At 45.9% G+C, this 48433-nt stretch carries 37 protein-coding genes and 1 other RNA gene; 16 read left to right on the top strand and 22 right to left on the bottom strand.

Annotated elements, in window-relative coordinates:
• The first annotated feature begins 263 nt into the window (after window positions 1–263).
• The 7 genes from HMPREF0650_RS00205 (at window position 264) to HMPREF0650_RS00175 (ending at window position 8424) form a co-directional block, all read left to right on the top strand.
• Window positions 264–1832: a capsule assembly Wzi family protein gene (locus tag HMPREF0650_RS00205; RefSeq protein ID WP_004347366.1), complete on the top strand. Its 1569-nt coding sequence runs from the start codon at window positions 264–266 to the stop codon at window positions 1830–1832.
• 13 nt (window positions 1833–1845) lie between these two features.
• The gene (locus HMPREF0650_RS00200; RefSeq protein ID WP_004347365.1) at window positions 1846–2286 is read left to right on the top strand and encodes a lipocalin-like domain-containing protein; all 441 of its coding nucleotides are present in this window, start codon (window positions 1846–1848) and stop codon (window positions 2284–2286) included.
• Window positions 2287–2615: 329 nt separating this feature from the next.
• Window positions 2616–3308, top strand: a complete 693-nt coding sequence (locus HMPREF0650_RS00195; protein ID WP_004347364.1) for a leucine-rich repeat domain-containing protein — start codon at window positions 2616–2618, stop codon at window positions 3306–3308.
• Between the two features lie 62 nt (window positions 3309–3370).
• A complete protein-coding gene (locus HMPREF0650_RS12400) occupies window positions 3371–5062 on the top strand; it encodes a leucine-rich repeat protein (protein ID WP_004347362.1) in 1692 nt (563 codons plus the stop codon).
• 1 nt (window position 5063) lies between these two features.
• Window positions 5064–5300, top strand: a complete 237-nt coding sequence (locus HMPREF0650_RS00185; RefSeq protein ID WP_040561842.1) for a hypothetical protein — start codon at window positions 5064–5066, stop codon at window positions 5298–5300.
• A 1134-nt stretch (window positions 5301–6434) separates the two neighbouring features.
• A complete protein-coding gene (locus HMPREF0650_RS00180) occupies window positions 6435–7778 on the top strand; it encodes an AAA family ATPase (RefSeq protein ID WP_004347361.1) in 1344 nt (447 codons plus the stop codon).
• A gap of 4 nt (window positions 7779–7782) precedes the next feature.
• Window positions 7783–8424, top strand: coding sequence for an RloB family protein (locus HMPREF0650_RS00175; RefSeq protein ID WP_004347359.1), 642 nt, complete (start codon window positions 7783–7785; stop codon window positions 8422–8424).
• A 623-nt stretch (window positions 8425–9047) separates the two neighbouring features.
• On the opposite strand, the gene HMPREF0650_RS00170 is transcribed toward HMPREF0650_RS00175, so the two are convergent.
• From HMPREF0650_RS00170 to HMPREF0650_RS00085, 17 genes are all read right to left on the bottom strand, one after another.
• The gene (locus HMPREF0650_RS00170; RefSeq protein ID WP_004347356.1) at window positions 9048–10457 is read right to left on the bottom strand and encodes an aspartate ammonia-lyase; all 1410 of its coding nucleotides are present in this window, start codon (window positions 10455–10457) and stop codon (window positions 9048–9050) included.
• A gap of 115 nt (window positions 10458–10572) precedes the next feature.
• Window positions 10573–11766 (bottom strand): porin, encoded by a 1194-nt coding sequence (locus HMPREF0650_RS00165; protein WP_040561857.1) that lies wholly within the window; start codon window positions 11764–11766, stop codon window positions 10573–10575.
• A 36-nt stretch (window positions 11767–11802) separates the two neighbouring features.
• On the bottom strand, window positions 11803–12855 hold the full coding sequence (gene ansB, locus HMPREF0650_RS00160) for an L-asparaginase 2 (protein WP_004347353.1): 1053 nt from the start codon (window positions 12853–12855) through the stop codon (window positions 11803–11805).
• Window positions 12856–12887: 32 nt separating this feature from the next.
• Window positions 12888–14234 carry an anaerobic C4-dicarboxylate transporter family protein gene (locus HMPREF0650_RS00155; RefSeq protein WP_004347351.1) on the bottom strand — a complete coding sequence of 449 codons (1347 nt, stop codon included), beginning with the start codon at window positions 14232–14234 and terminating at the stop codon, window positions 12888–12890.
• 325 nt (window positions 14235–14559) lie between these two features.
• Window positions 14560–15153, bottom strand: coding sequence for a sugar transferase (locus tag HMPREF0650_RS00150; protein WP_081454819.1), 594 nt, complete (start codon window positions 15151–15153; stop codon window positions 14560–14562).
• Window positions 15154–15441: 288 nt separating this feature from the next.
• Complete coding sequence (locus HMPREF0650_RS00145; RefSeq protein ID WP_004347349.1) at window positions 15442–16305, bottom strand: LicD family protein; 864 nt, start codon at window positions 16303–16305, stop codon at window positions 15442–15444.
• A 17-nt stretch (window positions 16306–16322) separates the two neighbouring features.
• On the bottom strand, window positions 16323–17078 hold the full coding sequence (locus tag HMPREF0650_RS00140) for a glycosyltransferase family 2 protein (RefSeq protein WP_004347348.1): 756 nt from the start codon (window positions 17076–17078) through the stop codon (window positions 16323–16325).
• A 169-nt stretch (window positions 17079–17247) separates the two neighbouring features.
• Window positions 17248–18180 (bottom strand): glycosyltransferase family 2 protein, encoded by a 933-nt coding sequence (locus HMPREF0650_RS00135; protein WP_004347346.1) that lies wholly within the window; start codon window positions 18178–18180, stop codon window positions 17248–17250.
• 12 nt (window positions 18181–18192) lie between these two features.
• A complete protein-coding gene (locus HMPREF0650_RS00130; RefSeq protein WP_004347344.1) occupies window positions 18193–19257 on the bottom strand; it encodes a glycosyltransferase in 1065 nt (354 codons plus the stop codon).
• Between the two features lies 1 nt (window position 19258).
• A complete protein-coding gene (locus HMPREF0650_RS00125; protein WP_004347342.1) occupies window positions 19259–20494 on the bottom strand; it encodes an O-antigen ligase family protein in 1236 nt (411 codons plus the stop codon).
• Window positions 20491–21465, bottom strand: coding sequence for a glycosyltransferase family 2 protein (locus tag HMPREF0650_RS00120; protein WP_004347341.1), 975 nt, complete (start codon window positions 21463–21465; stop codon window positions 20491–20493). The genes HMPREF0650_RS00125 and HMPREF0650_RS00120 overlap by 4 nt, the downstream gene beginning before the upstream one ends.
• A 16-nt stretch (window positions 21466–21481) precedes the next feature.
• A complete protein-coding gene (locus HMPREF0650_RS00115; RefSeq protein WP_004347339.1) occupies window positions 21482–22999 on the bottom strand; it encodes a lipopolysaccharide biosynthesis protein in 1518 nt (505 codons plus the stop codon).
• 17 nt (window positions 23000–23016) lie between these two features.
• The gene (locus HMPREF0650_RS00110) at window positions 23017–24048 is read right to left on the bottom strand and encodes a GumC domain-containing protein (protein ID WP_155813524.1); all 1032 of its coding nucleotides are present in this window, start codon (window positions 24046–24048) and stop codon (window positions 23017–23019) included.
• Window positions 24049–24098: 50 nt separating this feature from the next.
• On the bottom strand, window positions 24099–26711 hold the full coding sequence (locus tag HMPREF0650_RS00105) for an SLBB domain-containing protein (protein WP_004347336.1): 2613 nt from the start codon (window positions 26709–26711) through the stop codon (window positions 24099–24101).
• Between the two features lie 976 nt (window positions 26712–27687).
• Window positions 27688–28854 carry a hypothetical protein gene (locus HMPREF0650_RS00095; protein ID WP_004347334.1) on the bottom strand — a complete coding sequence of 389 codons (1167 nt, stop codon included), beginning with the start codon at window positions 28852–28854 and terminating at the stop codon, window positions 27688–27690.
• Between the two features lie 205 nt (window positions 28855–29059).
• Window positions 29060–29536 (bottom strand): fibronectin type III domain-containing protein, encoded by a 477-nt coding sequence (locus tag HMPREF0650_RS00090; RefSeq protein WP_004347333.1) that lies wholly within the window; start codon window positions 29534–29536, stop codon window positions 29060–29062.
• Between the two features lie 182 nt (window positions 29537–29718).
• The gene (locus tag HMPREF0650_RS00085) at window positions 29719–30567 is read right to left on the bottom strand and encodes an alpha/beta hydrolase (protein WP_004347332.1); all 849 of its coding nucleotides are present in this window, start codon (window positions 30565–30567) and stop codon (window positions 29719–29721) included.
• Between the two features lie 189 nt (window positions 30568–30756).
• Here HMPREF0650_RS00085 and ssrA point away from each other — a divergent pair.
• Window positions 30757–31155, top strand: a transfer-messenger RNA (tmRNA) gene (gene ssrA / locus HMPREF0650_RS12520).
• Between the two features lie 259 nt (window positions 31156–31414).
• On the opposite strand, the gene buk is transcribed toward ssrA, so the two are convergent.
• From buk to HMPREF0650_RS12515, 5 genes are all read right to left on the bottom strand, one after another.
• On the bottom strand, window positions 31415–32479 hold the full coding sequence (buk, locus tag HMPREF0650_RS00080; RefSeq protein WP_004347329.1) for a butyrate kinase: 1065 nt from the start codon (window positions 32477–32479) through the stop codon (window positions 31415–31417).
• Window positions 32480–32518: 39 nt separating this feature from the next.
• Entirely contained in the window at window positions 32519–33427 is a 909-nt protein-coding gene (locus HMPREF0650_RS00075) for a phosphate acyltransferase (protein ID WP_040561836.1), read from the bottom strand.
• A 97-nt stretch (window positions 33428–33524) separates the two neighbouring features.
• Window positions 33525–34424, bottom strand: a complete 900-nt coding sequence (locus HMPREF0650_RS00070) for a DUF6562 domain-containing protein (protein ID WP_004347326.1) — start codon at window positions 34422–34424, stop codon at window positions 33525–33527.
• 115 nt (window positions 34425–34539) lie between these two features.
• Window positions 34540–35883, bottom strand: coding sequence for an MFS transporter (locus HMPREF0650_RS00065; RefSeq protein WP_004347325.1), 1344 nt, complete (start codon window positions 35881–35883; stop codon window positions 34540–34542).
• A gap of 217 nt (window positions 35884–36100) precedes the next feature.
• Window positions 36101–39895: a DUF4922 domain-containing protein gene (locus HMPREF0650_RS12515; protein WP_004347323.1), complete on the bottom strand. Its 3795-nt coding sequence runs from the start codon at window positions 39893–39895 to the stop codon at window positions 36101–36103.
• Window positions 39896–40976: 1081 nt separating this feature from the next.
• Here HMPREF0650_RS12515 and rlmN point away from each other — a divergent pair.
• From rlmN to secG, 8 genes are all read left to right on the top strand, one after another.
• Window positions 40977–42008, top strand: coding sequence for a dual-specificity RNA methyltransferase RlmN (gene rlmN / locus HMPREF0650_RS00050; protein WP_004347322.1), 1032 nt, complete (start codon window positions 40977–40979; stop codon window positions 42006–42008).
• Window positions 42005–42946, top strand: a complete 942-nt coding sequence (locus tag HMPREF0650_RS00045) for a DUF4837 family protein (RefSeq protein WP_004347320.1) — start codon at window positions 42005–42007, stop codon at window positions 42944–42946. The genes rlmN and HMPREF0650_RS00045 overlap by 4 nt, the downstream gene beginning before the upstream one ends.
• A gap of 69 nt (window positions 42947–43015) precedes the next feature.
• On the top strand, window positions 43016–44140 hold the full coding sequence (locus HMPREF0650_RS00040; RefSeq protein ID WP_004347319.1) for a PdxA family dehydrogenase: 1125 nt from the start codon (window positions 43016–43018) through the stop codon (window positions 44138–44140).
• Window positions 44130–45194: a lysylphosphatidylglycerol synthase transmembrane domain-containing protein gene (locus HMPREF0650_RS00035; RefSeq protein WP_004347318.1), complete on the top strand. Its 1065-nt coding sequence runs from the start codon at window positions 44130–44132 to the stop codon at window positions 45192–45194. The genes HMPREF0650_RS00040 and HMPREF0650_RS00035 overlap by 11 nt, the downstream gene beginning before the upstream one ends.
• A gap of 117 nt (window positions 45195–45311) precedes the next feature.
• Window positions 45312–46577 (top strand): sigma-54 interaction domain-containing protein, encoded by a 1266-nt coding sequence (locus HMPREF0650_RS00030; protein ID WP_004347317.1) that lies wholly within the window; start codon window positions 45312–45314, stop codon window positions 46575–46577.
• 73 nt (window positions 46578–46650) lie between these two features.
• Window positions 46651–47112, top strand: a complete 462-nt coding sequence (locus HMPREF0650_RS00025; protein WP_375342082.1) for an LptE family protein — start codon at window positions 46651–46653, stop codon at window positions 47110–47112.
• A 24-nt stretch (window positions 47113–47136) separates the two neighbouring features.
• Complete coding sequence (locus HMPREF0650_RS00020) at window positions 47137–47889, top strand: DUF8458 domain-containing protein (protein ID WP_004347313.1); 753 nt, start codon at window positions 47137–47139, stop codon at window positions 47887–47889.
• 7 nt (window positions 47890–47896) lie between these two features.
• Complete coding sequence (gene secG / locus HMPREF0650_RS00015) at window positions 47897–48307, top strand: preprotein translocase subunit SecG (protein ID WP_169308976.1); 411 nt, start codon at window positions 47897–47899, stop codon at window positions 48305–48307.
• Window positions 48308–48433: the final 126 nt, after the last annotated feature.

Here is a 48433-nt window from a genome sequence, read left to right as displayed (position 1 = left end):
GATAGTTGGAGTCAATGAACGCAGGCGTTCATCTAATAAAAACGAATGTGGCAAAGTCATGCGGCATGTTCATGTCGGCAGCATTTGTTTCATTCGCAGAACGCTTGCGTTCATTGTCTTGTTTAGTTGATTCGTGTCATTTGTTAAATTCGTTGTTCCACAACATTGCCCTTCAATGAATGTGCCGTGTGGTCTACAACGGCGAGATATATAATAATTGTTACGATTTCTCGTTATCGTTAAAAAGCACGATTCTATAAAGCATGAAACGTCATATATTACTGTCCGTTCTGCTGGTCGCAACTGGAGTGGGGCATGCCCAGGCCGATTTCGATGCAGAAAACGCATCGCCGTGGAACATCGGTGAGAACATTCATTATCAGGTAGAGTTACAAAGTTCGTTCGCTGACGGCAAAACGCCCTTGTGGCTCCATTCCAACCGGTATGGCTTAAGCTCGTTGGAAAAGAACAACGGTTATCTGCGCGCGGCCTTAATCAGACCCTTGCGTACCGGCTCGGCACGCAAATGGGGGATTGGCTATGGCCTGGATGTGGCGGCGGGTGTCAATCATACCAGCAAGATGATGGTTCAACAGGCCTTTGTCGAGCTGCGGTGGTTGCATGGTGCGCTCTCGATAGGGAGCAAGGAATACCCCATGGAGTTGAAGAACAACCAGTTGAGCAGTGGTTCGCAAACGCTGGGCATCAATGCCCGCCCCGTTCCGCAGGTGCGTTTGGCCTTGCCCGATTACTGGATGCTGCCCTTTGGCAACAGGTGGTTGCACGTGAAAGGACACGTCGCCTACGGCAAGATGACGGACGACAACTGGCAGCACAGTTTTACCCAGCGCCAGTCAAAGTATGCCGATAACGTGCTGTTTCACAGCAAGGCCGGCTATTTGAAGATAGGCAATGAAGACCGCTTCTGTCCGTTTTCGATCGAAATGGGGTTGGAGATGGCCACTCTTTTCGGTGGAACGGGCTATCAACCCAAGTCTGATGGAACGGTCAACGTGATTCGCAGTCAAACGGGGTTCAGGGCTTTTTGGAATGCTTTCATGCCTGGTGGCTACGACGCGCCCGAGGAGGACATCGTTTATCAGAATGTGGAAGGCGACCAACTGGGCAGCTGGCTCATACGGATGAACTATGATGCGGACACCTGGCGCGTAGGTCTGTATGGTGAAAAGTTTTTCGAGGACCACTCGTCCATGTTCCAACTCGATTACGACGGGTACGGAACGGGTGACGAATGGAATGTCAAGAAGAAAAGAAAGTTTTTTGTCTACGATTTCAAGGACATGATGCTGGGCGTGGAACTCAATCTGAAATACAACGACCTGGTGCGCAACGTGGTGTTTGAATATCTGTACACCAAGTATCAGAGTGGGCCGGTATATCACGACCACACGCAGAACATGAGTCACCATATCTCGGGCATCGACGATTTTTACAATCACTACATTTACCCCGGGTGGCAGCATTGGGGAGAAGTGATGGGCAACCCGTTGTATCGCTCGCCACTCTATAACGAAGATGGACATATCAACATTCAGAACAATCGGTTCAAGGCCTTCCACCTGGGCGTGTCGGGCGAGCCGTGGAATGGCGTGAGCTATCGTTTGTTGACCACTTGGCAAGAGGGATTGGGAACCTATAAAATGCCCTTCGCCGCCAAACAAAACAACGTAAGCGTGATGCTGGAAGTTGGCTGCCGCCTCAAACATGGCTGGAACATCCGAGGAAGCTATGGGGGCGATTTCGGAGACATTTTGGGCAACAACCAAGGCGTACAGCTCACCATCGGCAAACATGGAGTGTTCAACCTGTAAACTTGTCATTGAAATGAAAAAAGTATCTTATATTCTCCTCTCTATCCTGATGCTCGCAACATGGACCTCGTGCGAGCTGGAAACATCTAACAATGGGGCCTTAGACGGTTATTGGCGTTTGCAACAAGTAGACACCTTGCAAACCAACGGAACGGCCGACCTCTCTGCGCAACGATTGTTTTGGTCGGTTCAAGGCAAAATTCTCATGCTCAACGATTTGGATTACCGCTATCCCGAGTGTGTGATGGAGTTTGAACACCGTGACCAGCGTCTGACGTTGCACAGGCCATTGATTTCAGATCGTACCAAGGGCGACCCCGTGATAGACGATGTGAAGATTCTCTATCCATACGGCATTCGGCGGCTGGACGAACAGTTTGAGGTGGAACGGTTAGATGGTTCGCGTATGATTCTGCGCAGTGAGCAGCTTCGATTGGTGTTCACCAAATTTTAAATGCAACGGAGCTTCACGGATATTCACGGACGTTGTCCGTGTTGTTCCGTGCCATTCCGTTGCCATCATCATTTTGTTTGTTGTTTTTTGCATCGGAGCATCACGGATTTACACGGATTGTTGTTCCGTGTTGCTCCGTGCCATTCCGTTGTTACTATAACATTTTCGTTAAATGTGTGTAAAAAACATGCGTTGTATTTTTTTACAACCAATGCTTTTGTGTATCTTTGCATCGAATTACGGAATTTTATGAATGAGGTATTCATCAATTCTTTTCAGGAGTAACCATCCAACGACATAAAACAACAATTAAATATCATTTTGAATTTATGAAAGAAAATTACAACAACAAGACAAAGCTTCGCAGCGCATGGTTTGCGCTTGTGTTGCTGATGATAACGGCTCTGCCTATCACCGCACAGACCGCGGGCGAAAAGTTCCAAGTCGGACAACTGTGGTATGAGGTGGTGGATGCCACGGCCAATACTGTGAAAGTGACATACGCAAACTCAAATGCTGCAACGACGGAAGCAAGGCAGCAGAAGTTAATTGATGAAACGACAAACATCCCTGACCAGTGGAAAGGCTACAGCGGTACGCTGAAGACAAATGCAGTGGACAAGAATGGCAAAAAAGTTGAAACAATGAAAGACGAACTTGCGTATGAAGAGGCTACTGGACAGATTTACACCATTACTATTCCAGATAAGGTCAACTATAATGGCAAGGACTGGACAGTCACAGCCATCGGCTCCTATGCATTCATCAATGAAAGAAGAATCAGAAAAATAGAACTTCCTAAAACGATAGAAGCCATTGAAGATGCTGCCTTTTATCAATGCAGTGTCACATTGTTGAATTTTCCGAAAGGTCTGAAGTACATTGGTTGGGGTGCCTTCTATAAGAGCAATTTGGCACCTTTCTACCTTAAAGAATATAAAGGTAGAAACCCCCAAAAAAAGGGACATGGGAGAGAAAAACTGATAAAACTTCGGTTGATATTCCAGGCTCAACTGCCATAGGTCCCCAAGCCTTTGAAGGAATCTTTTCAACGTCAGAGTTTAAGTGCCCGAATATAACATTCGTGGGATATCAGGCTTTCAAGGGTACCAAAATTGATATTACAACACCGATCCCTGCAGCAGCGAAGATTGGCGAACAACCCGAAGATAACAAAATTAAGGCGATGTATAAGAACCTGCCCACAGGCACAGACCAGCGGTCGGGTGTGGAATCTTTTGCGGAATTCGGTGGCAGTGTAAGTTTGGCTGAAGGCCCAACAACCATCCCTACAGGCATGTTTGAAAAAGCCTTTACCAACTTATCTCATTTTGTCATTCCCTATTCTGTGGTGAATTCCATAGACGAAAGAGCTTTCTCAAATGCTGGTATTCTTAGTTTCAACCCCTTGTCTGAAGTAAAGAAGATTGGTGCAAGGGCTTTTGAAAATGGCATTATGTCAGGTGACTTTGTGATTGGAGACCAAGTTGAGGAAGTAGGCGATGGTGCCTTTGCGGGAAATATCAAATTGGAAGCATTTATCTTGAAGGGTAGTGCTAACTGCAAGATTGGTGCAGAAATTCTTGAAGGTTGCCCCAACTTGGAATTTGTAGACTTGCGCAATGTAAAAAATGAAGATTTCAAAAAGAACCTGAAGAATTTGTCACGCGAATTAAATTCGCATACAATCACATCAGGTTTGCCTACCCACACTCTCGTGTTTCTTCCTGAAGCAACGGGCATCACCATTGCGGATGGTCAGGACGTGAACTTTGTCAAGAGCGACGGTACATGTACCAAGCTGAGCTTGCAGGATGGCATGGAATACGAGTTTCTTTGTGACATCAAAGCCAGTGAAGTGGTTTACAACAGATGCAACATGACCATTAACAAGACAACCATAAATCGTGGTTACAATACCCCATTAGAAGTTGCTCATTATGAAGGAGATAAATCTCTAACCTCCTACCGCGACTTCTCTAAGTTTGCTGATGGCAAGCACTGCTTCACTATCTTTTTACCGTACGCCGTGACATTGCCAGAAGGTATACGCGCATACAAGTTGGATTATAAATACTCGAAAAAGTATTTCACAGATGGTCAATATTTTCCTGAACAACCAGAATACCCTTATGGTTGGCCATCGGATACAGAATTCTATGTCTTCAATTCAATACCTGACGGCAGCACGCTCGAGGCGAGCAAGCCATATCTCCTGCGTATCACGAATGCAAACAGCGACAACTCTAACTCTAAGGCATTTACGGCAAACAATGTGGAAATAGCTAAGTCACCTGAAAAGTTTGACATAGTCAATGGAGGACGCTTAAAGCCTGTTGGCTTCCCCGCCACCAAGCCTGGACAGTCCTTCAGCTTCCAGGGCAGCACCGAAAAGATTCCTGCTGAGGCTTATGGTCATGATAGGCCTTATGTGCTGAACATAGTGAAGAAGCATACCATTGAAGGACTAAATAAGGAAATCGATGTATGGAGGCAAATGAAATATGAAACTAAGGGATCAAATATACAAAATCCCAGCATACCGCCATTCCGTGGTTTTGTAAATCTTTTGCCGGGTGCTTCAAGCGCCAAGCAATTCATGGTACTCTCGGAAGGGGAGACGACGGGCATTAGCAGTGTGACAGAAAATGCCGATGCACAGCAAGGCGCACAGCGCATTTACACCATTGACGGACGCTATGTTGGCACCAACTTCGACAGTCTGCCATCGGGCATGTATATCATGAAGGGTAAGAAAACATTAAAGACGAAATAAGATGAACACTAACGATAAAAATATAAACAACGCTGCTAGCGACAGGCGCACCTACCTGTCGCCATGCGTCCAAATCATCAAAATGGAAACAACTAACCCCTTAGCGGAAAGTCTCGAAATACCAATAGACACTCCCGGTGCCACTGATGCCAATGGAAAGCAGTGGCAGGGTGACGACTTGGATTCGTGGGACGAGGCGGATGGCTGCAACGACAAGAGTTGGGGAAGCGTGTGGTAATCCTCGGCATGCGTGCTGAGAATAGTCCTGCAACTACTCATGACATGAAATAAAGTGGGAGGGAACCAATGGTTTCCCTCCCACTTCGTGTCTTATACCCGCTCACCAGGTTGTAGCATCCAACATCATCCTGCTGGTGGTGTGGAACAACAATTCAATTCTCTTTTTATGGCAACGGATTTACACGGAGTGTCACGGATGACCCGTGACCTTGCATTGCGACAACAACAATCGCAATGGTCATGGCCACGGAACCCCACGGAACGGCACCGACGCATCTGTGTATGTCCGTGAACATCCGTTGCTCTTTACATCGCCTGCCACCACTACAAGCGTGTTTACATGGAGGTATATGGTTGTAGTGTGTTATTGTGTTGGAATGCGAATTAGCGAGGTTGTATGGTGTTGGTTTGCATCGGAGCATCACGGTTATTCACGGGCGTTGTCCGTGTTAGTCCGTGCCATTCTGTTTGAGATGTTGAGTACCGAGGTTGTACGCCCCGCAGGGGCAGTAGCTTATAGCCCAGGGCACCGCCCTGGGTAAGATTGTGAGTAGGTGTGCGCCCTGTAGGGGCAAAAGCAACTACAAGTACATGATAATCACATGCTTTTGTTCTTACAGGACCCAATTACCCCCACGCATCCAACCCAGGGTGATACCCTGGGCTATAGGCTTTTGGGCTTTCAGCCCGTGTATTTGTTGTGTTTGCATCGGATGGTTCTTTCACTTCAAATGGTCGTTTGTCGTCAACCTTATTTTTGTTTTAACAACGAATTTATCGAATTTAACGAATCCGATTGTTGGAATCAATGAACGCCGGCGTTCACCGAGTCAAACGAATTTGGCAAAAGCACACGACATGGTTATGTTGGCAAATTTGTTTTATTCGCAGAACGCTTGCGTTCATGGTCTTGTTTAGTTGATTGTGTTGTTTAGTTGATTCGCTTTATATTAACCTTGCAAGCATTAAGGTAAGGTCAAATTTAAGACAATATCATGTTGAAAAATGACAAAATGGCGATACGACACACGTCTTTTGTCGTATTTATACATATTTAACGAAAGCAAATGTCTTTGTTTTGAAATAATTTATTATCTTTACATCGAAATTTTACGAAATATCAGACGTCATTATGTTATTGTCAGCCAAATTTGAAAACATTTACTCGTTTAACGAGGAAACACGCATCTTGTTCACAGCTAGCAAAAGCGACCAATTGCCGTTACAAGTGTCACGTGCGGAGAAACGGGATGATATATCCGTGCTCCGTATGGGATTGATTTACGGCGCCAATGCTTCTGGAAAATCAAATATCATAAAATGTTTGGCTATAATCAAGGAGTTTGCTTTGAAAGGTTGGAGCAACCTCAAATATAATTACTTCAAGATGACGGACGATCCCCAAGAACGTTCAAGCATTGAACTGGAGTTTAAGGTAGATAGTCAGTTTTTTGCTTACGGTGTAGCTTTCTCGAAGGGGGGCTTGCTTGAGGAATGGCTATATAAGACTGGCAGCCGCAATGACACCATGATCTTTGAGCGCAAACGCAATGGTGACAGTTGGGATAATACTATTGCACCTCAGTTCTTGAAGAATGAGGATGGACAATTCTTGAAGTTCCTGATTGATGGTACTCCCACCAAGGGTACTTTCTTAAGTGAGTATATCAAGCGTAACGGAAAGGGAATAGATGTAATTAAGTCTGCTAGTAAATGGTTTGAGAATCTGAATATCATCTTCCCCAATACACACAGAACGGATTTCCCATTCCGAGTTGTGAACGACACCCAGTTCAGAACTATTATGCGTGAATTGCTAAATTATTTTGGCACAGGTATCTCAGACCTTCGTCGCATAGAGTCTAAACCTGAAGATTTGGGCATTCCCGACGAAATCAGGCAAAAGATTGAGGAAAGTCTTGAAGGAAAAGGCTCCGAAACTGGCGTGGTAATTCACAATGAGAACCGCTTCATCTTTGCAGAAAAAGATAAGTCGAAGAATCTGAAGTGGTATGAGCTGAAAACCATTCACAAAAAGGACGACAGCAACTCGGACTATATCTTCGAAATGTTCGAAGAGTCTGATGGAACGTCACGTTTGTTTGACTTCATTCCAATGCTTATCGATATGCGTGCTAATGATGCAGTCTATGTGATTGACGAGGTTGACAGGAGTCTGCATCCAATGTTGACATTGAAATTATTAGAGATGTATAACAGTCTGCTTAGAAGCGATTCGCAAATGCAGTTAATATGCACGACACACGAATCAAATCTACTTTCTTCAGCCCCTATACGTCAGGATGAAGTTTGGTTTGTAGAGAAAGACAAGAAAGGAGAAAGCCATTTGTCTTCACTCTGTGAGTACAAACCGAGAGAGAATGTGCAGAAAGGTTATCTGAACGGTCGCTATGGAGCGATTCCATTCTTTGGCGAACTGAATAATATTCATTGGGACGATGCGAAGCAGGAATAGTTTGATGCGCGAACGTCGCGAGGCATTTCGTGACGCTCGCCTTATAGTCATAGCCTCCGAGGGCAAAGCCACGGAGCGGATATATTTCAAGGCATTAGCCAAAGAATATACCAATCCGCGCGTGCATGTACATATTTTGGAACGTAGTATAGATGAACAGAACAACTCCAGCCCAGAACATGTGTTAAAACAGCTCAATGACTACAAAAGCCAATATGAGTTAGAAGCAGACGACGAACTCTGGTTAGTAGCGGACAAAGACCGCTGGACTGAGGCCATGCTTTCTCGTGTTGCCACGGAATGTTCGCAGGAAGTTGCTATGCACATGGCTTTGAGCAATCCTTGTTTTGAACTTTGGTTATTATTGCATATAGAAGATGCAGCATCGCTGCCCCCAGAAGAACAGAAACAATGGATGGAGAATCGCAGAAAGTCTAGAAATGCTGACCCATATTTGAAGGTACGATTGCGTAAAAATATGGGGTCTTATCACGAGTCATCCTACGATGCACTAGCTTTGATAGCTCACGTGGAAGATGCAATAGAACGGGCAAGGGCATTAGACGAGAATCCGAATGACCGTTGGCCGCAAACACTCGGTACGCGAGTGTATTTGCTGGCGGAAAGCGTGATGAACAGGAACTAATTTCCAACTTCGGTCTACACCTATGCCGATCGATCTATGGATGATAAACAAAAGGCGGCAGAGACAACAATAGTCAACTAACATCAGTAATAACGTTTAACTCAGTCAACTTTGATTGGGGATTAGGCATAGGAGTAGTCAACCTAAATCAGGAAACTACAGGATGATACCCTGGGCTATAAGCTTTTGGGCTTTCAGTCCGTGAATTTGTTGTGTTTGCATCGGATGGTTCTTTCACTTCAAAAGGTCGTTTGTCGTCAACCTTATTTTTGTTTTAACAACGAATTTAGCGAATTTAACGAATCCGATTGTTGGAGTCAATGAACGCCGGCGTTCACCGAATCAAACGAATTTGGCAAAAGCTAACGACATGGTTAATTTTTGTTTTAACAACGAATTTAACGAATTTAACGAATCCGATTGTTGGAATCAATGAACGCTGGCGTTCATGGTCTTGTTTAGTTGATTCGTTAAATTCGTTAAATTCGTTGTTCATCAACAATCAAGTTCATTCGTTGTTTATCAACAATCATGTACATTCGTTGTTGAAACAAAAAGAAAAGGGGGTGCATCAAAATGATGACGCATCCCCCTATCATGTTGTCAGGGCTTTCGCCCCATACTTATAGGTTGTGTGATTGCAACATGGCCTTGGGGTCGAGAATCTTGTCAACCTCTTCGGCACTCATGAGATTCTTTTCCACCACAATCTCGTGCAGACTCTTACCTGTTTCCAATGCTTCCTTGGCAACCTTGGTGCTGTTTTTGTACCCAATGTATGGGTTCAGCGCCGTGACGATGCCGATGGAATGTTTCACCATGTCGAGATTGTGCTTCTCGTTCAAGGTGATGCCGCTTACGCATTTCTCCCTGAAGGTGTTCATGACGTTGGTCATCCAGGTGATGCTTTCAAACATGCACTCTACGATGACAGGCTCCATGACGTTGAGTTGCAGCTGTCCGGCCTCGGCAGCCATGGTGATGGCCATGTCGTTACCGATGACCTTGAAGCACACTTGGTTGGTTACCTCTGGTATGACAGGGTTCACCTTGCCCGGCATGATGGAAGAACCTGGTGCCATGGGGGGCAGATTGATTTCGTACAAACCGCAGCGAGGACCTGAAGCCATGAGACGGAGGTCGTTGCAAATCTTGGATAACTTGACTGCCAATCGCTTCAATGCTCCTGAGTAGCTTACATAATCACCGGTGTCTGGTGTGGCTGCAATCATATCTTTGGCCTTCACAAACTTGTCGCCGGTGAACTTGGTGAGATACTCAGTTACCAAATCAGCATAGCCTGGTACTGCATTGAGACCTGTGCCAATGGCCGTGGCACCCATGTTGATGGTGAGCAGCTTCTTGGCATTGTATTCGATGTATTCAAGCTCGTCTTCTAATGTGTTGGCAAAAGCGGCGAACTCTTGTCCCGATGTCATGGGCACAGCGTCTTGCAATTGGGTGCGACCCATCTTCACAGCGTCTTTAAACTCGTTGGCCTTGACGCGCAAGCAGTCTACAAGTGCTTTCAAGCTCTTCAACAAGTCTTTGTTCATGCGATAAGCCGCATAGCGTAAAGACGTTGGATAAGCGTCGTTGGTAGACTGGCCGCAGTTGACATGGTCGTTGGGGTAGCAGTGCACATAGTCACCTTTCTCATATCCCATCAACTCCAGTGCGCGGTTGGCAATCACCTCGTTGGCGTTCATGTTCACGGATGTGCCGGCTCCACCCTGTACCATGTCAATGCAGAAGTTGTCCCACAACTTGCCTCCGATGATATCATCGGCAGCTTGACAGATGTGATCTGCAATGTTTTTGTCAAGGGCACCCAGCTCAGCGTTGGCTGCGGCAGCTGCCTTCTTGACGTATGCGATGGCCATGATAAACTGGGGATAATCGCACATCTTAGTGTTGGAAATGCGATAATTGTTGATGGCGCGCTGCGTTTGAACACCATAATAAGCGTCTGCGGGCACTTGTAATTCGCCCAAGAGATCAGACTCTACTCTGTATTTTTCGTTTTGTTCCATTGTGTTTACTATTGATTTATGTAGTTGTTTTTCTGTGTTTGTCATGGTTCGTCATAACAGACGAACGTGGACACGAGGGGTGTCTCACGTTCATCTTGCTGTTAAAGGGCTGTTGTTAGAACGCCTTGATTCTGTACATGAAGCCCAGTTCGATGCGACTGGTGTTGTAGTCAGCCAGTTTGCTCTTATCGGTGAACTTGTAGTTGCGGCCGATGTATGACAAGAATACGCGGCAGTCTTGTGACTTGACAGGATAATATTCCAAGCTGGCAAAGTAACCAAAGGACTTACGGTAGTTCTTGAGTTCTTCTATCTTGCTGACACTTGCCGTCTCGTACATACCTTTGAGCATCAGGTTCCACTGTGGAACGAACTGCCAATTAACTTTGGTTATGAACGAGTTGTAGTTTACCTTGCCGTAGCGCACGTTGCCTTTTCCGCGGAATGCAGACAAGTCGCTGGTGGCAATGCCCAGACGGTCAACGTCGTCAAAGGCACCCATGTAGTCGAAATACCACTGGAAGGTGGGCAAGTTGAGCTTTTGACCGAGCATCACCATCTGGCTGCTCTGATCCTTGGCCTGTGTCTGTGTGCCCACTGACCAACGCGTTTGTAGCTTATCGCCAAAGAAATTACCATTCCACAACAAGATGTAGGTCAATGGATGTTTGGCAGCTTCCACAGCTTCAGTCTTTCCATTCTCTTTCATCACTTTGAGGTCAGCTCCGTATTCTTGAGCCAACTTGTTGTTGTAAGCATTGGTGATGTTCAGGTTGAACTCCTGAGATTCCACGGGTTTGAATGCGAAGTTTACGCCGGCCATGAAGTTATCCATATTGTCAACCATGTCAGAGTATTGGTAGATGTACATGGGGTTTTCGTCAAATTCGAATCCACCCCAGTTTTGACACATCTTACCACCCGTGATACCGAGCTTGTCGGTGACCTGATAACCAACCGAAAGGATGTCGGTTGCCTTGGCAAAGTTGTCCTCGCCCTGCGCACCATTGGCTTTGTTCAAGCGGTGACGGAAACGATAAGAGAGTTTGCCGAAAGAACCTTTGATTTCCAATCGGGCTTGCTTGTTCTTGAAGGACGAACCCCAGTCGTTGCCATCGTAGGCCTCTTGGAAGGAAGACGCATAGTTGAAGTACACGTTGAATGCGTCGCTTTTCTTCTCCAATTTGAACAGACGGCTTGCCAATGACTCGTAATTGCCATCTTCGCCACCCATGCCTGTATTGTTACCTTGTGCGCTTGCGCCCAGTGCCAAAGACATCATGGCGCAAATCATCATTATTTTTTTCATGTTCATTATGTTTATTCCTGTTGTCAATGATAGGAATTAATATTCTTGGTAGTATTTCTGAATTTGCTGCCAGTCGTGTGTTTTCGTCAAAGCCAGCATCAACAATACGCGTGCCTTCTGAGGATTGAGGTTGAGAGATGCCACGAAATGATATTTGTTGTCATCTACCTCAGCATTCAAGTTGGTAGGACCTGTGGGTACACGGCTTGAACGAACGATTTGGATGCCGCTGTTCTGTGCTTTGATAGCTACGTCGAAAACGTCTTTGTAGAAGTTGCCGTCGCCAACACCTGCCAACACGATGCCATCGTACTTGGCATCAACGAATGCCTTGATAGGAAGGTCAGAGCAGTTGGAGTAACCGTAGATGATGCCCACCTGTGGCAACTTGTCGAGGTTGTCCACGTTGAATACTGATTCTGTTCCGCGCTTGTAGGCTGGTGTTTGCAGATAGTAAGCCTTGCCATTGAACACGTTACCAATTTGACCATAGATGCCACCCTTGAACGTACCGCAGTCGGTGGTGTGTGTCTTGATGACCGATTTGGCGTCAAACAGTTGGTCGTTCATGCAAACCATCACGCCCTTGTCGCGCGATTCGGGTGTAGCAATGGCAGCCACTGCATTGTACAGGTTGGCGGGTCCGTCAGCAGAGATGGCTGTGGCCGAACGCATGGCACCTACCAAGATGACAGGCTTGTTGCTGTGTACGGTGAGGCTCAAGAAGTAAGCAGTCTCTTCCATGGTGTCGGTTCCATGAGTAATCAGCACGCCGTCGTAACCTTCTTGGTTGAGCAGCTGGTTGATTCGTTTGGCCAGTTTCAGCCACACTTGGTCGTTCATGTCCTGACTACCGATGTTGCAAATTTGCTCACCCGATACGTCAGCGATGTCTTTAATCTGCGGAACGGCAGCAATCAAGGTTTCCACGCCCAGTTGGCCGGCATTGTAAGCCGATGAGGTAGAACTTGTGGATACACCAGCAATGGTGCCACCTGTTGCCAGGATGCGAACCTTAGGTTTGGCACATAGACCAACGGTAACGAACAATGCAACAATCACCAGGATGTTGATACGTAAATGTTTCATAATAAATTGTTTTTAAGTGATTAAATATGATATCAATAAAATAATTGCGTGATCAAGAAAGCCAGTGCGATGGACACGATGGTTGTGATGAATCCTGACAACTGGAAACTATGATTGATGACGTACCGACCGATGCGCGTGGTGCCGGTTCGGTCAAAATTGATGGCTGCCACCTCGGTGGGGTAGTTGGGCATGAAGAAATAACCGTTGCAGGCAGGGAACATCGCCAACAGGTATAGCGGGTTGATGCCCAGCAACACACCCAGGGGATAGATGGTGCGCACGGTGGCTGCCTGTGAGAACAGCATGATGCTCATGATGAAGAGGATGACGGCGAACAAGAAGGGAGCTGCTTGTACCCAATCGGCCAGGTGAGTGACGAAGAAGTCTTTGTTGCCGTTGAAGAAGGTGTCGCCCATCCAGGCAATACCGAAGATGCTCACCATGGCGTTCATGCCGGCAGCGAAGACAGTTCCCTTGGCAGCTGTGGCCACATTGCCCTTGCCCACAAGGAGAATCAACGCAGCCGCCGACATCATCACAATCTCGATCATCTCGGAGGTGGCTATCGGCGTCATTACACCGTCTACCATGTGATGAGGCTTCAGTTGAGGGAACAAACCGAATGTTACCACCAGCGCAACGCCCAGCAAGAAGGCATACACGGAGTATTTTGCGCGTGGGTTGGGGTTGGCGTTTATTTGCTGCATGCGTTTCTGTTCTTCTTCCGGATTGATTTCACCAGATGCCACCTTAGCTTGATAGATGGGGTCGTCTTCCAACTCTTTGCCTATCCGGTTCTGCACAAACGCTGCCACGAGGATGGCTACGAAAGAGGCAGGAATGCACACAATCATCACATCAGCCAGGTCGATGCCTTTCAAGCCCAGGATATCAGTGCTGATGATGGCGGCCGTAGCGGCACTCACGGGACTACCGGTGATGCCCAGCGAAGCAGCAATGACGCTGACGCTCAACGGTCTTTCGGGTCTAATCTTGTTGGCCTGGGCAATCTCAGAAATGATGGGGAGCAGTGAATAACAGGTGTGCGCCGTTCCTGCCAACAGGCAGAATATCCAGCATGCCAACGGACCGTAATAGGTGATTTGACTGGGATGCTTGCGCAAGAACTTGCCCGTGACACCCACCAGATAATCTAAACCTCCCGTGGCTTGTAGGGCTGAAGCTGCTACAATGACTGAAACGATAATCATCATCACATCGATAGGTGCTTTTCCCGGTGCCAGACCGAAGACAAAGACCAATAAGAAAGTACCTACCATACCGTAGATACCCATACCGATGCCGCCTACGCGGGCACCAATGAAGATGAACCCAAATACAATGAGTAATTGTAAGATGATGAGTGTAGTAGCCATTTGTTTTTACTTACAGTTTTAGTAATTTGAACGCAAAGTAAAGGAATCCACCCTGATTTTTGTTTGTTTTTATGTTAATTAATGTAATCGTTAACACAAATTAACTCGCATAGAGGACGTAATGTTTCTTTTTGTTACCTGTATTGGTTTATTTTAGTGAAATATCTATGCGCCATCCGCTATCAGAACTATGGATTCGATACTTACAAACGCTCCATCTTTGTCATTAAGCATGTAATAATATGGTGGTGGATGTTGCCTGGGTAGTTAGACTTTAGATTGGGAAGCCTGTTCTCTCTATGTGAAAGGTTTGAATGGGTTAAGGTTAGAAAATTTTACCGAATGCGATGTTAATGAAGGTTTTGGTTAGTATTTTCATATCGAACCACCACGACCGATGTTCCAGATAATACAAGTCGAGATCCAGTCGTTTCAGCATTTTTTCCATGGTGTCCGTGTAGCCGTTGTACAAGGTAGCGTAGGAAGTGACGCCAGGCCTGATTTGGTAAAGATAGGCATACCTGGAATCGTGTTGCATGATTTGGTCGATGTAGAACTTTCGTTCCGGTCGTGGTCCGATGAAGGCCATGTCCCCTTTGACTACGTTCCATAGCTGCGGCAGTTCATCCAAGTGATGTGTGCGCAGGTATCTGCCTATTTTGGTCATGCGCTTGTCATGTTGGTGTCTGTAAAGTTGCGGTCCATCTTTCTCCGCATCGATGCACATGCTACGGAATTTGTAAATGGTGAAAGGTCGGCCGAAGCGCCCGATGCGTTCCTGTTTGAAGATCACGGGTCCGCCGTCTTCACGCTTAACCAAGCAGTAGCAAAGCAGAAACAAGGGTGAGAAAACTATCAGTGCTATGGTGGCTATCAAGAAATCGGCAGCGCGCTTGATGTTACGCTCCAACTCGTTCATACCGTCGGGAATGAACCGAGGGTTCTTGATGTCGTCATTGTATTTGATGTAGGGCGGGATTGTCTTCACCTTGTAACTTTTATCATATAACGCAGCTTTACTTGGCTTATTATGTGCGATGCTTTATATTTTTAAATGAGGTGAATTCCAACAAGTAAACGTACTACGATGCAATTGTAATAACATTCAATCAGCTAACAAGCTACTGATACTTCATCTTATTTCTTTCGGCAGACAGTTGCGTTCTTTCAAACAAACCCCTATCGAGCGTATTTTTGTTCCTTTTCGTTACATTCTTTTGCCAAACATCTTTTCTATAATCTCCTTTCGAGAGTATCTTTTGTCTAAATCTATAAAATATCGGTAGTGTTGTGATTGGCGCTGTGTGGCTGGCGGAGGAGTCATGTAGTCACCATAATATGTTTTCAAAACGTTGTCATAGTTTGAGGGTACAGTTATTTCCAAATTCTCAAAAGGTAATATTATTCCATCTCCGAACCAGTCTTTAGAAAATACCACACTCAGACTGCTTTTTACGTCATAAGTCCATATCCTATTTGTTTCTGGAATAGAAAGCAAAACACCTTGTATCTTCTTAATACCCATCTTGGCAATACCCCTAAACGGTTTAAGAATGTTGTAAAACAGCAACTTTGGCAAAAAGCTAATTTCACCTTTCTTAAGATGTGTGCGTATCTCGATTGAAGAATAGGTTCTGTAACTCCGTCCATACACAAGCCACAGTATCCTATATATCCAATTTATTCTTTTCAGAAACTTTCCCTTATGGTTATCGTAATTATCCAAAGGGAAAATATCTAAATATAATCCCATTAATGCCTCGCCCTCACGCTCTATGATAGTAGAGTTACGGTCGCAAAATTTAGCAAAGTATAAGTAATATCCCTTATCTTTAATATCTATTATTTCATAGTTTGTTCCATTTAGATGACTTCTAAGAGATAACAGTTTATCGTAATCCTTTCGTGGCACCCATACGTCTATATCATCATCCCAAGGAATCATACCTTGATGTCTTACTGCTCCCAGTGCCGTACCGTATGCGGCATAATAAGTAAGGTGATGTTCATGACAAAAAGCTATAAATGCCTTGAAAAGGGTAAGTAAGCTATTGTTTAATTGAGAATCCATACTCAAATATATTAAAATTAGATTAGAAACTTAACGAATGCTCTATATGCATAATGTAAATAATAATACATTGAAGAAATTAAGCCTAAGTGTTCATGGTGTCTGTATATGTACCATTGCCATGTACATAGTTTTAACTTATTGGCTGTAATAGAATTGGAATGTATGCGGTAGACAGCAGTTACAGTATTTGTATTGAGAGCTGTCCAACCATGTCTTAAAATATCCAACCATAACACATAGTCTTCATGATGAATATTCTTCTGCATCACTTTTCCCACCTTTTGAGTATCGTAAATGCCTGTAAGATTTCCTATTGTATTTCCTTTTAGGTACTTAGCGTATGTGAGGCTTTGAGGCGCATGTACAATCCTGTTGTTTCGCTTGCCTTGTGCATCCATTTTTTCATAATCAGAATATACAATAGCTACTTCTTTATTGTCGAATAATGGTATTTGATCGGTTAGCTTATTGGGAAGCCATTTGTCATCACTATCACAAAAGGCGATGTATCGTCCTTTGGCATGTTTTATCGAGTTATTGCGTGCTGCAGCCGGGCCACTGTTTCCATCTAAAAAAAATACGTTGATACGTTTATCACATTGCGTTATTTGCTGTAAGAGTTTTATTGTTGATATATCAGTAGACCCATCATCTGTAATCAAAATCTCAAAATTTTGATACGTTTGTTGTAAGATGCTATCTACACACTCTTTTATATAAATACCAGAGTTATAACAGGGGATGATGACAGAAACTAAATCGGTGTTCATAAGTGGTTTATTCTATAAGTCCAAAGAGTTGTCTTTACTTGTACGTCACTGAAATTGTGTATCTTGTTCATTGGTGGATTGTGTCATCTTTTATAATCATTTGAGTCTTCCAGCTTTTAATGAAGGAGATGACGTATACTTTATAATCTGAAAGTTATTCAAGTTTGTGTTATTCTTGTTTGGATCCAGGTCGCATTTTGTTGAACCGATAGTATAGCGTAGGAAAAAAAATATTGATGAATCTTGCCACACAGACCATGGGATATTTTATTTTTTGAAATCTTGCCATAAAAGCAAGTACATCTTTTACTGATCGAAGAGGTGACGAAAAATACGTTATTCGTTGTCGTATTGACATCTTTTTAATATGTTTTTTTTCTTCTTCTTCAGAAAAATGATCATCTTCACAAATGCCACATACAGAGCCTGTTACTAATACAGGTAATCCTGCTTTATTGGCTTGGAGTCCGTAAGCCCAGTCTGCGCATCGATGCCGATAACATGAGTCAAATATTCCGATTTTATCTACTACGGTTTTAGTGACAAGCAGAATGTTAGCGTAGGTTACTTGACAAGGTTGTGGGTGTCCCTTTGGGTGTATCAATACGAGTTTACCTATTATTGGATGGCTGTAAATCCCACCTCCATAGGTTATCTCTTGTTTATTTGAACTACAGGTAATGCCTGCATACACTCCTCCCTTAGTATAATTTTCGATGGCATAATTGTGTGTGTTTAACAGTTGGGTGAATGCATTTTTGAAGAGGAAAGTGTCATCGTTTAGCAAAAGATAATAATCCCATTGTGAATGTTCTTTCAGAGCTTCTTCCCAGGCATAGCGCATTCCACCAGCCCAGTAAAGTTGTCCATCACCTTTCAGAATGACAATATCTTCGTTTCTAAATGTTTGCTTTATACTTTCTGCTGTTCCATCAGTACATCCGTCATCAGTTAGAAACAATTTTAATCGAAGTGGGGATTCGCTTTCCTGTCGATAAGTTTCCGCAGCCTCAAACAAACAGTTTAAGGCCTTCATTGTCATGTGCTTCCGGTTGTGACAAGTAATGATAGTTGCAATATTAATGGGTTGTTTATTTTTCATGAGTTCATTTGTCTATTCATTGAATAATATTTCCAATTTTCCCAGCGTGTTTTCAACTGAAAATTGTACTTGTGAGAATGCGTAGGCTGCTTGTGTATAAATTTTTCTTTTCTCTTTATCTTTCATCCGATAAAGTGCACTTACAATATCGGCTGCGTTTTTAGGTCTGATAACTATTCCTGTCTCACCGTCTTTTATTGTCTCTGTATTGCCTCCTACGTTGGTTACGATGGCAGCGCAGTGCATGTTAATAGCTTCAAGGAGAGCCATTGAGTGATTTTCGTTGAGGGTGGGAAACAGGAAGATGTCGCTATCTTTGAGAAGCTCGTAGACATCTGTTCTATTTCCGAGAAGAAATAAACGTTTTTCGGCAATTTCTTCTTTACACTGCTCTTCGTAGTGATGTAGATAATCGCCACTTCCTACAATGGCAAAAACAAAGGCTGAGTCTTTGAAATTTTTGAGAGTCTCAATAATATATTGATGTCCTTTTCGAATAACAACACGCCCAACAGAGATGACAATGATTTTATTTTCAGGAATATTCAGTTCTTTCCTAAGCTTTCCTGAGCTAATTTTATTGATGTCAACATTAGGGAAAGTATTGTAGATTACACCTTTGTTAGCTCCAGCCTTAGCCAGCTTTAAAGGTTTTACAATTTTCTGTTCTGCTTGGCAAACCGTAAAAATGCTATCAGCCATTCTTATTTCCAAGGGTTCTATAATGTATTTAAGAATTATTTTCCTGAAAGTTCTTTCTGGTACATCCCAGTCTGACCCGTGGACACAAACAATTATTTTTTTGACATTTGAAAGTTTTGCAGCCAAAACCATTAAAAAGCCAATATATTGCAAGCCCCGCACGAGAGCTACATCGGCATGCTCTGCATTGATTAGTTTCCAATAAGAGCGTACGAACTTCATGCCTTTGATAGGATTGAAATGTAGCACACTGTCGCTGATGCCTATTTCTTTAATCTCGTACTTCTTCGAGAGGTAGGAGTTCAAGATATTTTGATGAACCGTTTTTGGTCCACCTTCTTTATATTTGGTATCAACTAAAAGGATTTTCTTCATTTTATAGCATTTGTTCTGTCCCGCAATGGGTTGAAAGTTCTTCTCTACTGCTTTTATTTAATTCTTTATGGTGTTCAGCGTAATATGTTTCGCTGTGTGCTGCAACGAGCATGAAAAAGGATATTAGCCAAATGGCATTATAAAATACAAAAAACACACCATAAAAAGAATAAATGACTCCAAAAGTGAAAAAGTAAAAATACATTTTATGATGGTGGATCTTGTATCTGCGCCATTGGCGGAGAGTGAAAACAGCCATGAGTGCAATATATAAAGCCAAACCAATAAAACCCAAGTTCACGAACGCTTCCAAATAAGAATTATGCGAAATTTGTCTAAAGCACGATACTCCTTGATAATTGCCACTTCCAACCCCAAGAGGCATGTTTCGCAGTGCAACTTTCGTGGCATCATATACCAACATCATTCTACTATCTTCTCTCACGTCTGTTTCAGCCCGTTGTTTCAAGAAACTATTTTCATAGATATTGAGAATTTGTCCTGAAAGAGCCACTATAACAAGGACTGCTGCTAAAGAAAACTGGACTTTCTTTTTCAATTGCACGCCTCTTATGTAACGCTCATATAAGAGCATACCATAAAGTGGAACTTGTATAATGATAATCTGTCGAGATGCTGTAAGTAGTGAAACACCAAACGAGGCAGGAAGCATTAGCCAAAAGGAAGTAGCCCATAATCGCTTTGTCCATCTATTTTTTGTTATCTGCCAGAGCATAAACGATAAAAAAGTGACATAAAAAGTGTAATATGCCATGGTATTGGCATTGAGTACCTCATCATTCAGTCGGTCGCTGTCATCGACCATCATTGTGAAGATGTTGTGAATGGCGTAATTCCATGCGCTGAGGTATAATAGTACATATACAAAATATAAGTAGGGTATAAGTCTTAATTTTCTTGCAAAGATTGAGATACAATAAACTAAAAGGAACGCACCTAAAATCATGTGTAATTCTGTGCTGGCAAGCTCTTTGTTATCTGCCCAAAGGTAGGCTATACAATCCCAAACAAAAAGCCCATACAGCAACTTTTCATAAATATTTGTATGAAACCCCTTGTTAAATAAGGTGGCTATCATGCATGCTAGAGGTATAGCTAAATATAATCCAACAGTATTAGCCGCTGGCGAATAAAGACTTGCAAAGGCTGCAAAAAAAAGACATGCAATGCCTATGTAATAGTATAAATTGTCTTTTATGTATCGTATGCGTTTCATTTACATTTAGTAAGACCTAAACAATTACTAATCCATGGATAAATTCTCAATAATATCAGTAGACATTTGATTCTGTCCTTTTTGGAATTGTTATTGTCTAATAGAATCTTCCATTCTATATTTGGATAATAATTCTTCCATATATGGTAGTATTTTTTTTTGCTTACAAGAGGAAGTATCAGACTCTTTGTATGGTAGCATGTATGTGCCATAGCCCCATTTATCGATTTATAAAGTTCTGTTCTTTTATAGAAATCAACAATAAGTTCAAGGTTAATTGAGGCTTGCACAAATTTGTTGAATACAACAGTATCACCTTTCATTTTGACCATCGATTGTTCATGCTGATAATAGAAGTATAAAGGCTGTTCAACATAACAGTTTTTTTTACTGAAATATGCAAGTTGCATGGTTAGAGCAAAGTCCTCCCCCATGGATTCTGAGGGATAAAGTATTGTATTTGACAGCAAAGTTCGCTTGAATAATTTATTCCATGATGACCAAGGGATTCTCTGGTAAAACATATCCGTGATAAATTTATCATGCATAGAATTTATCATGCCCTTTTTTCTCTCTAATTTATTGTCGTATGCATAGTATAAATCACATACAACAATGTCTGCATTTTCATTAGCCCCTTTTGTGTACATGGTTTCATAGGCAGATTTGTCTACCCAGTCATCACTGTCGCATATTGTAAAGTATTCACCTCTGGCATGCTTAATCCCTTTATTCCTTGTTTCTGCTGAACCTCTATTTTCTTCAGAATTTATAATACGGATGTGTTCTCTTCTTTTTGGGTAATCTTTAATAATGGAAGTAAGAATTTCCATAGACCGATCTTTAGTACAATCATTGACAAATATATATTCGATGTCTTCAAGTGTTTGTTCAAATAACGTTCTTGCACACCGTTCTATATATTTCTCAACACCATAAATGGGAACTATAATAGAAATCTTATAATCCATGTCTTCTTTCGTTATATTATTTTTTGAAATATGCTTTTAGCACAGCTTGTTCCTTTTTTGTGAGCAGAAGATAGTAGCAGGTTGGTACAGCTACAATTACGTCTAGAAAACAAACGAATAATAATCTCATGAATGAACTATCAACATTCCATACAGCAAAGAGAAGGGTTAAGGGTATAATACATGTTAGTACCATGCAAGGGCGAAGTACTTTTTTCAGATAAAGACAGAAATTAAAATTCACAACTTTGTGAGTGAAGTACAGACAGACACATTGGTTGATAATGGAGAAAATAATGGTTATTACAAAAGAACTTATAGATGAAAAACCTAATCGTAGAAAAATATAACAAAATGGTATTAAGCATAAGTTCACTAAAGTACTACCTATTTGATAATTTTTTAATTTTCCTGTAGCTTGTGTAATTTGAGTGCAAGGTGTATTTAGCGTGCAAATTAGTGTGTCAATAAGGAGTAATATTGAATATGCCTCAGAATTAATGGGGACATTTGCCCCTAACCATAATTTCAAAACATAATTAATTTCTAAACAGAGGGGACATATCAATATAAGTATGGCGGCAAAACATATTTTTGACTCTGTAAACATCATGGATACCGCAAGCTTTTCGTTTTCCTCAGCAATAGCATTTGTTATCTGTGGTGAAAAGGCTAACGTAATATTTGCGGAGAACTGTCCCACAGCACTACTTATTTGCATAGAGATTCCGCGTGCGGCATTAACGATAGGACCGAAGAAATTGTTCAACAACAAACTGATACCTTGTCCTCTAAGCATGAATGCCAGCGTGCCCATCATGTTCCATCCCGTAAATGCCAACAACGAACGGGCAGTTTGCCGGCTTATCTTTCTACTTAGGTGAATATAACGGAAAGACAGTTTGGCATATCCATGGTATAGCAAAAAATTAAAGATGGCAATTCCAAGCAAGAAATATGCGTACACAGAGATATGTTCGCCACCGATATAAGGTAATGCCATAGCTGCTGCTACCTTTAGGCTGACGTCAATCATACTACCCGCTGCGTAAAATCCCATTCTCTCTTTGGCAAGGATAAGTCCTGTGGCCGGGATTTGAAGGATAATCAAAACCAACGAAAGGGTAGAGGCATGAAACAGTATTGTGGCAGCCTCTATTCGGTCGGCAGGCACCACTAAATAGTGATTGAGATACCATAAACCAACCGATTCCAGTAGGACGAAAGTAAGCACTGCTACCAGTAGGTTGATAATGCAGCCTGTTGCAAAAATATCTTGAATGCCTTGTTCCCGTTTGTGAGTGCCCTCATAATTGTAATAGCGTTGCAGGGTAGAAGCAAGTGTTGTATTGAAAAAGCCAAATAGCGACACCAGACCAGCAACAACCATATATATGCCATAGTCAACAACGCCAAGTGTGTCTAACAATATACGTGAGATATACAGGTTGGCCAGCAAAACAAAAAACATTCTGATATATAAGAACATCGTGTTTTTTGCTATCCTCTTATTGTTGGCTTGATAGGTTGTCATCTTTATATTAGGAAGCCTTAGAAAATTAAATCCCTTGAAACATAAACAGTTGTTATGATGAATGCCAAGAAAAGCATACCTGCCACGAATATCATTCGTTTGGGACCCGCAGGCTTCAGTGGAACAGTGGCATTGGTCACAACGGTAAACACGGGAGTTTTTTCTTGAACTTTGGCTATGGCAGCCTGCAATTGTGTGTTCAGTGTACTGTAAGCGTTAAACTTGAGTTGCATGTCGTTTTCCAAGTCGTCTTTCTTCGACTTGAAGCTTTCCAACATGATGTCCATGTTGGCATCAGCATAGCTGCCGTATGCTTGCCGAGCTTTCTCGTAAGTATGTTTGGCTTTTGCGGTAAGTTCTTTGTAGTAGTTCATGTCATGGCGTGCCTTGCTAGTTCGGTATTCTGTGATAAATTCCTGAAGCTTGTATCTTACCGAGTCGGCCATGGTGGCTGAAATCAATGGATCTTGATCCTCTACTTCAATAGAGATGAGGCTTGTTTTCTTGTCCACTCTGCAAGTTACTTTGTTGCGGATGGCACTGAAAATTTCATACTCTCTCATTGTCAATTGGAAATGATTGATGTGATGATCTTGAGGCGTTGGTGCTGCTTTTTTCTTAAAAAGGTTCTTCAAAAAATATAATGGAATCGTCAATGGATTTGGCTTCTGATGCTTATCCAGATAATTATAATAGGTGGTGTTGATGGTTCCATCGAGACTTTTCACACGGATGTCGATGAGTTGTGAGATAAATCGATTCGATTTCAACAACTCTGGGTAGAGCTCGGGTGAGATGGCATCTGACAACATCGTGTTATTGAGGTTAAAGCCCATGGATGCCGCGATGTCGGAAAGACCACCTCCTTCATTGATGTTTCCTAATTCGGGTGCCAGCGACACGCCGCTTTTGTAGTACCTTGGTACAGGAAGTATCAGGGCGCAAGCCACTGCAAAGGTACTGGACAGTATGAGGGCGTATGTCCATTTCTTTTGAATGACTCGTTTGATAATCTCGGATATGTTAATCTGTTCGTTTGTTTCTTTCATTTGGCTACTCATTATGATGCCTCAACTTGTATGGCTTTCTTCAAAATTCTTTATTTCATCATATTCGCTATCGTGGCTATCATGGCGGCGATGCTGGTGATGCCGCTGCCCAGGCTTATGGTTTCGGCGATGCTCATCTTGCGCGACAGCTTGGTGGGCACCACTATCTCGCAGCCAGGATTAACTTTGGCACCCTCGCTAACCTTGCCTACCATGCCGTTCATGTAGATTATGTAGGCGTTGCTCTTGCGTGCGTTTTGTGCAAACCCACCGGCTGAATTGATGTAATACTTCGCTTTCTTTCCTTTTTTGTAGGCCACGGTGTTGGGATACATCACGGCTCCGTTAATCTTGACGGTGGCGGTATATTGTGGCAGGATGAGGCGGTCGCCTTCACGCAACACAATGTTCGCGTCGCTATTGGGGTCGGCGATGGCTTTATCAAGTTCGATACCTACGGGAAATGTGGCGGGAATTTCAAATTTCTTCAGTTGGGCAGTCGACGTATTTTGTCCCAACTGCTGTATGGCGCCAGCGTTGTTGCTGCTGGCAGCCATCTGCAACAATTGGCGTTGCATTTCTTCTTGCTGCATCTTCAGAGCTGTTTCCATTCTTGACCTTTCTATAGCATTGGGTACGCGCTCCAACCGTGCGCCCTTAATGTATGCTAAGTCGGTCACGCCGCCAGCTGCTTGCAGTAGGTCGGTGAGCCGCATGTTGCGCTTGGACATGGTGTAGGTGCCACCAAACATTACCTCGCCCTCTACGCTTACATTCTTCTGAGTACTGTAACCTGGACTCTTGCGTACATACACTTCGTCGTAGGGTTTAAGCACAAAGCCGGGTTCGCCGTCAATCACAAAGCCGTCTTTCAAGGCAAAGGTGTATGTCTTGGCAATGAGTGAGTCGGTGGTGAGGGCTTTGGAGTTGACGATGCGACGTGCAACATCTACTTTTACGGTAGATGCAGTTTCTTTAAGTCCGCCCGCTTGCAACACGAAGTCTTCCAGGGTTTCGTTGTCTGCATATTTGTACACGCCGGGATATTGTACCTCACCATGGATGGTGATGGTTTGCTGTTGCATCATCTCGCGTTTCGTGGGGATGAAGAGTACGTCGTTCTCCTTCAAGGGCATGTCGGCCACGGTGCCGTTCATGATGCCCGCTACGTCGACCGCCACCACTTCCAGGGTGCGGTCTTCCTTCATGCGATGAATGACGCCACGGGAGGTGAAGGCTTCTTCCTTCAGTCCTTCGGCATGTTGTACCAAGGTGCGCACGCTGTTGATGTCGTTGCCCAGTTGATATAAGCCCGGACGGAATACGGCTCCTTTTATTTCTACCGTATTATTATAGCGTTGAATAATCGAGTCGACTGATACCGAGTCGCCATCGGCAATGTGGAAGGTGTTCATGTCGAATTCGGAAACATTGAATACCGCAAATTCACGACCCGTCTTGCGAACCAAGCGTACCGCCTTTTTATAGGCGTCGCCCGTGAAGCCTCCTGCGTATTTCAGTAGCGTACCCACGCTCTCATTGCTCTTCATCTCGTAGAACATGGGGCGTTTCACCTTTCCTGTGATGTTCACCAGGCAGTTGTACGGTCCCACATAAATTACGTCGCCATCCGTAAGGCGCACGTTGCCCGTCATCTTGCCGTTTAGAATGTAGTCGTAAACATCGGCTTGAGAGATGAGGTGGTTGTTGCGATAAATCTTGATTTCGCGCAGCGTTCCCAAGTCGTTGGTTCCTCCAGCCATGTACAGGGCATGGAAAACAGAAGCGAAGGCTGAAACGGTATAAGTACCGGGTGCTCGCACTTCGCCCATCACGTTGACGGTGATGGTGCGGCTCTGTCCCAGCGTGAGGCGCACCTTGCTGCTGCTGTAACGTGCACCCAATTGCGCACGTAGTCGTTGATTGGCTTGTGCAATGGTCAAGCCGCTCACCTGTATGGGGCCAAAGCCTTCGATATTGATATCACCGTCGGGTGATACTGTCGACTGGATGGACTTTTGTGATGCGCCATAGATATCAACATACACGGCATCGCCCGGTCCCAACCGATAACTTTGCGGCGTGGCGATATTCATGCTGGGCTCAAAGGTCAAATCCTTGTTGTTGAAGATGTCCCTACCGAAAACTTTTTTCTTGTCTTCAGCCTGCTGCTTGAGTATCTGCTTGAGCCATTTGATGGAGTCGGTGGGCGTTAGGTAGTTCAGTTCTTGCTGCATCAGCTTGAACTCTTCGCTGTCTTCATCATATTTGTCCTGCCACTGTATCTGCGGTTGCAGTCTGTTGGAAGAAAGTTGCTTGGCATCTCTCCTTTGCTCCTTGATGGTGTTGTATTTCGCCCTTGCGTCTTTCGAATTGCCATTGGCCTGCCGCATGCGTGTTTCTGTCTGGTCTACGGTTTGGTCAGCGATGTTGCCCAGTCCTTTGCGCTTGGTCTGTCGTTCGTATTTATCCTTTATTCTCCTGATTTGTTGAATGTTTACGCCACGCTGCATCAACTTGGTCACGATTTGTGCCTGTGAGGTGCCTGCGGCGTTTTCTTTCATGACGAATTCAAGAACCTGTTCGTCTGACATGGAAGATTGTGCCGTGAGGGTCAGCGGGCACAGCATGAGTAGCAGAATATATAGAATGACTTTTTTCATATCGTGGGTAAAATCTCTTTTTCTCTTTCTTTATTAACTCGTTTTTCGTTAATTTGTTGCAAAGATAGCGATATTTATTTTTGTAGGATGATATTCTCCGACTATTTATCTATCATGCAGTTGATGGTTTCTTGCTGCAAACACACGGCTCTTTTGTTTAAGAATGATGCTTTTCGGTTTTAGATCAAACCGAACATTTTTCAATGAAATATCTTCTGTCGCAACATCTTTTTAACACAAATGCTGGGCGTTTTTTCAACCAACTTGTTCATGTGTCGTAAATATGCTCGTCATGAGAGGTGTTCGTTATCCGTTTGTCTATTAATGACTTATGGGATTTTAAAGATTGAGGCGAAATTAAAAACAATGTGTTTGGGGCTGAAAATCCCTTTTTTTGATGCAAAAGGCCCTTCAATATGATGTAAATAGAGCGGTAAAAGCATGTACATAGGACTGCAAAAGCTTGTTAATTACACATCAACTCCATGTTAATAGCGTACCAGATGATGATTTGAAGGCTTTGAATGCCTAAAATATTCCCTCTGTTTTGTCTATTTCTCGATTTTATTTTGTCAAAGAAAAAGAATTGATTTAACAAACGAAAGGTTTGTTAACAAATACTAATAAGGCATTTGCCATTCAACAGTATTTATGCATCGTGTCGTAAGTGGTAGTTGCATCCATTACGCTCGTTGTTAATATAGATGGAAATGATGGTTTCATCTACAACGAACAACCTTTCTTCAATGAAAGAACTGGATTGCAAGATTCATGCGACGAGGTAGTGATGCATGAGGTCTTGTGGTTCGTGTTCCGCCCATGCTGGCTTGCTTATGTCTTTGTGCTGTTATCGTTAGCAGCAACAGGAAAGGTGATGCCCAATTTGACTTCGATAGTGCTGGCACCATCCTGTATAAAAAACATCCCAACACTATCCTGAAATAGCATTGGGATGATAAGAATCAGTCTATATGGCTCATGGCTTCACCATAGTCTTTCCGTTCGAGATAACAATTCCCTTATAATCTTTACCCACTCGCTGACCAGCTAAGTTGTATAGATAATGATTTGTCTGTTTATCGTTGCCTTTCATGCCATAAATGCCACTCGTTGTTGAAGGTATTAACTCTGTGGGGTAGAGTTGTACTTTGTAATCGTGGAGTGTTACGATTCCACGCACGGTGTATGCTCCATCCTCAATAGCCTCCATGTCCAATTGCAGCTTGTTGTATAGCTGTATTCGCCGACCATTGTTCACGATGAAGAAATTGTTATCTTCCACTTCTACGTTCATGTCTTTTAGTTCAACTAAATTAGAGAGATACTTTTTGGTCAGCAATTCGTCAAAGGTTATCTTGATCGGCTGTGCAGCCTCTTCACTATGTTCGATTTGTAACTTATCTGCCTTGGTCGTCATAAAGTTTCCTTTGATTTCCGGAGTACCTTTGTAGTTTTGAAAATCGGCTCTGAATGTGCCATTCACCACGTCATTTGTCTGATAGTCTATTCCTGTGAGGTACAACATAATGGCATCTTCTCCTTGACGTATCCAAGCATTCGTATAGAAACAATAGAGCACTTTCGCGTCGGTGAGTTTAATCTCTACATCCGTCAGGTCGTCTTTAGTTTGGCACAAATCGTGAAGGGTATAAACCTTTTGTTCACCAGGTGTGGTTTCGACGTCGCCATATTTCACCGTGAGCTTTTGAATTCTTGTGTTAGAGGCGATGCTGATTTCTATGGTTTTGTTATCGCCAACCCAATGTCCCCTGGTCAATTTGCCGTTGTTAGCCGTATTGCGATCACCCCATTTGTCATGATTCAACTCCATAACCAGCTCCTTGATGGGTTTGGGGGCTTTTACAATGAGCTTGCCACCAAAAAGTCTCAATGAGTTGGTCCACATCTTGTTTGGAAAATCTTTGTTCGGATTGGGTAGAACCGTGATGGAAACATCGTTTATCTTTGCTGTCTTCTCCTCGGTGATGTCACCACCGTGTGAATTATTACTTGAGGGTTCTGTAAAGCCAAAAAGTTTACAACTCAGGTAGTTGGAAAGGTCGAAGACAACCTCGTCTGCCCAAGTAATGTGAGCAAATAACATGAAAAACAGCAATGTCCAAGTGCGTAATTTTAAAATCATGATGTAATAAAAATAATAAGTGAAAAAATTGATATTAACTATAAAGTGAAAATGCTGATGTTCAAAAATGGCAAAAAGTATGTTTTTAAGCAGGTCGCTTCAAGCGGTTTAATATAGTATGGCTTAATATGCTTGCCTTCTTTGTGATTCTTTATTCCGTGATGATGTGGGATGAGTCACGACTTCATCGCAGGAGCCATCTGTTTCAGCATGCGGAATAGGTTTTGTGGAAAGTAGTTTTTCCGTTCAAGTCAAGAACCTTGACATCCAGTTGCCCATTTCCAGTTTGGGCTGTCACGCTTCTGTTGTTTGAATTGACGAGAATGGGGTAGTCTTGGGCGTATACGCGGTAGCGGTATCGAGTGCCTGGCTTTAGGTTGGTCAACTTCACAGAGTGGATTAGGCTTGTGCGTTTGATGCCGATGTTTGTGTCGTGGAACTTGGGACGTGCCACCGAATAGGAGTCAGTGCCGTCGTCGGGTGCCACTTCAACCCATCCTACAGAGGGTTTGTCTGCTACCCAAACAATGGTGGCGTTGTCTTCCTGTACCATGTCCAGATAAGGACCATGTAGGAGTTTGATGCCCTCAGCCCAACCAAGCGTTGGGAAGAGCATGAGTGTCATGAAAAGGATGGCTGGATGAATGAAATGTTTTGTCATGATGATGTTTGTATTTCTCATTTGAATGTACTTTTTGCAAAGGTAGAAAAAAACATTGAGTTTACACCCTAAAGTCATGCAGATTGTAGGTCAAACCCATTGAGATTGACCACCAAACTCAATGAGTTTAGAATGGAGGGGCTATGCACCGTTGCAGCCAGGCTTTGGCAAGACATAGGTGTGGCACCCTCCTTGTTTGTCAGTTATCTGCGGAAGTCGATGGAGGCGAACGGTAAGGCTGTGCGCAGACAGCCGTGCCAATATTCCCAGTTGTGTACACCGTTTCTGATGCGAAGTTCGCTTTTGATGCCCGCTTTGGCATAGAGTTGGTGAATCTTAAAGGACAGTTCTACCAAATAATCATCATCTCCGCAATCGAAAAACCAGCGAACAGAGCGCAACTGTTGTTTCGTTGTTTCGTCAGCGTTCGTGATGAAATCAATTGCCGAATGGTCACGCACCGATTTAGAGACATAATACAATTTGTCCTTCCCATGTGGGGCAACCTCTGGTTCTTTATTGTCTAACCAAGCACTCATGGCATAGCATGACGAGAATAGGTCGGGATGGCGTTGGCAATACACCGTACTACCGCCTCCACCCATCGAGAGTCCCATGATGGCGCGGTGGGCTTTATCGCCTATGGCGCGGTATTTCTTCTCTACGGTGGGCAACAGTTCAGTGAAGAAGAACGTTTCATAGTTCCAACCAGGCATGTTGAAATAGCCATTCCACTGATTCCTTACATCGGGATTTCCTGCATTGGGCATAATAATCACCATGGGTACAGCCTCCTGAGACTCTATCAATTCGTCGGCTACTTCTTTCATGTTTGCCTTCGAAGCCCAATCTTTATAAGTGCCATACAGCCCATGCAGCAAGTAAACAATGGGATACTTTTGTGATGACAGTTCATATCCTGTGGGCAAATAGACATTGTAGGTCATCGTACTATCCAGCACATTGCTGTGAATACTGTCAGTCACTATCTTGCCGGCCCATGCGTTGAGGCCCAGGAAAGTGAACAGAAAAAATGAAAAAAGTTTGTTCATTGTATTGTTATTTGATTGTTGTCGTTATGTTCACGAAGTGGTTAATTTCCACAAAGGTACATTGTTTTTGTGAATCACGGGCGGAAATTTCCTGAAAAATGTAAGCATTTTCTCTCCGTCAAGGAAAAACTTTTTGCGGGAAAGTGGATGAAGTTAAGAAAAAAGATGTATCTTTGCATTCTACATCCTGGGCTTGTATGGATTTGACGGCAAGTCGAAATGGTATGTAAGCATGCGGAGCTTCGGTGGCTGGCTCCTAAATCTCAGTTATCAAAGAATTAATTGGCGAAAATAATTACGCTCTCGCTGCTTAATCGAAGTATAGTAGATTATTAGCTTTATTCCGTCATTAGATGATGGAACGAGACACTGCTCTAAGGATGTTGTTCCGAATCTGAGGGTCAAGCGGTGCAGGTAAATCGGAAATAGCCCGTGTACGCCTCGGTGCAAGGGTGAAATTTAGAGGATAAGGTCACAGTTGGTGGTTCAGGTCTTGCTGTGGCACGAAAACCGAAGGCTGAAATAAGCATGTAGAAAACGTATGGTTTCCTTGTGCGGACCGGAGTTCGAATCTCCGCAAGTCCACTAAAAAGAAAAGACTGGTAGCTGCTTTGGCGGCTGCCAGTCTTTTCGCATTTAGGGTGTTAATGGATGCCTACTGTTTGTCATCCCATTACAATATATCTGTCTTAGTGGGATGATTTTCGTTTGTCTCTCAAGGTGCAAGCTCTTTCCTTGGCACCTCAAAAGAGCCAAATGCGTTTGTGGAGTTCGTTTGTTACACACGTTGTAGGCACAATCTCTCCGTCGATACATCGCCGCTTTGCAACATTCGAGTGCTTTCGACTTAATGGTATTCTTTCGTCTTCAGCTCTCCCCGCAGCACGGCAAGGGCGTTGTTGCTCATGGCCTGCATCTCGTTTTCGCCGGGATAGGTGATGACGGGTGCCAGAAAGTCTAAACGTTCTTTCAGCTTGTTCACCACATAGTCGGAATAAGCGATGCCTCCGGTGAGCAGAATGGCGTCTACTTTTCCGTATAGCACGGCTGCCTCTGAGGCGATGGCTTTGGCTGTGTGGAACAGCATGGCGTCAAGGATGAGCTGCGCATGCTGGTCGCCCTGGTCGATGCGCTGTAGGATTTCTTTCACGTCGTTGGTGCCCAGATGCGCTCGAAGTCCCGTTTCTGTCGTGACGTTCTTAATGAGTTGCTCCATGGTGTACTTGCCACTGAAGCACAAGCGTATCAGGTCGGCCACTGGTAGTGAGCCGGCTCGCTCGGGAGAGAAAGGCCCCTCGCCCCCCAAGGCGTTGTTGGCATCGATGGCTCGGCCATGTTCGTGGGCTGCAATGGAGATGCCGCCCCCCAGATGACAGATGATAAGATTAAGGTCTTCATAGCGTTTGCCGATGTCTCGTGCATATCGTCGGGCGATGGCTTTCTGGTTCAGTGCGTGCCAGATACAATAGCGCGGTAAGAGGGGAGAGCCGCTGATTTTGGCCAAAGGCGACAGCTCGTCCACCACGCCGGGGTCGGCGATCAAGGGCAAACAGCCCGGAATGGCCTTCGCAATGTCGTAAGCGATGAGGCAACCTAAGTCGCACGCATGCTGGTGTAGGGCGTTGCGTGTCAGCTCGAGCATGCGTTCGTTTACCTCGTATACGCCACTCTCCACAGGTTTGGCCAAGCCACCGCGGCCGATGACGGCGTTGAAATTGAACGGTACCTCCATCTGCTTGAGGGTGTCTATAACCAGTTGCCGACGGTATTCCAGCTGATCCATGGGCTGGTCAAACTGGCTTAATTCGGCAACATAGTGTTTGATGTTACGGGTGAACAGCATCTGTTCATCTTCAAAAACGGCTATCTTGGTGGATGTAGAGCCGGGGTTGATGCTTAATATGTGGAACATAAATTGATTATTTCTGTAGAAATCAGGTGCAACGGCGTGCTAACAATGGAGGCAGGCCAGCGCCAGACTGTTGAATTTGGACATGACATCATCGCCTCTTGACGGGAGAACGACGGGACATTGGGTGCCTTGCAGCATGCAAGCCGTTTCGCCATGGGCAAACAGGGTAATGGTTTTGTAGAACAAGTTTCCGGCTTCAATATCCGGGAACACCAACGCATCAGCCGATCCCTGTATGGGTGAGTCGATGTGTTTGACCTGCATGCTGTGCAGGTTGCAGGAAACTTTCAAGTCGAGCGGGCCGTCTACGATGCAAGGTCCAAAGGCTCCGGCCTTCGCTTGCTCTATCAAACTGGCGTAACCAGCAGTGAATGGAAAATGTTTGGCGTTGACTTTCTCTGAGCAGTGTATCAGGGCCACCTTGGGTTGAGTGATGCCAAACTGGTGACAAAGTCGAGTAATATACTTGATTTGCATGAAACGCTGTTCTTGTGTAGGGTAAGGTATCACCGCAGCATCGGTGAAGAACAGCAGTTTGTGATAGTCGGGAATGGATGCGGCAGTCACATGTGTGAGCACGTTTCCAGCGGGTAAAATGCCTTTCTCTTTGTCGAGGATGGCTCGGATAACGACATCCGTGCTGATAAGGCCTTTCATAATGATGTCTACCGTGCCTTCTTTGACCATCGCTACGGCCTTTTCGGCTGCTTCTTGATCATTCGCTGCTTCTATGAACGATAGATGTTGCGAGCACGCCATCAAGGGTTGGCTTTGTTTAACCTGGTCGGTGCAGCCTATCATGACTGCTTCCATCCATCCTTGCTGAATGGCCATGGCGACCGACTGCTGTGTAGATTCGTCGGTTGCACATATAACCGCTGTTCTTTTTCGTACACCTTTTTGGGCCAGCTGACTGGCCATGTCTTTGAAATTTCGAATAGACGACATAGTATCCTCTTTTTGGAAAGCTGGGCCAAAGGTAGAAAAATCTTTCCAAAAATCTGTCTGGTTGAGCTATAAAAATATCATTCTTGAAGGGTACCCATTAATAAGTGTATTCTTTTTTCGTCCATTCGTCTTGGACGGAAAAAGAAAATATATTGGCATCTGCTGGTGTGGTGCCTTGAAAGAACAAGCCTTTGTATTGCGTGATCTCATTTACTTTGACAGGAACCTCTTCGAAAGTGTGCTCGGCAATGATATCGCCAGATGCGTTTAATGCAGATACCGTGATCTTCAACACATCCGAGGGCGTGTGCGGAAAGGTGTACACGTCAAACTGTCCATATGCTGCATGCTGTGCATCTGTCACGGTGCGTTCTTCGGTCTGGCGCGAGTTTTTCGCACCAACGCCTGTTAACGCGTTGAATGTTGAGCTGCCGCCCGTATAATAGAACTTCATGGTTTTGACGGCTGTTGGTATGGCATCAGTGGTAACCAGTCTGAACATGGCTACGGCACGCTTCATTTCGAGTTGGTAAGACGCATTGCCTCCAACCGTCACCTCTTGACAATAATAAAAGGTGTCGGTCATCTTGTTCTTGGGAAATGAAATCTCTTCGGGCGATGTGATGGTGGCCGATCCGCTGCCACTGTGGGCAATAGCGACCACTTGGTAAGTTCCTGCTGGCAGTGTGACGTCAATCTGACCGAAGTGGGTGTCCTTCGTGTCTTGGTGAATGTTCTTTACTTTCACGCCATCCTTGAACAGGGCCAAACTGATACGCGTGCAAACCTGCTTGACATCGGTGGCACGTGACATGTCTACGGCTTGATTGAAAGGAATGTGTTCGAATTGGGCGACACGGAAAGAAAGGTGAAACAAGTCTTTTGTTTCTTGTTCTCCGGTGTCTGTCTCCTCTGCTATTGACGGCTTTTCGCATCCTGATAAGCAGATGGCAGATAGCAACAAGGCGGTTGCCAACATCTTTGTCGTTTTCATCATGGTAGGTAGTTTAATGTGAGTTAGTTATATCGTTGGGTGTTATTATCAGGTGCTAAGTTACGACAAAAAAGAATAACCTCAAAATTTTTTTATACATCGAAAACGTAGCGGCTACTCATTGCCGAATGGTTTTCTTTTCAGTTGGCTTGTTTTCCTCCTCCGTCAGTTCTTTATCCACCATCACCAGAGCTGATGTAATGAGGGTACAGATGCCCAAAAGGGTGGTGAGAATGAAAAAGCGACGATAGCCAAGGGCTTGCTGAAGCGAGCCGGAGAGCATCATGGGAATCATGACTGACACCGTGGCCAGCGACATGCACAGGGCATAGGTGGACACTCGTTTTACCTCACTGTAATAAACAAGATAATGCATATAGGCGCATAAGCCGAATCCACAGGCCATTTGGGTGATGAATGCGCAGCACGCTATCCAGCCAATGTTCGTGGGTAGGGCATAGCTGAGATAAATGTAGAAGAGTGGGGGAATGCATGTGGCAAACGCCATGAGGGGGAGTGTATTGCTGAATCCAACCTTCTGAAGAAGCCAGATGCCCAGCATGCCACCGATGATGAGGCCGAATACACTCACCGTTCCTTGTACATAGCCAAACTCTTGGGGCGACAGTGCAAGTCCACCGCTGCTTCCTAAGTCGAGCATGAACTGGATGGAAACGGGCGTGAGCAACGTACAGGGCAGCAGAAACATGCTCAGGAAGAGAATGCCCGGCCACGAACTCGGGGTTCGGATGAGGTCGGCACTGGTGTTGAGACAGGCGTAGAACATGTCAGACACTCGTATCTTTCGCTCTCTGTCATCGGCACCCGACTGTGGAATCATGAAGATGTGCCACAGCAGTACGACGGAAAGAATGCCGCAGAGGCAGTAGCATGCCGTGCTCCATGAACTGCGTATACTTCTATTCACCACCTCAAGGTTGCCGCCTATCATCACGATGATGCCCAACACCAACAGCATAGAAAGTAGGTAGAACGTCAGTTTGAAGAGACGAAGCGACGAAGTGCGGTGGTGTTTGATGGCCTGCAGACTGAATTTGTCGATGGCGATGTCGTGAAAAACATGCGCAATGGCCATCACCCCGAGGCACATGATGCTGCCTTCCTGCCACCATGCGCTTTTCAGAGCATGCGCCATGCCAGCAATGGAGAGGATGATTAGCGCTTCAGAAAGCAGTATCCATAGGCGGTTACGATGCCCCGTCTGCACGAAAATGGACAGCACGGGACGCATGGCGACGGGCAACATCAACCAGGCGATGAAGAAGGTTGTCGTTCCGTTGTCGACTCCCATTCGCTTGAAAATCACGAGTGGAAAATAGAACAGCATCACAAACGTGAGCCCCTTGAAGAGGTACAACGTTGGCATCCACTTCCAGGGAACCTTAACTTCGTGGTTGAGGTCAATAGGAGAGTTGAATAGGTGATGGCTGATCTTTATCATCTCGAGTTGATTGGAGCTTTTCGTTTCTGGTAGTTCTTATTGGGAGTTAAGGAGAGTTAGTGTGAGTTAACTGGAGCTATCGGGCATTACCTTATATTATATAGTTCGATGTAGCGGGTACTTAGTGATGTTTCCCTACCAAACAGGCATTTGTCTGCTTACCCCAATAACTCCTATTAACTCCAGCTTACTTCCGTTCACTCCCGTTTACTCTCTGTTATTCGTATAGTTTTTCGATGGTGGCGTGGTGGTAATAGTGGGTCAATATCTCATCGTAACCATATCCATCTTCACCCATCACGGCGGCACCAATCTGACAAAGTCCCACGCCGTGACCCCATCCAGCTCCGGTGAGGACAAACCTTTGTGGTACGCCATCAACCACATCCTCCTTGTCAACCACGAAGGCCGAACTGTACAAGTGCGATTCCGACAGCGTTCTTCTTATCTCCAATTCCTTGCCGATGGTGAAGGTCAGCTCGCTGCCAATGATTTTCAGGCGGGATATGCGTCCGCTCTTGCCTCGCTCCAGCGGCACCAAGTCAAGAATATTGCCAAAGATCATGTTTGACTTTTGCTCGATGAGCGCTTTCAGTTCCGCTTGGGTATAGCTCACTTTCCATCGATAGAAGTCGACCGTTTCTTGGTCATAGTCGTTCAACACCTGCGAGAGAATCTTTTTGTCGGTGGTGTGGCAGAAGGCCTCGGGTGCCGAACGTATCCATTTCTCGGCATTCTTCTCCACTGTCAGGTCGATGAGTGGTTCGGCTCTTCCTTCCAGTTGTTGGCGGTTGTCGCGTATGGCTTCAAGATAAGATTTATGCTCGTCCTCCCAACAATACTCATACTCTTCGCTGATGCCGCCACAACATTTACTGAAGCGGGCATCACATATCTCGCCCTCCGACATCAGAATCTGCCCTCGTGTGCGGCGGATGGCGGTGGCCACGTTGGGACTCGTCTCCTTTGTGATGCCCTGATATCGCTGACAGTGGTCGTCTGCGCACATGTCGAAGAGCGTGTGATCTTCGCGGTCGTACCACTTAATCAGCTCGTCATCTTTCCGAATGAAAGAGAAGAAGCTGTTCGCCGACTCTTTCAGGTTGCGGCGTTTCTCCATCTGAGCCAGCAGCCAGCTGCGTGAGATGACGGCATGTGCCTTCAGTAGTTCAAGCGAGGCCGTGGCGCTCATTTCGCTGGAGATGACGCTCTCAAGGTAGGTTTCTACCGGTAGCTCGTTGATGGCGCATATCTTCTCACTGTCCACGATGAGGCGTAACACGCCTGGGAAGGTCTGCGACTCTTTGCGTTCCCAGTGGAAGTTGATGCCGATGGTCACGTCATCGAGCGTGAACGATGCGTCAGCTTGATGGGGCGTAAACGTCAACTCACGGTAAGTATTGCCATTCCAACCGATGCCGCCTTCGTGGAAGCGCACCGTTTGTTCGCCCGACACCACCTCACCTTTGGCCAAATAGGGCTTATTGAGCGTGAAACGTATCTCCTCTGCACTGACGATTCCTACCGACACGCTGGGTTCTTGGTGATTCTCAATGGTTGCGAAGGTGGGCTGTTTTGCGCTTGAGGCTTTCGCCAGGCGGTCCAACACCTGTTGCATGTCCTGCTGGGAGATGCTCATCTCGCACAGAATGTGTTCGAGTTGTGCGGCCGTGAGCCGTTCAAAGTCTTCTTTCCGAGGCGTGATAATCAGTCCGGCCATGTCTAAGGCACCAGGACTGATGAGCATTTGGTCTGCCCCCTCGGCGAAGTAGCAGTCGGGGCGGTGCTTCTTTCTGGGGAATACTACCGAAATGTAGTCTTCATCCTGCCGCCAAGCCACGATGTTCATCATGGGTTCCGTTTCCCCTTCGTGCAGGGGAAGGGCCCGATACAGTTCGCGGAAGAGCTTTTCACCTGCCTTGCCTGAGCGGCACTTGATGGCGAAGGCGTGGCACGGATATGCCTTGACTACAGCCAGCTGGTCGTCTTCATTCAGCGATATCACAGGCTCTAAGGAGTGTGAAAGCCGTTGCCATGCCTGCTGAAGAGGCAGGATGCCACTGCTGCCGCCTTGGAAATGGGCATGATCGGGAGCCGATGCGCCACAGCGCGGACCGTTGTAGAACACCATCAGCTCGGGAAAGTAATCCAGCAGCTTGTATATTTCCGCATAATGCGGGGCTATTTGTTGGGGTTCATGCCTCCGAAGTGGGATGGTATAATGTTCGGGCAGGATGGGGAAAGGATTGATGAGCAATTCAAAATCCTGGTCAATCGTTTTTGTCATCTGTTCTTCCGGTCGGTTTTTCTCGCAGAGGAAGCAAGGGCGGGCGGCCAACGATTTGTGGTCAATCTTGGCACCCGTTGACACCATTCGTGCTGGATTGAACTGAATAGTGAAGCTGTTGTCGCCCAAAAACAGCTGTCGGGTCTCCACTTGTTTGAGTTCTCTGAACCGCTGATGGGCGCTTTCCCAAACCTCCAGTTGGCGGTTGGTGAACCGGTGCAACTGGCTCTCTACTATGCTTTCACTCTTTCCGCTCACCATTTGTCGGCGTGCCTGAATCTCCAAGGTGCGCAGTCGGTCTTTGTATTGGTTGTTCCGGTTCTGTTTCTCCACGCTCAAATCATGGTCGCTGTTGCCATTCCATCGCCGACAGAGATACAACTCTTCGAAGATACGCCCAATCTTGTATTTGCGTGAGAAGAGCAGTCCCAGCGCATAGTCTTCGCCATAGCTGGTGTTGGGTACCTGTATTTGTCGTAACAAAGGTGTGAAAAAGGCTCTGGGAGCTCCAAGTCCATTAATGCGAAGAGCATTGTTTGGGCCATTCTCATCTGTCCATTCGCTGTGACTGATAAGGCCAGGTGGTATTGTTTGCAGATTGAAGTCGCACAGGCGGTAGCTGCCTATCATCATGGCGGCTCCTTGTTCATAGAAGGCGTTTATTAAGCGTTGCAGTGTTTGTGGCGACGAATACAGGTCGTCGCTGTCCAACTGAACGGCAAATCGTCCACAGCGTTCGTCGTTTACGGCCATGTTCCAGCAGCCGCCAATGCCCAGGTCGGTACGCTCGGGGATGAGGTGAATCAGTCGTTGGTGGGTGCGGGTCAATTCCTCCACGATACGGGTGGTACCATCTGTTGAATGGTTGTCTACCACTATTACGTTGAAAGGAAATGTCGTTTGTTGTGCGAATGCCGACTTGATGGCATCAGAAATTGTCTTTTCGCGGTTGAAAACAGGGATAATTACCGAAGCTTCAAACTCGAAGTCCTGCTCTTCAAAATCGGGTCGGTTATATGCCGTGGTGTCTATCTTGGCACCCAGGGTGGTCAGGTGTGCCGTGGCTGCGCGCTCCATCTCCGTTTGCGCCTCCCGATTGTTCGGGTCCACATAGTCAAACTGCTTCTCTCCGCTCAGTCGGTTGTCTACCTGTTGCTCGGTATAAAGCATTTCGTCGAGGTGGAAGATGGTACCTTGCGTGCTGAGAAAGAGGCGCAGGTCGTAGAATCCGGCATACAAGTAATCGTCCCTGTCGGCTTGATCTGCGAATGTTTTGCAGGTCTCTGTCTTCAGCAACAGCAGCTGTCCGAAATCAAAATCATCTCGGATGCTCCCCTCCTGGTAATCAATCACGGGATGCGGCTGCCGCTTTCCGTCCGCACTGATGTAGTGATCGCTGTACACGCAGGTGGCATCAGCGTCGACCGCCACGCGCAGCCACCGGTCCATGGCATGAAATCCCAGCGTGAATGGCGTTGTTTTTAGACAGAGTAGGATATACTCGGCAGTGGCTAATTGGCCCATTTTCCTCATCGTCTCAGATGACGTGAGGCGGTTGATACGAACCAGTGAACAGTCGTGGGGAACTTCTTTTTCCTGTGTGAACTGTTCCGAAACCATCAGATAAATTTGTCGTACACACTTGCTCTGTCGCAAGTCGTGAAGGGTGTTTTCCATCACGGCGATGTCGTCGCACGGTAGGAAGCAGTCTATATTTTCTCTCATTATTTTGGTTTTTACATGAACGGATTTGGTTTCTTAGCGAGATAAGCTTGTGCTTTTGTTTGTAATTGTTGAGGCACAGCCTATCTTATGCAAAAACAGCGCAAACCGAAAGCAATCAAACTGCGTTTGAATTGCTGAGGTGCAGCCTGTTTTATGCAAAGTTAGTGCAAGCCGAAGACAAAGGAAGTTTACTTACTTTGTTGAGCCGCAGCCTATCTTATGCAAAGATAGTGCAAAAAGCCCACAAAAAGAAATGAACAACCTACTTTTTTACCGTCCGCCTTTCTGACTATCATAGAAGTGATAAGTTGGCGTCGAGAATATGCCAACCATCATCGTGTTGGATGATGAATAATCTTGACAAGCAACCCTTCCATATTTTGCGTTTTTGCCAACAGACGGGTAGTAAGGCGCAAATACGAGAAATATGAGCGATTTTAGGATATTATTGACAATCAGATTCTTATGCGCATTTATCCCTGTTCGTCCTCTGCTGTTCACGCACATCTGCGACAAAAGCAAAGCTATTGGCATTCAATTCACATGCTTTTGCACCTCAATACCATGCTTGTTGTGCTTCTAATCCAATGCTTTTTAACCCCTAAAATGCCCGTTTTGAAGTTGAAAACGATTTTTCTTGCCTCCCAAATCGTTCTTTTACTCCTGGTAAGCCTATTGATTTTTTCTAGAATGTGCTTTTTTATTGGGCGATTTTGACCATAAATCTGATAAAAAATAAGGACAATTTGTAGGGTTGTGATATATCGCTTTCCACGCAAAAAACGGTTTCATTTGAAGGGTGGCATAATCATCCAACATCTGCCATCTTCGCTTTTTCATCTTTGGCAGAATTTATTCTTTGGCTGTTTAGTCACGCAAAATTCGCTGAAACAGCAGATTTTTTGCGTGAATCTGGGTTGTAATTTTCGTTTTTATATATTAGGTGTAGGATGTTCCAGGCTTTTTGTGTACCTTTGCAAAGATAGTGCGAGCAGAAAGCAAAGCAAGTATTACTTACTTTGCAGCGGCGAAGCCTGTCTTCAGCAAAGGGCAGGTGGCGATTTAACAAACAAGATCAAAAATGGAAACTGGTAAGAAAAAGCTGTTGGGAATGACGCTGAGTGAGCTCAAAGAGGTGGCTCAGGCGTTGGGAATGCCTTCGTTCGCAGGCGGACAGATGGCTAAATGGCTCTACCAGCGGCAGGTGACGAGTATTGGCGAGATGACCGACATCTCGAAGTCGAACCGTGAACGGCTGGCCGAAGAATATGAAATTGGCTGCATGGCGCACATCGATGCGCAGTATTCGAAAGACGGAACCATCAAATATCTGTTTCCAACCGCCTCGGGAAAGTTTGTAGAAACCGTGTTCATCCCCGATGACGACCGCGCCACCCTGTGTGTGTCCTGTCAGGTGGGATGCAAGATGAACTGCCTGTTCTGTCAGACTGGCAAGCAGGGGTTTGAAGGTAATCTGACCTATGCCGATATCCTCAACCAGGTGTACTCACTGCCCGAACGTGACAGGCTGACCAACATCGTGTTCATGGGTCAGGGTGAGCCGATGGATAATTTGGACAATGTACTGAGGGTAACGCAGGTGATGACCGCCGATTACGGCTATGCCTGGAGTCCCAAGCGCATCACTGTGAGCAGTGTGGGCGTGAAAGGCAAGCTGAAACGCTTTCTTGATGAGAGCGATTGCCATGTGGCCATCAGTTTGCATTCGGCCCTGCCCGAACAGCGCAGCATGTTGATGCCCGCCGAGAAAGGCATGCCCATCGAGCAAATTGTTGACCTATTGCGCGGCTACGACTTTGCTCACCAACGCCGGTTGTCGTTCGAATACATCGTCTTTGGCGGACTGAACGACACGCCGATGCACGCCCGCAGAATCATCGACCTGCTGCATGGACTGGACTGCCGCGTCAACTTGATACGCTTCCATCAGATTCCGAACGTGCCATTGAAAGGTGCCGACGAGCAGAAGATGGAAAACTTTCGCAACTACCTCACGTCGCATGGCGTCTTCACCACCATCCGAGCCAGTCGTGGGCAGGACATCTTCGCAGCCTGTGGCCTGTTGAGTACGGCTAAAAAAGCTGGCGCATGAGCAGGCTTAGTTGGGTAGTTGCCCTTGCTGCCATGCTGCTCTTAACAGCCTGTGGGCAGCAGCAACGTCCGCTGCCCGCTGCCTCGGCGAACCCTTACGAGGTTTTGGTGATGGGTGATGTTGACAGTTTGGTGTGCCACATGTTGTCGGTGCCGATGCCGGCACTGCCACAAAGTGAGCCGATGTTCGACGTGCGGCAGGTTGAGCCTGCTAGGTTCAAGGGAAAGCTGTTGCTGGCGCGCAATGTCGTGGTGGTGAGGTGGAACCGAAAATGGCTTGGCAAGCCCTCGCTCCACATCGAACGTGACCGCCATGCGCAGCCGCAATTGATTGTATATGTAGACGTGGGGTCGACCGACGACCTGAAGCAATTCATCGCCACGAACCAACAACGAGTGAGGCAGTTGCTGGTGACCAACGAATATCTGTCGGCCATTCTCCAGCTCCAGCGAAAGCATTCCGTACGGAGCGGAAGACTCATCGACTCGATGTTCCACTATACCGTACTGCTGCCTGCGGACATGATCTACCACAAGGTGGGAAAAGACTTCCTCTGGGTGTCCAACAATACGGCGCAGGGCATGCAGAATTTGTGTGTCTACACACTCAGCGGAATTGATAATCAGCCGTCCGAACGCATGGACAGTGTGCTGAGAGCGAACATGAAAGGCGAGACCGACCGCATGTACATGCGCACCGTGGCCCGCTCCATAACACAAGAAAACGTCAGAATCGGCAGACAGTCATGCCAGCTGCAGCGTGGACTGTGGGAGATGGTGGGCGACGCCATGGGCGGTCCGTTGGTGAGACGCATCGTCAAAGACAGCGTAGCAGGCAAGTCACTGGTACTCGATGCCTTCGTCTATGCGCCCGAAATGGGCAAACGCAACAAGATGCGTGAGATGGAAGCGGTACTGCTGACCGTGAAACGGAAATAAAGATAGGGGGAGCGAGGATAGGCCACAGCCGTCACTCATGACCTCCGTGACATATAAACAAATTCTCTTATGAACAACAGAAAAATTCGTGTGGCTCTTACACACGGTGATACGAACGGTATCGGATATGAACTAATTTTTAAAACTTTCGCAGCTCCAGAGATGTTAGAGCTCTGCACGCCCATCATCTATGGGTCGCCCAAAATCGCTGCTTACCACCGAAAGGCGCTGGACATCCAGGCCAACTTCAGCATCATCAACACGGCTGATGAGGTGTGCGACGGTAGAATCAACCTGATGACCTGCTTTGATGACGAGGTGAAAGTGGAGTTGGGAACCCCTACGGAAGAGTCGGGACAAGCGGCAGTGCGTGCCCTCGACCGTGCCATGACCGATTATCGGGAAGGAGTTTACGACGTGCTGGTGGCGGCTCCCATGAGCGCCGATGGCATTAAGTTTGGCAACCTTACATTCGATAGTTTGGAAAATTACCTACAGACTTGCTTGGGAGAGGGGAAGCAAACCACCACGTTGTACCTGAACGACTTCATGCACGTGGCCGTGGTGGCCGACGATCAACCTCTGAAAGCGGCCATGGAGAACATCACGTTAGAGAACATTGTTCACAAGGCAGCTATCCTGTACCTCACCTTGAAGCGTGATCTGCGTGTCGCCAACCCGCGCATTGCAGTGCTGGGTCTTAATCCGAAGGCCGATGGGGCAGAGGAACAGGAAATCATTCGTCCGGCCGTTGCCAAGCTTTCGGATGCCGGCATGTGCGCATTCGGTCCTTATGCAGCCGAGACGTTCTTTGGCTCCAACGAATATGATGCGTTTGATGGCATCATAGCGATGTATCACGACCAAGCCATGTTGCCTTTTAAGACGCTGTCGTTGGAAGAGGGTGTGAGCACCATCGCCAACCTGCCTATCGTATGCACCAAAACCAATTATACGCCAATGTTCGAGGTGGCCGGTCAGGGTGTTATCAATGAGAACCCACTGCGGCAAGCCGTTTATCTGGCCATCGACATCTATCGCAACCGCTTCAACTATGACGAGCCGATGAAAAATCCGTTGCCCAAACTTTATCATGAACGCCGTGAGGACCGTGGCAAGGGTCGCTTCAATGCGCCCAAACGTCAGATGAAGGGCGAGCAGCAGGCCAGTCAGCCAAAGAAAGATGAAAAGTAAGTATCAAAATGGCTTCTTCATCTTTGGGGTAGTCATACTAGTTATCATGGTTACCCAACTCAATTTCACCGACGTGTGGAATGGGTTGACCCATGCTGGCTATTGGTTCTTTGCTATTGTTGCCTTATGGGCAGTGTTGTATATGTTCAACACCGCAGCTTGGTACCTGATCATCCGAAGCAGTGAGCCTGTTCATCCGTCGCAAGAATCGACAAGTGGTGACGACAACGCAGCTGGGAAGCCAGAGGGGAAGGTGGGTTTTTGGTGGCTCTACAAGATTACCGTGTCGGGATTCGCTCTCAATTACGCCACACCTGGCGGATTGATGGGTGGCGAGCCTTACCGCATCATGGAGCTGTCGCCACGAATAGGAGCCGAGCGAGCGTCGTCATCGGTGATTCTTTATGTGATGACACACATCTTTACCCATTTTTGTTTCTGGGCCGTCTGCATCGTGTTGTACCTGCTCACACAGCCCATGTCCGTTAAGATGGGGCTATTATTGGCTGCCGCGGCTGTGTTCTGTGGACTGGGTATTTGGTTCTTTCTGGTGGGATATCAGAAGGGATTGGCGGTGCGCATGATGAATGTGCTGCGACACATACCGTTTGTCAAGAAGTGGGCACAGCCTTTCGTGGAGAAACACAGGCAGCAGCTGGACACCGTGGACGGGCAAATTGCGGCCTTGCATCAGCAAAATCCCAAGACTTTTTTGTCGGCCGTAGCGTTGGAAATGGCATGCAGGTTTTTGTCAGCATTGGAGGTGATGTTCATCTTGATGGTGCTCATGCCACATGTAGACTATCTGCATTGTGTGCTGGTGTTGGCGTTCACGTCGTTGTTTGCTAATCTATTGTTCTTCATGCCCCTGCAATTGGGCGGGCGCGAGGGTGGCTTCCTGATGTCGGTATCGGCCCTGGGCATGACGGCCAGCGCAGGTATCTTCGTGGCTCTGCTGGTCAGATTGCGTGAGTTGGTGTGGACGGGTATTGGACTGTTGTTTATCAAGATTAACGAACGAAAGGGCCAGGATCAGACGAAGGCCACGCCTTGACCCTCCGGATGGAAGGGACAGACAGATGGATGCTATATAATAAGGTGGAGTGATGGCGCATAAAAACTCAGCCATCCTTGCGGCTATCTCGAATAAATTGTTTAATTTTGTCAACCAATGAACACTTCGGAATTGCAGAAAGTAAAGCAGCGTTACAGCATCGTGGGCAACTCTGACGAGCTGAACCATGCGCTGGATGTGGCCCTTCAGGTTGCACCCACTGACCTGTCGGTCTTGATATTCGGAGAGAGTGGCGTGGGCAAAGAAATCGTTCCGCGTGTTATTCACGACCATTCACCTCGAAGAAGAGAACGGTATTTTGCAATCAACTGTGGCTCTATCCCTGAAGGAACCATCGACAGTGAATTGTTCGGACACGAGAAAGGGTCGTTCACCGGTGCCATCGGTGAGAGCGAAGGCTATTTTGGCATAGCCAACAAAGGCACCATCTTCTTGGACGAGGTGGGCGAACTGCCATTGGCTACGCAAGCTCGCTTGCTGCGTGTGCTGGAAACAGGTGAATATATTCGCGTGGGAGGACAAGAGATTCGCAAGACCGATGTGCGCATAGTGGCCGCCACCAACGTGAACATGCCTAAAGCTATCAGTGAGGGACGGTTTAGAGAAGACTTGTATTATCGTCTTAACACCATCCCCATCAAGATGCCTCCTCTGCGTGATCGCGGGGAAGACGTTATCTTGCTGTTCCGCTTGTTCTCGATGCAGATGGCAGAGAAATACCGTCTGCCAAAGATTAGTCTCACCGAAGACGCCAAACAGCTGATGCTGAATTACAAGTGGCCGGGCAACGTTCGGCAGCTGAAGAACATCACAGAGCAGATGTCGGTGTTGGTGAAAGACAGGAAAATTAACGCACAGCTGTTGCAACAGTTCATCCCACGCGATCCCGAAAGCACTCAGTTGGCACCCATCTCGTCACAAGGATCGCACAGCTACGAAAGCGAGCGCGAGATACTGTATAAAATATTGTACGAACTGAGGGGCAACGTGAGTGACCTCCGCCGGGACATGAACAGCCTTAGAAAGCAACTTGACGAGGCGCAACAGCAAAACGTTGGTGTGGCTTATCAAGGACAGGTGCAAGCGTTGGATAATAAACTGGCAGGATATCCCAATATGCCGCAGCACCCCCAGGTAACTGCACCGCAGGCAAACGTACGGTCATCGGCCGATCCGGAGGATGCCATTGTGGAGGAAGTGACCGAACCCGAGAGCCTGAACTTGAACGACCTCGGCCGAAAAATGGTGGAGAAGGCCCTCGAACGTAATGGTGGCAACCGCAAGAAAGCTGCACAGGAACTCGGTATATCTGACCGTACGCTGTATAGAAGAATTAAACAATATGGACTAGACAAGAGTTGACGGTATGGCAATAGGAAAATATCACTACACATGTAGCATCCTTATCATCAGCCTCGTCGTGGGCTGTGTGCTCATGGCTTGCTCGGTTAGCTATAAGTTTAATGGTGCCAGTATTGATTATACCAAGACCAAGACCATTCAAATCGTCGACTTTCCCATACGAAGTAGTTATGTGTGGGGACCGATGGGACCGATGTTCAACAACGAACTGAAAGACGTTTTTGCTAACCACACCCGTCTACAGCAGGTGAGGCGTAATGGCGACCTGAAGATAGAAGGCGAGATTGTGTCGTACACGCAGCGTAACAAGTCGGTCTCCAGCGAAGGACATTCCGCACAAACCGAGCTGACTCTCACGGTGAACGTGCGCTTCACCAATAACGTCAACCATACGGAAGACTTTGAAAGACAGTTCTCATCCGCGAAGTCGTACGAGACAACGCAGAACCTGAACTCGGTACAAGAAGAATTGGTATCGCAAATGGTGAAAGATCTTGCAGACCAAATTTTCAATGCGACCGTAGCCAACTGGTAATTTCAAGCAATCAACAACCTACAGATGGATCTGACTCGACTGATAAAACATCCAGAAACGATGGACAAGGAGACGCTCTATGACCTGAGAAGCCTGCTTGCCCTTCACCCTTATTATCAGACGGCAAGGTTGCTGATGTTGCAAAACCTGTATCTTCTGCATGATTCTTCGTTTGATGAAGAACTGCGACGAGCCGCCATCTATCTAACCGATCGGAAGGTTCTCTTCAATCTCATCGAGGCGGCTCATTATCAACTCAAGCGGGCGGACAAGGATAAACAGAATCCACAAAATCAACCTGTGGATGACGACCGTACCATCTCACTGATTGACAACTTCCTCGAAACCATTCCTGCCGATGAAGAGGAAACCAGCAAGAAACGCAAGCCAACACCAGCAGATGCTGCCGTTGACTATGTGGCTTATCTAATGGAGGTGGAAAATAGCGAGGAACAACAGGAGTCGTCACCCTCACTACACCTCAAAGGTCAGGAACTTATCGACAGCTTCATAGAGAAAAGCGGCGATGGGCGCATCCAATTGAACGACACGCCCGAATATCTTCCAGAACTGCAAGAGGAAAACGAGAACAGTGAACCAGATGAGGGATACTTCACTGAGACACTGGCCAAAATATACATCAAGCAGGGGAGATATGAACAGGCAATGGAAATAATTCAGCGATTAAATTTGAATTATCCAAAAAAAAATAGTTACTTTGCAGACCAATTACGTTTTTTAGAGAAATTAATATTAAACAATAAAATAAACAAATAAGAAAATGATGTACACATTATTCGTTGGACTCATCGTTCTTGCGTCCTTGTTGATGGTGGGAATCGTATTGATCCAAGAGTCAAAAGGAGGCGGTTTGGCTTCCAACTTCTCATCTTCAAACGCCATCATGGGCGTTAGAAAAACGACCGACGTCATCGAAAAAGCTACCTGGGGCTTGGCAATCGCCATGGTTGTCTTGAGCGTAGCATGCGCTTATGTGGCTCCTCACTCAGCCAGCAGTCAGAGTGTGTTGGAGAAGACCGCTACGGAGACACAGACCACCAACCCGAACACAACGCCTGGATTTGGTGCCAGTCAGCAACAAGCTCCGGCAGCTGGCGGACAAGCAGCACCTGCAACACAGGGAACACAGTCGGCACCCGCAGCTCCGAAAGCTCCGGCAACACCGGCAAAGTAGAAAATAGATAAAAAATAAGGGATTTGTTTGGCTGGATTAAATAAATCCCTTATCTTTGCAATCGCTTCCAAGTGAGGAAGCAAGTTTTTTATACATGGTGGCCGTAGTTCAGTTGGTTAGAGCGTC

Origin of the sequence: Hoylesella buccalis ATCC 35310 (genome assembly GCF_000177075.1) — a bacterium.
GTDB classification, from domain to species: domain Bacteria; phylum Bacteroidota; class Bacteroidia; order Bacteroidales; family Bacteroidaceae; genus Prevotella; species Prevotella buccalis.
This window is presented reverse-complemented; position numbering and strand designations above follow the sequence as displayed.

What these genes read in the sequence shown, in the direction of transcription:
- HMPREF0650_RS00205 (WP_004347366.1), top strand. Translation starts at nt 264, where the DNA reads ATGAAACGTCATATATTACTGTCCGTTCTGCTGGTCGCAACTGGAGTG.
- HMPREF0650_RS00200 (WP_004347365.1), top strand. Translation starts at nt 1,846, where the DNA reads ATGAAAAAAGTATCTTATATTCTCCTCTCTATCCTGATGCTCGCAACA.
- HMPREF0650_RS00195 (WP_004347364.1), top strand. Translation starts at nt 2,616, where the DNA reads ATGAAAGAAAATTACAACAACAAGACAAAGCTTCGCAGCGCATGGTTT.
- HMPREF0650_RS00185 (WP_040561842.1), top strand. Translation starts at nt 5,064, where the DNA reads ATGAACACTAACGATAAAAATATAAACAACGCTGCTAGCGACAGGCGC.
- HMPREF0650_RS00180 (WP_004347361.1), top strand. Translation starts at nt 6,435, where the DNA reads ATGTTATTGTCAGCCAAATTTGAAAACATTTACTCGTTTAACGAGGAA.
- HMPREF0650_RS00175 (WP_004347359.1), top strand. Translation starts at nt 7,783, where the DNA reads ATGCGCGAACGTCGCGAGGCATTTCGTGACGCTCGCCTTATAGTCATA.
- HMPREF0650_RS00170 (WP_004347356.1), bottom strand. Translation starts at nt 10,457, where the DNA reads ATGGAACAAAACGAAAAATACAGAGTAGAGTCTGATCTCTTGGGCGAA.
- HMPREF0650_RS00165 (WP_040561857.1), bottom strand. Translation starts at nt 11,766, where the DNA reads ATGAAAAAAATAATGATGATTTGCGCCATGATGTCTTTGGCACTGGGC.
- ansB (WP_004347353.1), bottom strand. Translation starts at nt 12,855, where the DNA reads ATGAAACATTTACGTATCAACATCCTGGTGATTGTTGCATTGTTCGTT.
- HMPREF0650_RS00155 (WP_004347351.1), bottom strand. Translation starts at nt 14,234, where the DNA reads ATGGCTACTACACTCATCATCTTACAATTACTCATTGTATTTGGGTTC.
- HMPREF0650_RS00150 (WP_081454819.1), bottom strand. Translation starts at nt 15,153, where the DNA reads ATGAACGAGTTGGAGCGTAACATCAAGCGCGCTGCCGATTTCTTGATA.
- HMPREF0650_RS00145 (WP_004347349.1), bottom strand. Translation starts at nt 16,305, where the DNA reads ATGGATTCTCAATTAAACAATAGCTTACTTACCCTTTTCAAGGCATTT.
- HMPREF0650_RS00140 (WP_004347348.1), bottom strand. Translation starts at nt 17,078, where the DNA reads ATGAACACCGATTTAGTTTCTGTCATCATCCCCTGTTATAACTCTGGT.
- HMPREF0650_RS00135 (WP_004347346.1), bottom strand. Translation starts at nt 18,180, where the DNA reads ATGAAAAATAAACAACCCATTAATATTGCAACTATCATTACTTGTCAC.
- HMPREF0650_RS00130 (WP_004347344.1), bottom strand. Translation starts at nt 19,257, where the DNA reads ATGAAGAAAATCCTTTTAGTTGATACCAAATATAAAGAAGGTGGACCA.
- HMPREF0650_RS00125 (WP_004347342.1), bottom strand. Translation starts at nt 20,494, where the DNA reads ATGAAACGCATACGATACATAAAAGACAATTTATACTATTACATAGGC.
- HMPREF0650_RS00120 (WP_004347341.1), bottom strand. Translation starts at nt 21,465, where the DNA reads ATGGATTATAAGATTTCTATTATAGTTCCCATTTATGGTGTTGAGAAA.
- HMPREF0650_RS00115 (WP_004347339.1), bottom strand. Translation starts at nt 22,999, where the DNA reads ATGACAACCTATCAAGCCAACAATAAGAGGATAGCAAAAAACACGATG.
- HMPREF0650_RS00110 (WP_155813524.1), bottom strand. Translation starts at nt 24,048, where the DNA reads ATGAAAGAAACAAACGAACAGATTAACATATCCGAGATTATCAAACGA.
- HMPREF0650_RS00105 (WP_004347336.1), bottom strand. Translation starts at nt 26,711, where the DNA reads ATGAAAAAAGTCATTCTATATATTCTGCTACTCATGCTGTGCCCGCTG.
- HMPREF0650_RS00095 (WP_004347334.1), bottom strand. Translation starts at nt 28,854, where the DNA reads ATGATTTTAAAATTACGCACTTGGACATTGCTGTTTTTCATGTTATTT.
- HMPREF0650_RS00090 (WP_004347333.1), bottom strand. Translation starts at nt 29,536, where the DNA reads ATGAGAAATACAAACATCATCATGACAAAACATTTCATTCATCCAGCC.
- HMPREF0650_RS00085 (WP_004347332.1), bottom strand. Translation starts at nt 30,567, where the DNA reads ATGAACAAACTTTTTTCATTTTTTCTGTTCACTTTCCTGGGCCTCAAC.
- buk (WP_004347329.1), bottom strand. Translation starts at nt 32,479, where the DNA reads ATGTTCCACATATTAAGCATCAACCCCGGCTCTACATCCACCAAGATA.
- HMPREF0650_RS00075 (WP_040561836.1), bottom strand. Translation starts at nt 33,427, where the DNA reads ATGTCGTCTATTCGAAATTTCAAAGACATGGCCAGTCAGCTGGCCCAA.
- HMPREF0650_RS00070 (WP_004347326.1), bottom strand. Translation starts at nt 34,424, where the DNA reads ATGATGAAAACGACAAAGATGTTGGCAACCGCCTTGTTGCTATCTGCC.
- HMPREF0650_RS00065 (WP_004347325.1), bottom strand. Translation starts at nt 35,883, where the DNA reads ATGATAAAGATCAGCCATCACCTATTCAACTCTCCTATTGACCTCAAC.
- HMPREF0650_RS12515 (WP_004347323.1), bottom strand. Translation starts at nt 39,895, where the DNA reads ATGAGAGAAAATATAGACTGCTTCCTACCGTGCGACGACATCGCCGTG.
- rlmN (WP_004347322.1), top strand. Translation starts at nt 40,977, where the DNA reads ATGGAAACTGGTAAGAAAAAGCTGTTGGGAATGACGCTGAGTGAGCTC.
- HMPREF0650_RS00045 (WP_004347320.1), top strand. Translation starts at nt 42,005, where the DNA reads ATGAGCAGGCTTAGTTGGGTAGTTGCCCTTGCTGCCATGCTGCTCTTA.
- HMPREF0650_RS00040 (WP_004347319.1), top strand. Translation starts at nt 43,016, where the DNA reads ATGAACAACAGAAAAATTCGTGTGGCTCTTACACACGGTGATACGAAC.
- HMPREF0650_RS00035 (WP_004347318.1), top strand. Translation starts at nt 44,130, where the DNA reads ATGAAAAGTAAGTATCAAAATGGCTTCTTCATCTTTGGGGTAGTCATA.
- HMPREF0650_RS00030 (WP_004347317.1), top strand. Translation starts at nt 45,312, where the DNA reads ATGAACACTTCGGAATTGCAGAAAGTAAAGCAGCGTTACAGCATCGTG.
- HMPREF0650_RS00025 (WP_375342082.1), top strand. Translation starts at nt 46,651, where the DNA reads ATGGCTTGCTCGGTTAGCTATAAGTTTAATGGTGCCAGTATTGATTAT.
- HMPREF0650_RS00020 (WP_004347313.1), top strand. Translation starts at nt 47,137, where the DNA reads ATGGATCTGACTCGACTGATAAAACATCCAGAAACGATGGACAAGGAG.
- secG (WP_169308976.1), top strand. Translation starts at nt 47,897, where the DNA reads ATGTACACATTATTCGTTGGACTCATCGTTCTTGCGTCCTTGTTGATG.